At 72.0% G+C, this 56206-nt stretch carries 52 protein-coding genes and 2 tRNA genes (1 of these 54 cut by a window edge); 35 read left to right on the top strand and 19 right to left on the bottom strand.

Features of this window, described 5'->3' with window-relative positions:
- From AC2CJA_RS00600 to AC2CJA_RS00575, 6 genes are all read left to right on the top strand, one after another.
- A protein-coding gene (locus AC2CJA_RS00600; RefSeq protein ID WP_484600626.1) for a DUF4407 domain-containing protein crosses the window boundary here: on the top strand, positions 1–1157 show its 3' portion. 307 nt of this gene lie to the left of the window's left edge; the window shows 1157 of its 1464 coding nt (coding positions 308–1464); its start codon lies off the left edge, out of view; its stop codon occupies positions 1155–1157.
- A gap of 88 nt (positions 1158–1245) precedes the next feature.
- On the top strand, positions 1246–1785 hold the full coding sequence (locus tag AC2CJA_RS00595; protein WP_484600625.1) for a Pycsar system effector family protein: 540 nt from the start codon (positions 1246–1248) through the stop codon (positions 1783–1785).
- Between the two features lie 413 nt (positions 1786–2198).
- Entirely contained in the window at positions 2199–2987 is a 789-nt protein-coding gene (locus AC2CJA_RS00590; protein WP_484600624.1) for a hypothetical protein, read from the top strand.
- Positions 2984–4306, top strand: coding sequence for a 7-cyano-7-deazaguanine synthase (locus AC2CJA_RS00585; RefSeq protein ID WP_484600623.1), 1323 nt, complete (start codon positions 2984–2986; stop codon positions 4304–4306). Before AC2CJA_RS00590 ends, AC2CJA_RS00585 begins: the two co-directional genes overlap by 4 nt.
- A 185-nt stretch (positions 4307–4491) precedes the next feature.
- Positions 4492–4719, top strand: coding sequence for a type II toxin-antitoxin system VapB family antitoxin (locus AC2CJA_RS00580; protein WP_484600622.1), 228 nt, complete (start codon positions 4492–4494; stop codon positions 4717–4719).
- On the top strand, positions 4716–5123 hold the full coding sequence (locus tag AC2CJA_RS00575; protein WP_436740931.1) for a PIN domain nuclease: 408 nt from the start codon (positions 4716–4718) through the stop codon (positions 5121–5123). Before AC2CJA_RS00580 ends, AC2CJA_RS00575 begins: the two co-directional genes overlap by 4 nt.
- Before the next feature lie 63 nt (positions 5124–5186).
- Here AC2CJA_RS00575 and AC2CJA_RS00570 read toward each other — a convergent pair whose 3' ends face one another.
- From AC2CJA_RS00570 to AC2CJA_RS00555, 4 genes are all read right to left on the bottom strand, one after another.
- Complete coding sequence (locus tag AC2CJA_RS00570; RefSeq protein ID WP_484600621.1) at positions 5187–5450, bottom strand: hypothetical protein; 264 nt, start codon at positions 5448–5450, stop codon at positions 5187–5189.
- Positions 5451–5589: 139 nt separating this feature from the next.
- Positions 5590–6132, bottom strand: coding sequence for a plasmid pRiA4b ORF-3 family protein (locus AC2CJA_RS00565; protein ID WP_484600620.1), 543 nt, complete (start codon positions 6130–6132; stop codon positions 5590–5592).
- A gap of 263 nt (positions 6133–6395) precedes the next feature.
- Positions 6396–6469 (bottom strand) — tRNA-Pro (locus tag AC2CJA_RS00560).
- Positions 6470–6553: 84 nt separating this feature from the next.
- Positions 6554–7495 (bottom strand): metallophosphoesterase, encoded by a 942-nt coding sequence (locus AC2CJA_RS00555; RefSeq protein ID WP_484600619.1) that lies wholly within the window; start codon positions 7493–7495, stop codon positions 6554–6556.
- 188 nt (positions 7496–7683) lie between these two features.
- Between AC2CJA_RS00555 and AC2CJA_RS00550 the strand changes: the two genes are divergently transcribed.
- On the top strand, positions 7684–8163 hold the full coding sequence (locus AC2CJA_RS00550; RefSeq protein WP_484600618.1) for a GatB/YqeY domain-containing protein: 480 nt from the start codon (positions 7684–7686) through the stop codon (positions 8161–8163).
- Positions 8164–8267: 104 nt separating this feature from the next.
- Here AC2CJA_RS00550 and AC2CJA_RS00545 read toward each other — a convergent pair whose 3' ends face one another.
- Positions 8268–10676: a transglycosylase domain-containing protein gene (locus tag AC2CJA_RS00545; protein WP_484600617.1), complete on the bottom strand. Its 2409-nt coding sequence runs from the start codon at positions 10674–10676 to the stop codon at positions 8268–8270.
- Between the two features lie 396 nt (positions 10677–11072).
- Here AC2CJA_RS00545 and AC2CJA_RS00540 point away from each other — a divergent pair, with 396 nt between their 5' ends.
- Entirely contained in the window at positions 11073–11432 is a 360-nt protein-coding gene (locus AC2CJA_RS00540; RefSeq protein ID WP_484600616.1) for a WhiB family transcriptional regulator, read from the top strand.
- A 241-nt stretch (positions 11433–11673) separates the two neighbouring features.
- Here the strand turns inward: AC2CJA_RS00540 and bagB are convergent, their stop codons facing one another.
- Positions 11674–12963, bottom strand: a complete 1290-nt coding sequence (gene bagB, locus AC2CJA_RS00535) for an ATPase BagB (protein ID WP_484600638.1) — start codon at positions 12961–12963, stop codon at positions 11674–11676.
- A 77-nt stretch (positions 12964–13040) separates the two neighbouring features.
- A complete protein-coding gene (bagA, locus tag AC2CJA_RS00530; protein ID WP_484600615.1) occupies positions 13041–14030 on the bottom strand; it encodes an ATPase BagA in 990 nt (329 codons plus the stop codon).
- Between the two features lie 150 nt (positions 14031–14180).
- On the opposite strand from bagA, the gene sp36 reads away from it, so the two are divergent.
- The 4 genes from sp36 to AC2CJA_RS00510 all read left to right on the top strand — a co-directional run bounded on the left by sp36 (position 14181) and on the right by AC2CJA_RS00510 (position 16673).
- Positions 14181–14339: a Sp36 family protein gene (gene sp36 / locus AC2CJA_RS00525; protein ID WP_010470378.1), complete on the top strand. Its 159-nt coding sequence runs from the start codon at positions 14181–14183 to the stop codon at positions 14337–14339.
- Positions 14336–14812: a RidA family protein gene (locus tag AC2CJA_RS00520; protein ID WP_484600614.1), complete on the top strand. Its 477-nt coding sequence runs from the start codon at positions 14336–14338 to the stop codon at positions 14810–14812. Before sp36 ends, AC2CJA_RS00520 begins: the two co-directional genes overlap by 4 nt.
- An 89-nt stretch (positions 14813–14901) precedes the next feature.
- Complete coding sequence (locus AC2CJA_RS00515; RefSeq protein ID WP_484600613.1) at positions 14902–15846, top strand: NUDIX hydrolase; 945 nt, start codon at positions 14902–14904, stop codon at positions 15844–15846.
- The gene (locus tag AC2CJA_RS00510; protein WP_484600612.1) at positions 15843–16673 is read left to right on the top strand and encodes an MBL fold metallo-hydrolase; all 831 of its coding nucleotides are present in this window, start codon (positions 15843–15845) and stop codon (positions 16671–16673) included. The genes AC2CJA_RS00515 and AC2CJA_RS00510 overlap by 4 nt, the downstream gene beginning before the upstream one ends.
- 55 nt (positions 16674–16728) lie before the next feature.
- On the opposite strand, the gene AC2CJA_RS00505 is transcribed toward AC2CJA_RS00510, so the two are convergent.
- Positions 16729–17403, bottom strand: coding sequence for a Crp/Fnr family transcriptional regulator (locus AC2CJA_RS00505; RefSeq protein ID WP_093657459.1), 675 nt, complete (start codon positions 17401–17403; stop codon positions 16729–16731).
- Positions 17404–17769: 366 nt separating this feature from the next.
- Between AC2CJA_RS00505 and nth the strand changes: the two genes are divergently transcribed.
- From nth to AC2CJA_RS00490, 3 genes are read left to right on the top strand one after another with little or no spacing between them, the layout of a single operon-like run.
- Entirely contained in the window at positions 17770–18513 is a 744-nt protein-coding gene (gene nth / locus AC2CJA_RS00500) for an endonuclease III (RefSeq protein ID WP_484600637.1), read from the top strand.
- An 11-nt stretch (positions 18514–18524) separates the two neighbouring features.
- Positions 18525–19301: an NUDIX hydrolase gene (locus AC2CJA_RS00495; protein ID WP_484600611.1), complete on the top strand. Its 777-nt coding sequence runs from the start codon at positions 18525–18527 to the stop codon at positions 19299–19301.
- Between the two features lie 13 nt (positions 19302–19314).
- Positions 19315–20514: a MarP family serine protease gene (locus AC2CJA_RS00490; protein WP_484600636.1), complete on the top strand. Its 1200-nt coding sequence runs from the start codon at positions 19315–19317 to the stop codon at positions 20512–20514.
- A gap of 45 nt (positions 20515–20559) precedes the next feature.
- On the opposite strand, the gene AC2CJA_RS00485 is transcribed toward AC2CJA_RS00490, so the two are convergent.
- From AC2CJA_RS00485 to AC2CJA_RS00465, 5 genes are all read right to left on the bottom strand, one after another.
- The gene (locus tag AC2CJA_RS00485; RefSeq protein ID WP_484600610.1) at positions 20560–20754 is read right to left on the bottom strand and encodes a hypothetical protein; all 195 of its coding nucleotides are present in this window, start codon (positions 20752–20754) and stop codon (positions 20560–20562) included.
- An 82-nt stretch (positions 20755–20836) separates the two neighbouring features.
- On the bottom strand, positions 20837–21727 hold the full coding sequence (locus AC2CJA_RS00480; RefSeq protein ID WP_484600635.1) for an alpha/beta fold hydrolase: 891 nt from the start codon (positions 21725–21727) through the stop codon (positions 20837–20839).
- 155 nt (positions 21728–21882) lie between these two features.
- Positions 21883–22365 (bottom strand): phage holin family protein, encoded by a 483-nt coding sequence (locus AC2CJA_RS00475; protein ID WP_484600609.1) that lies wholly within the window; start codon positions 22363–22365, stop codon positions 21883–21885.
- A gap of 1 nt (position 22366) precedes the next feature.
- A complete protein-coding gene (gene acs, locus AC2CJA_RS00470; protein WP_484600608.1) occupies positions 22367–24442 on the bottom strand; it encodes an acetate--CoA ligase in 2076 nt (691 codons plus the stop codon).
- 214 nt (positions 24443–24656) lie between these two features.
- Entirely contained in the window at positions 24657–24983 is a 327-nt protein-coding gene (locus tag AC2CJA_RS00465) for a hypothetical protein (protein WP_484600607.1), read from the bottom strand.
- Positions 24984–25423: 440 nt separating this feature from the next.
- Here AC2CJA_RS00465 and AC2CJA_RS00460 point away from each other — a divergent pair, with 440 nt between their 5' ends.
- On the top strand, positions 25424–26674 hold the full coding sequence (locus AC2CJA_RS00460; protein WP_484600634.1) for a polysaccharide deacetylase family protein: 1251 nt from the start codon (positions 25424–25426) through the stop codon (positions 26672–26674).
- 90 nt (positions 26675–26764) lie between these two features.
- On the opposite strand, the gene AC2CJA_RS00455 is transcribed toward AC2CJA_RS00460, so the two are convergent.
- Positions 26765–27766 carry an ATP-binding protein gene (locus AC2CJA_RS00455; protein WP_484600606.1) on the bottom strand — a complete coding sequence of 334 codons (1002 nt, stop codon included), beginning with the start codon at positions 27764–27766 and terminating at the stop codon, positions 26765–26767.
- Between the two features lie 104 nt (positions 27767–27870).
- Here AC2CJA_RS00455 and AC2CJA_RS00450 point away from each other — a divergent pair, with 104 nt between their 5' ends.
- Positions 27871–28695, top strand: a complete 825-nt coding sequence (locus AC2CJA_RS00450) for a Fic family protein (RefSeq protein ID WP_484600605.1) — start codon at positions 27871–27873, stop codon at positions 28693–28695.
- Positions 28696–29118: 423 nt separating this feature from the next.
- Here AC2CJA_RS00450 and AC2CJA_RS00445 read toward each other — a convergent pair whose 3' ends face one another.
- The gene (locus AC2CJA_RS00445; protein ID WP_484600604.1) at positions 29119–29955 is read right to left on the bottom strand and encodes an HAD family hydrolase; all 837 of its coding nucleotides are present in this window, start codon (positions 29953–29955) and stop codon (positions 29119–29121) included.
- A 443-nt stretch (positions 29956–30398) separates the two neighbouring features.
- Between AC2CJA_RS00445 and ssd the strand changes: the two genes are divergently transcribed.
- The 7 genes from ssd to AC2CJA_RS00410 all read left to right on the top strand — a co-directional run bounded on the left by ssd (position 30399) and on the right by AC2CJA_RS00410 (position 35556).
- Positions 30399–31502, top strand: a complete 1104-nt coding sequence (gene ssd, locus AC2CJA_RS00440; RefSeq protein WP_484600603.1) for a septum site-determining protein Ssd — start codon at positions 30399–30401, stop codon at positions 31500–31502.
- Positions 31503–31588: 86 nt separating this feature from the next.
- Positions 31589–32734, top strand: coding sequence for a TadA family conjugal transfer-associated ATPase (locus AC2CJA_RS00435; RefSeq protein ID WP_484600633.1), 1146 nt, complete (start codon positions 31589–31591; stop codon positions 32732–32734).
- Positions 32735–32799: 65 nt separating this feature from the next.
- The gene (locus tag AC2CJA_RS00430) at positions 32800–33651 is read left to right on the top strand and encodes a type II secretion system F family protein (RefSeq protein WP_484600632.1); all 852 of its coding nucleotides are present in this window, start codon (positions 32800–32802) and stop codon (positions 33649–33651) included.
- Positions 33652–33671: 20 nt separating this feature from the next.
- Positions 33672–34538 (top strand): type II secretion system F family protein, encoded by an 867-nt coding sequence (locus AC2CJA_RS00425; RefSeq protein ID WP_484600631.1) that lies wholly within the window; start codon positions 33672–33674, stop codon positions 34536–34538.
- Between the two features lie 203 nt (positions 34539–34741).
- On the top strand, positions 34742–34858 hold the full coding sequence (locus tag AC2CJA_RS00420; protein ID WP_484600602.1) for a DUF4244 domain-containing protein: 117 nt from the start codon (positions 34742–34744) through the stop codon (positions 34856–34858).
- Between the two features lie 37 nt (positions 34859–34895).
- Positions 34896–35192: a TadE family type IV pilus minor pilin gene (locus AC2CJA_RS00415; protein WP_484600601.1), complete on the top strand. Its 297-nt coding sequence runs from the start codon at positions 34896–34898 to the stop codon at positions 35190–35192.
- A complete protein-coding gene (locus AC2CJA_RS00410; RefSeq protein WP_484600600.1) occupies positions 35176–35556 on the top strand; it encodes an Rv3654c family TadE-like protein in 381 nt (126 codons plus the stop codon). Before AC2CJA_RS00415 ends, AC2CJA_RS00410 begins: the two co-directional genes overlap by 17 nt.
- On the opposite strand, the gene AC2CJA_RS00405 is transcribed toward AC2CJA_RS00410, so the two are convergent.
- A complete protein-coding gene (locus tag AC2CJA_RS00405; RefSeq protein ID WP_484600599.1) occupies positions 35480–37891 on the bottom strand; it encodes a DEAD/DEAH box helicase in 2412 nt (803 codons plus the stop codon). The genes AC2CJA_RS00410 and AC2CJA_RS00405 overlap by 77 nt on opposite strands.
- Before the next feature lie 216 nt (positions 37892–38107).
- Here AC2CJA_RS00405 and bldG point away from each other — a divergent pair, with 216 nt between their 5' ends.
- From bldG to AC2CJA_RS00375, 6 genes are all read left to right on the top strand, one after another.
- Positions 38108–38449 carry an anti-sigma factor antagonist BldG gene (gene bldG, locus AC2CJA_RS00400; RefSeq protein WP_093657489.1) on the top strand — a complete coding sequence of 114 codons (342 nt, stop codon included), beginning with the start codon at positions 38108–38110 and terminating at the stop codon, positions 38447–38449.
- Positions 38450–38579: 130 nt separating this feature from the next.
- On the top strand, positions 38580–39011 hold the full coding sequence (locus AC2CJA_RS00395; protein WP_484600598.1) for an ATP-binding protein: 432 nt from the start codon (positions 38580–38582) through the stop codon (positions 39009–39011).
- Between the two features lie 406 nt (positions 39012–39417).
- Complete coding sequence (locus tag AC2CJA_RS00390; RefSeq protein WP_484600597.1) at positions 39418–41910, top strand: sodium-translocating pyrophosphatase; 2493 nt, start codon at positions 39418–39420, stop codon at positions 41908–41910.
- A gap of 123 nt (positions 41911–42033) precedes the next feature.
- On the top strand, positions 42034–42612 hold the full coding sequence (locus AC2CJA_RS00385; protein ID WP_484600596.1) for a small secreted protein: 579 nt from the start codon (positions 42034–42036) through the stop codon (positions 42610–42612).
- A 139-nt stretch (positions 42613–42751) separates the two neighbouring features.
- Positions 42752–44347 carry a DUF7059 domain-containing protein gene (locus AC2CJA_RS00380; RefSeq protein WP_484600595.1) on the top strand — a complete coding sequence of 532 codons (1596 nt, stop codon included), beginning with the start codon at positions 42752–42754 and terminating at the stop codon, positions 44345–44347.
- A gap of 120 nt (positions 44348–44467) precedes the next feature.
- Positions 44468–44665, top strand: coding sequence for a hypothetical protein (locus tag AC2CJA_RS00375; protein ID WP_484600594.1), 198 nt, complete (start codon positions 44468–44470; stop codon positions 44663–44665).
- 116 nt (positions 44666–44781) lie between these two features.
- Here AC2CJA_RS00375 and AC2CJA_RS00370 read toward each other — a convergent pair whose 3' ends face one another.
- From AC2CJA_RS00370 to AC2CJA_RS00360, 3 genes are all read right to left on the bottom strand, one after another.
- Positions 44782–45027: a TM2 domain-containing protein gene (locus tag AC2CJA_RS00370; protein WP_484600593.1), complete on the bottom strand. Its 246-nt coding sequence runs from the start codon at positions 45025–45027 to the stop codon at positions 44782–44784.
- A 267-nt stretch (positions 45028–45294) separates the two neighbouring features.
- Positions 45295–45801, bottom strand: a complete 507-nt coding sequence (locus AC2CJA_RS00365) for a DUF2752 domain-containing protein (protein ID WP_484600592.1) — start codon at positions 45799–45801, stop codon at positions 45295–45297.
- A gap of 5 nt (positions 45802–45806) precedes the next feature.
- The gene (locus tag AC2CJA_RS00360) at positions 45807–46271 is read right to left on the bottom strand and encodes a TM2 domain-containing protein (protein ID WP_484600591.1); all 465 of its coding nucleotides are present in this window, start codon (positions 46269–46271) and stop codon (positions 45807–45809) included.
- A gap of 394 nt (positions 46272–46665) precedes the next feature.
- On the opposite strand from AC2CJA_RS00360, the gene topA reads away from it, so the two are divergent.
- From topA to AC2CJA_RS00335, 5 genes are all read left to right on the top strand, one after another.
- Positions 46666–49518, top strand: a complete 2853-nt coding sequence (gene topA / locus AC2CJA_RS00355; RefSeq protein WP_484600590.1) for a type I DNA topoisomerase — start codon at positions 46666–46668, stop codon at positions 49516–49518.
- Between the two features lie 128 nt (positions 49519–49646).
- Positions 49647–52817 (top strand): dTMP kinase, encoded by a 3171-nt coding sequence (tmk, locus tag AC2CJA_RS00350; protein WP_484600589.1) that lies wholly within the window; start codon positions 49647–49649, stop codon positions 52815–52817.
- Between the two features lie 120 nt (positions 52818–52937).
- Complete coding sequence (locus AC2CJA_RS00345; protein ID WP_484600588.1) at positions 52938–54188, top strand: DNA polymerase III subunit delta'; 1251 nt, start codon at positions 52938–52940, stop codon at positions 54186–54188.
- 75 nt (positions 54189–54263) lie between these two features.
- The gene (locus AC2CJA_RS00340) at positions 54264–55868 is read left to right on the top strand and encodes an alpha/beta hydrolase (RefSeq protein WP_484600587.1); all 1605 of its coding nucleotides are present in this window, start codon (positions 54264–54266) and stop codon (positions 55866–55868) included.
- A 98-nt stretch (positions 55869–55966) separates the two neighbouring features.
- Positions 55967–56040 (top strand) — tRNA-Thr (locus AC2CJA_RS00335).
- Positions 56041–56206: the final 166 nt, after the last annotated feature.

Here is a 56206-nt window from a genome sequence, read left to right as displayed (position 1 = left end):
GCACCTCGGTCATCGCGGCATTCTCCATGTGGAACTTCGCGACCGAGGCGCTGGGCAGGGTCTCCTTGACAGCCATCGCCCCGACGGTCATCTGGATGCTGTTCGTGCTCAACCTCGACCGCTGGCTGGTCACTCCCCAGCCGAACGCGCGGCGACGAGTCGGGCCACTCCTCACACGCCTGCTGATCGCCCTGATGCTCGGCGCGGTGATCGCCGAACCCCTGGTGCTGCGCATCTTCCAGACGGCCATCGAGGAACACGTCGCCGACGAACGCACGGACGCCGTCGACCGGTTGCGCACGAACCTGATCCGCTGCAACCCCGTGCCGTCCACGACGCGGACTGTCATCCCGAAGGGGTGCGAGGGGACCTACGTCCTCTCCTTCGGCAAGACGCCCGGGGAGCGGGCCGAGGAACTGGCGGCTCTGCGCTCCGACGCCGAAGCCCTGCGGGAGCGGGTGGACCGGGACACCGGCAGGCTGGAGGACATCGACTCCGAAGTCCGGGACGAGTGCCGCCGGCTGGTCCGCATAGCCGCCACCGGCCTGTACCAGCGGACATCCGAGTGCCTGCGCCTGCGCGAGAAGGCACAGGACTACCGCACGACCCATCGCACCGACGAGAACGAGAAGCGACTGGCCCGCATGAACAGCCGCATCTCGGAGATGGAGGCCAGACAGACCAAGTCACGCGGCGACTTCCTCAAGGCCCGGGACGACGGCATCGAGCGGCGGCTGGAAGAGGAGCGCGCCAAACAGAAGGAGATCGGCGTCCTGGAGCGGATGCGGGCGCTCGACCGGCTCGCGGCCGGGAACCCGGTGCTGTTCGTGGGCATCTGGCTGGTCCGCCTCCTGTTCGTCCTCCTCGACGTACTCCCTGTGCTGGTGAAGTACCTGAGCGGCGAGTCCGCGTACGACCGGATGCTCACCAGCGCCAGCAACAGCGCGGTCAAGATCCACGACGAGGAGGTCCGGCTCGCCGAGCGCCGGGCCGTGGCGAACCTCGAGATGGCCCAGGACACCATCGAGCAGGAGGTCCGGCGCCACCGGGCCGAGTCGGAGGCCGCGTTCCGCGAACACACGGCAGCGATGAACATCCGGACCCGGCAGGCGGTGAGCGCGTTGGAGGAGGAGATCCGCCGCTCGTCGGCGGTCTGACGCGCCCGCCTCCAACGGGGGCACAGCACCACGGCCGCCCCGCACGCCGGGGCGGCCGTCCGACACCGACGGAACGGAGGGGCAGAGCATGACCACACCCGGAGGCAATGCCGACGCGGCCCCGGACACCGCAGCCGCTGCCGACCGCGGCGCGGAACTCGCCAGGGTCCTGCTGACCGAGGCCCGTGAGGAACTCGTGAAGGCCGACAACAAGGCCGGCCTCATGCTGGCGTCCCTCGGCGCGTCCCTGACCGCCCTGCTCGGCGCGATCGGTGGCGGCGTCATCGACCCACGGGTGTACGCCGTCGTCCCGCAACTCCTCCTCTGGGTGGGCTGCGCCGCCTGCGTACCGGCGATCGTCCTGCTCGGCCTGGCCGTGACCCCGCGGCTCGGAAAGTCCCACCACTTCCGCACCCACTACTTCGGTGACGTCAGGCTCGCGATGTCGGTCACACACCTGGAGCGCACGGTCCGCCGCACCGACCCGGTGTCCCGGGATCTGAGCCAACTGGCGGCCCTGTCCCAGATCGCCTGGACCAAATACCGCTGCATACGCCACGCGCTGGCCTGGAGCACGGCCTTCTACACGCTCACACTGCTGGGCATAGTGGCGGGAGCGTCGACATAGCAGCGTACCGGCCGGGCGAAGACAGGTCGCCCGACCGCAGAGCGCTCGGGCGGGATTCGCCCAGCTCCCAAGCGGCCCCCGGAAACAGGTCAGGGACCCGGTCCGCTGAGCGGATCGGTCCCCTGACCTGGTGTTTCGGCTGTCGGGGTGGCGGGATCTGAACCCACGACCTCTTCGTCCCGAACGAGGTCCGGTTGGCGAGGCTGCCAGCTTCGATGGCGTTTCCGCAGGTCGGATGGGTGGCATCGGTTGGTGCCACGTGGCTTAGAGGGGGCTCGGGGAGCAGGCCGGCTCCCAGACGGCTCCCAGCCCGGTCCGCGCCGCCCTGGCCGAGTCGCGCCCTACCTGGGAATCGTCCGGTCTGATGCCATGACTGGGGGAGCGGGGAGGGCCACTATCGGGCTGGGGGTGCTGTGGGGACGTCCACGCGGTGGGAGGGGCCGAACGGCGACCGGTGGAGTTCCGCTGCGAGACGGCTGGCGCGCTGGCGGGCGGACTCGCGCAATGCGGATCAGCGTCTGGAGGAGATCGCCGCGGACCATCTGCGTGCCCTGCACGAGACGCTCCGTGCCGATCGGTCGGCTTTCGGATTGTACGACGCGGCCTGCGCGGCCGGTGAGCGGCTCGCCGGGGCCCTGAGCTCGCTGGCCGCTGAGGGCGCCGAGTCGGCGGACGCGCTCGTCGCACGTCTCGTCTTAGAGGTCGGCGGAGAGGGTGGCACACTCGCCGACGCCGCGGTGCGCAGGGGTGTGGCCGCTGCGGTCCGCGATGTCCGCGACAGGCACCCCGAACTGGACGACGCCATGAGCGGGGACAGCGCGGGCGGCGGCTTCGCCTGGGACATCCTGTGCGATCTCTACCAGATCTTCTTCGCCGACATGGTGGGTGAATTCCTCCGGTCCGTTGTTGCCGAGCACGTCAAACTGGCAGTGCCGGTGCTCATCGCGACCGATCCGGAAGGCAGGATCGCCGGCTGGGTCGCGGAGAAGACGGTGGACCTGGTGCCGAATCCCTGCGAGGTGGCCGCTGAAGCGACGGATCTCGCAGAGACCGTGGACACCGCGCAGCCGGTAGTGGGCGGTGCGTTGGACCCGTCAGCCGTGCTGCCCAAGATCGCCGCGTCGCTGGTACCGCGGGCGGTCGGCAGGGTACTCGGCCTGATCACTGACGAGATCACCGGAGAAGAGGGAGCCGCGGCATGACCGGGTCCGACCATTTCCTCTGGTGGCGCGGCCACCGCGGGGACCGGCCTCGCGATGCCCGCTGGGCGGAGATCGGCGAGGAAGCCTTCCAGGAGAAGGAGCGCCGCGTCACCGGCCGGCACCACCTGCCCGGTCCGGTCCCCGACTGGGCCGAGGACCTGTTCCGCGTCGCCAGGGCCGCGTTCATCGCCGACAAACACGTACGCCGGACCGGCGTCCAGGACCGGTGGACCCGCCGCATCAGTCTCACCGTGCCCGTCGCAGAACACGGTCGGTGGCAGAGCGCAGCCGTCCGCACCCACTTCACCGCGCTCCTCCAGATCCTCACCGGGGACCATTGGAATGTGGACTTCCGGCCTCTCGCCGGCCATCGGGTCGAGGAGGCGATGATCTTCCCCGGCGACCCCCGTGCCTCGGAAGTCGCGCTGTTCTCCGGTGGGCTGGATTCCCTCAGCTGGGCCGCCACCCGCTCGCGCGCCGACGACCCCCGGCCGCTGCTGCTCGTCATGTTCCGTGAGATCGGCTTGCTGCGTCTCCAGCAGCGGGTGTACAAGGCCGTCGAGCGACTGGGCGGACCACGGCCGGTGATGCTGCTACCGATGAGCCAGACCCCGGCGGGCGACGGCACCGGGCTGCGGCTGGAGACCTCCTCCCGCACCCGCGGCCTGCTGTACGCGGCGGGAGCGATCCGTGCCGCCACCGCGCACGGAGTGGCCACCGTCCACATCCCCGAGAACGGCCAGGTCGCCCTCAATCCACCTCTGACGCCCGCGCGTTCGGCCGCCTGCTCCACCCGTTCCGTGCACCCGCGGACACTGGCCGGTCTGAACTCTGTGATTGCCGCCGTGAGCGACGCCGGGAGTGCGGTACGGGTGGTCAATCCCTTGGCGCAACTGACGAAAGGCGAGGTGTGCAGGGCAGGGCGCGACGCGGGCCTCACACCGGCAGACCTGGAGTCCACCCTGAGCTGTGGCAAGCCGCCCACCCGCCGCAGCGGTGGCCCTCCCATCGCCAACTGCGGCGTCTGCTTCCCGTGCCTGCTGCGCCGCTCCGGGCTGCTCCACGCGAACGGCACCGACGGTACCCGGTACGAGGCATCGCCCTGGGCGAACGACCTCCCCCTCAACCGGGGCACCGACTGGCGTGCCCTGCAGCGGTGGCTGCTCGGCCGGTACACCCTTACGGATGTGCTCACCGATACTCCGTTGCCGCCGGGTACGGATCCGGCATCGGCGCTCGATGTCATCAGGCGCGGGCGGGAGGAACTGGCCCGGCTGCTTCAGCCGGCGGCTGCGGCCGAGGCAGCCGGTGCGGCGTAGGCGGCACCGGCGAGACCTGCTCTTACCGGACCGGAATCGGTCCGCCTCGGCGGCGGGGGATCGTGCCTCCTGCTGTCAGTGGTGTGCTCACCGGTCCGCAGACGTCCGGGCCGGCCTGGCCCGCCCCGTGATACATTGAGTCATGTATATTGATACATCGATTGATGTATATGAGGGTGGTGCTCATGAGCAGAACCGTCATCGACCTCGACGACGACGCCCTGGAGGCAGCGGCAAAGGAGCTGGGCACTTCCACGAAGCGGGACACCATCAATACCGCCCTGCGGGAGATCGTGGCCCGCAACCGCCGCCTGCGAGCCCTGCACGAGTTGCAGGACCTCGCGGAGGAAGGCGCCCTCGACGCCGAACTCCTCCTTGACAAGCGCAACTACCGAGGTGGCTCCGCCCGGTGAGCGTGGCCGACTATCTCATCGACACGTCGGCCCTGGTCCGCATCCTGCTGCGCCAGGCAACCGAGGACTGGGAGCAGCGGATGGGCGCCGGACTGGTCGCACTGTGCGACCTCACCGAACTGGAAGTGCTCTACTCGGCACGTTCCGAGAAGGACCGTGAAGCCATCCAGGGACGACTGAACCAGTTCACCTGGTTTCCCATGCCCGACGGCGTCTACCGGCGCGCCCGCGTCGTCCAGCGCGAGCTCACCGCCAAGGGTGAGCACCGCAGTGCCGGAGCCGTCGATCTTCTCGTGGCCGCGGCCGCGGAAGAAGCCGGACTCACACTGCTGCACTACGACCGGGACTTCGAAACCATCGCCCGCACCACCGGGCAGCCGGTCCGAATGATCGACATCAGGTAGCCGGTTGGCTCTCGGATGGCTTCCGGAACCCCGGGCCCACATCTTGAGCATCTGCCCGTGCCTTCAGGCGTTCCCACTCCCGGCCGACAGGTCGTCCACCAGAAGGTCGAGGGTGGACTCCATCAGGGCGTTGTCGTACGCGTCGCCGACAGATCCGATGCTCGCCGCGATGCCGGCGGCGTCCAGGTGTTGCGACGACCACTTGAATCCGCCCTGGCTGCCCACGTCGCTGTGGTGTATCAACTCGCCCCGAGCATAAGGATATTTATCGCGGTCGCGCTGCCACAGCGCCATCTCCAGAGCGTCCAGGACGAGCTGGGTCTCCATTCGAGCCGGGGCGGTTCAATGCGTGTCCGTCCAGCCGAACCTTCGGCAGTATTCCGTAGGCGTCTGACAGAGGGGGTGGGCATCAGCCAGGGGCGCACCGGACCATCTCGCAGCTCTGCTCTTGGGGCCTCACGGACGGTCAACCGTCCGTGAGGATCTTGTTGGCCCTGTCGACGTCGAGATACTCGGGGTCGAAGGGGCCGTCGAGCCACTCGGTGATGAGCTGATGCTGTTCGTGCTCGGGATCCGCGACAGCGGCGAGGAGTTCTCCGTAGCCCCAGGGCCCGCCGCAGTCCTCGGGAGGGCAGGCACGGCGGCCGGTAACACAGCGGGGATAGGCGGTTCCCGGAACTCCGTTGAGGGCTTTCTCGATCTGGATGTGGTGGAGCCAGTTGTCGCCGAAGTCGTAGGTGTAGCTGATCCTGTCGCCGACGGCCGGGGCCACCGATAGGAGCGACACCTCACGTTCGTCATGGTGGCCGAGTTCGGTATCGGGGTACCCGAAGGCTCCCATGGGCGTCTCGAAGACGTGCAGGTGGTAGTCCTCCCAGCCCATCGCGGTCTGGATCACCCGGTGCAGACGGTCCAGAGGGGTGTCGGCGGGCACCTGCAGACGGCGCCAGATCGGCGGGCGGATGTCGGCCAGGGTGACCTTGATCTGGAGGATGGTCCCAGCAGGCATGGAGGGAATGTCCCTTCACGGAGTGGACGAATGCGCTCGTGATCTGTGAAAGATCGCTGCCGTGCAACCGGCGGGACTCGCGCGGCCTCGTGCCTGGAGCCGGCCGGTGGCAGGGCAGCCGAGCTCAGGGGAAGGTAGCAAGCCACTGCGACTCGCGGGTACTGGGAGCCGGGGAACGAGGTCGGCTCCCAAGCGGCCTTCAGGAACGGGTCAGGAGCCCGATCCGCTGAGCGGATCGGGACCCTGACCTGGTGTTTCGGCTGTCGGGGTGGCGGGATTTGAACCCACGACCTCTTCGTCCCGAACGAAGCGCGCTGCCAAGCTGCGCCACACCCCGTGTGCAACGAGGACTACTTTAGCCCACGCCCGCGCTCAGGAGAAATCCGGTTTCGCGGGATGCGGGTCGGCGCGGCGGAGTGGGTCAGGGGCGCTCGATCAGGGTGAGGAGGGTGGCTTCCGGGGGGCAGGCGAATCGGAAGGGGGTGTAGCGGTTGGCACCGCAGCCCGCCGAGACGTGGAGGTAGGAGCGGTGGCCGTCCACCTCGTGATGGGACAGGCCGCGGGCCCGGTCGGTGTCAAGGTCGCAGTTGGTGACCACGGCGCCGTAGAAGGGCACCCGGAGCTGGCCTCCGTGGGTGTGGCCGGCGAGGATCAGCGGGTAGCGGTCGGCGGCGAAGGCGTCCAGGGCGCGCAGATACGGGGCGTGGACCACGGCGAGGGGGAAGTCGGCGCCCTGCTCGGGGCCGCCGGCCACCTCTTCGTAGCGATCGCGCTTGATGTGCGGGTCGTCCAGGCCGGTGAGGGCGATCTCCTCGCCGCCGTCGAGCTTGATCCGGCCACGGGTGTTGGACAGGCCGACCCAGCCCGCCGAGTCGAATGCGTCGCGCATCCCCTCCCACGGGTTGTGGACGGCGCCTACGACCGGGGGGTTGCCGTTGAGGCCGTGGCGGCCGCTGGCCTTCTCCAGCAGGTAGCGGGCGGGGTTGCGCGGCCGGGGGCCGTAGTAGTCGTTGGAGCCGAAGACGTACGCGCCGGGGAACTCCATCAGCGGGCCGAGCGCGTCCAGGACCTCGGGGACGGCCTCCGGGTCGGAGAGGTTGTCGCCGGTGTTGACCACGAAGTCGGGGCGCAGTCCGGCCAGCGACTGGAGCCAGCGCCGCTTCTTGCGCTGGCCGCCGACCATGTGGATGTCGGAGACCTGGAGCACGCGCAGCGGCCGCATCCCGCGTGGCAGTACGGGCACCGTCACGCGCCTGAGGCGGAACGAGCGGGCTTCGATGCCCACCGAATAGACGAGGCAGGCCGCGCCTACCGCCGTGATACCGAGGGGGACCTTGAGGGAGAGCGGGTATTGCGCACGCATGATCCCATCGTCGCAGACACGGGGGCGGGGCGCGGACGCACGGGCGGCGGAAATGGCGCGGGCGGACGGGCGAAGGACGGCGGAAGGGTGTGGGGACAGGGCGTGGGAGGGGGTACGGAGGGGCGCGGAGGGGGAGGCGCGGCACAATGCGGTGGGCGTCGGGCTCCGCGTCCTGGCAGACTTCCGGCATGACCACGCTCAAGACCCGGCTCCAGGACGACCTCACCGCGGCGATCAGGGCGCGCGACGAGCTGCGCTCCTCCACTCTCCGCCTCACGCTGACCGCGATTCAGAAGGAGGAGGTGGCGGGTGAGAGCGCCCGTGAACTGTCCGACGCCGAGGTCGAGAAGATCATCACTCGTGAGGCCAAGAAGCGGCGCGAGGCGGCGGACGCGTTCGCCAGGGGCGGGCGCGCCGAGCAGGCCGGGCGGGAGCACGCGGAGGGCGAGGTGCTCGCCGAGTACCTGCCCAAGCAGCTCACCGACGAGGAACTGGACGCGCTGGTGGCCGAGGCCGTGGCCGAGGCCAAGGAGGCTGGGGCCGAGGAGGCCGGGGCCGAGGGGCCGAGGGCCATGGGCGCCGTCATGAAGATCGTGAACCCGAAGGTGGCGGGACGCGCGGAGGGCGGCCGGGTGGCCGCCGCTGTCAAGAAGCGCTTGGCGGGCTGACCGCGGGCCCGCGGGCCGCAGGGAAGCGGAGCAACGGCGCAGGGGCCCCGGAACGGGGCCCCTGCGTGTGTGTCTTCTGGCTGCCTTCGTGCGGACCGTGTCGGCTACCGCGGGCTCCAGCCGCCGTCCTGACCGGAGGTCTGCCAGCCCCCGCTGCCGCCGCCCACGTCCCAGCCCCCGGTGGTGGAGGTGGCGCCGACGCCGTCGTCTCCGTTGCCGCCTCCGGTGTCACCGCCGGTCACACCACCCACGGTGGTGCCGTCGGTGGTGCCGCCCATGGTGCTGGCGCCTCCGCCGCCGCCGGGGCCCCCGTCTCCGCCTCCGCCGATGACGCCGGGCGGGAGGGAGATGCCGGGGAACGGGTTGCCGGGACGGCGGTCGCCGGGCTTGTCGTCGTCCCCGCCGCGGTCCCGGTCGTTGTCCTCCTCCTTCTCGTCGGTGTCGGCCCGCGGCACCCGGACACCGTTGAAGGACTCGACGGGCTCGCCCTTCAGGGCCCCGAGCATCGCGGTCTTCCAGATGGGACCGGGCAGGCAGCCACCGCAGACCTTGGCGTAGTAACGGCCGCCGATGGTGAGGTTGTACATCTCCATCGGGGTGCCGACGTCGTCGCCGACCCAGACGGCGGTGGAGAGGTTGGGGGTGTAGCCGACGAACCAGGCGTCCTTGCGGAAGTCCGTCGTACCGGTCTTGCCCGCGTTGTCACGGTCGGTCAGGCCGGCCGCGGTGCCGGTGCCGTCCTCCACCACGCCCTTGAGCATCTCGTTGATGGAGTCCGCGATGTGCTCGGACATCGCCCGCTCGCACTTGGTCCTGGGGACCGGGATCTTCTTGCCGTCGGCGTCGGTGATCCTCTCGATCGCCACCGGCGAGCAGTAGGTGCCGCGGTTGGCGAACGTGGCGTACGCGGCGGCCATGGTCAGCGGGCTGCTGTTCTGGCCGCCCAGGATCATGGCGGGCAGCTGCTCGAGGGGCTTGCCGTCGCCGCGCTTGACCCCCATCTTCTCGGCCATCTCCACGATGTCGCACAGGCCGACCTTCTGGCCCAGGTCGACGAAGTAGGTGTTGATCGACTTGCCGAGGGCGCCCGTCATGTCCCAGGTGCCCTTCTCGGACTCCAGTTCGTTCTGGACAGGCCACTCGCCGTTGCCGTAGGGCTTGTTGCCGCAGACTTCGAAGCCGCTCTTCTCGAAGACGGTCTTCCAGTCGCTCTTGTAGGTGCTCGCGGGGCTGATGCCCTGGGTCAGCGCGGCCGCGGCGACGATCGGCTTGAACGTCGAGCCGACCTGGAAGCCGCTGGTGCTGCCGCCCATGTCGTTGTCGACCGAGAGGTTGAGCAGGGTCTGGTTCTTGTTCTGGTCCAGGCCGTACGGGCGGCTCTGGGCCATCGAGAGGATCTTCCCGGTGCCGGGCTCGACCTGGACCACGGCGGTGGCCACCGGGTCGTCCTCGTAGACCATTTTGGTGGCGGCGTCGGCGGAGGCCTTCTGCGCCTTGGGGGAGAGCGTGGTGCGGACGGTGAGGCCGCCGCGCTTCCAGAGATCCCTGCGCTCCTCCTCGGTCTTGCCGAAGACCGGGTCGGTCAGGATGACCTTGCGGACGTAGTCGCAGAAGAAGCCCGCCTTGTCGACGGAGGTGATGCAGCCGCTCCTGGGCTTGCTGACCTTGAGGCCCAGCTTCTTCTTCTTGGCCGCCGCGACGTCCGCCTTGGTGGCGGCCCCCGTCTCGGCCATGCGGTTGAGCACGATGTCGCGGCGTTCGACGGCCCGGTCGGGGTAGTTGACGGGGTCGTAGTAGGTGGGGGACTGGACGAGTCCGGCCAGCAGCGCCGCCTCGTGGAGCTCCAGGTCGGCGGCGTTCTTGGAGAAGTAGCGCCGGGCGGCGGCCTCGACGCCGTACGCCTGCTGGCCGAAGAACGTGATGTTGAGGTAGTTCTCGAGGATCTGCTCCTTGTCGAGCTCCTCCTCGATCTTGATCGCGTACTTCAGTTCCTGGATCTTGCGGCCGAGGGTCTGCTGGGTGGCCTCGGCGACCTTCTCCTGGTCGTCGCCGGCCTGCTCCACGAAGACGTTCTTGACGTACTGCTGGGTGAGGGTGGAGCCGCCCTCGGCGACTCCACCCTGCTGCGCGTTCTTGTTCAGGGCGCGCAGCACGCTCTTGAGGTCGATCGCACCGTGCTCGTAGAAGCGGGAGTCCTCGATCGCGACGATCGCCTTCCGCATGGTGGGGCTGATCTTCTTCAGCGACACCACCGTGCGGTCGCGGTAGTAGTCGGTCGCGATGACGTTGCCCTCGGAGTCGAGGATCTGGTTCTTCTGGCTCAGCGGGGGGCGCTTGAAGTCCATGGGGATCTCGTCGAAGCTCTCGACGGTGCCCTTGGCGGCCAGCCCGAGGCCGCCGGCCACGGGCAGCGCGATGCCCGCCAGCACCGCTCCCGAGAGCACGCTGATACCGAGGAACTTGGCGGCCTGTTGGGTCCCGGACAGTCCGCCACCCGAGCGCTTGTTTGCCATGAGGGCAGCCTACGTTCTCAATCGCCGGACAGGTGTGCGTGTGTTCGCCTACGCTGTACCACGTCTGACACGGTCGTTCGGTTCCTTGTCAACTCAAGGTTCACTCCATCGAGTGTGGAGCTGTGACCGAATTGCAATCCTATGTCAGGAAACATTCGACTCCATGCTCTTGAGGTATGGGGTCATTGTTCGCTTTTGGGTGAATGGTCGATATCGTTCTCAGGTCACTCCGTTGGGTGATCTGCCGCGCACCCATAGTCCGTTCGGACCATTCAAGATTGGGCCCGTCGGGGGTGTTGCGCTCCTGCCGCCTTCCGTAACGTCCTGCACTGGCAACGGTGAACATGCCGTCTGCCGCCGTGGGGGAGCCTCGATTCGGGAGAGGACGGCGCCGGCATGGGCTGGGTTACCGACTGGAGCGCGCAGGCGGCCTGCCGCACTGCGGATCCGGATGAACTGTTCGTACAAGGGGCGGCACAGAACCGCGCCAAGGCGGTCTGCACCGGATGCCCGGTGCGCACCGAGTGCCTGGCCGACGCTCTGGACAACCGTGTGGAGTTCGGTGTCTGGGGCGGGATGACCGAGAGGGAACGGAGGGCGCTGCTGCGCCGCCGCCCGACGGTCACCTCCTGGCGGCGGCTGCTCGAGACCGCGCGCTCCGAGTACGAGCGCAGCGCGGGTCCGCTGTCCGTGGAGGTCGAGATGCGCGATCACGAAGCGCGGCGGTACAGCGGCGACTACGCCGCCGCGGGCTGAAACCAGGACCTGAGGGACCCGAGGACTGAGAGGGCCCCGGCGGGAACCCGGGCATCGGCCATGGCCCGGTGGTACGGCCAGTGCCGCGTCGGCCAGGGTCTGCCCGGTGGCGAGGCGCCCCGGTGCGTGCGATCGCCAGGCGGCCGGAAACCGCACGTAGTTGTCCCACCTGGGCTTTCGGCCAACACGGCGAGCGTGCGTGCCAGGGCGGCGAGCGGGGTGAACCCTGACCGACGCGGCACTAGGCGGGCTCGACGCCGGGCTGCTCCGCCAGACGCCCGCCGATCGCCCGCAGCCCGTCCAGGTCGTGCACATCACCCGGCAGCGCGGCGACCTCGGCCACCGGCACCTCCGGGTGCAGCGCGGCGAAACGGTCGCGTGTGCGCCGCTCGCGCGCCAGTACGTGCATCCGCTCCGCGTGCAGCCTCAGCATGCCCGCGGCCAGCCGTTCGGCCGTCGCGGGGGAGGAGGGGGAGTCCTCGGGAGAGCCGTCGTGGCCCACGCCGGCCCCGGAGCCGTCACCGGAGGCGGACCGGGGCGCGGGCCGTTCATCCCCGCCCTTCCCGGTGGGCTGATCGGCGATGCCGTCCTCCTCGAGATTCTCCGCGGCCGCCAGCGCCCGCTCCGCACCGAGGTGGGCCGCCTCGCTGCCGTGCATGCGGTTCAGCACGAGCCCCGCCAGCGGCATCCGGTCCGCGGCCAGCCGCTCGACGAAGTACGCCGCCTCGCGCAGCGCGTCGCGTTCCGGGGCCGCCACCACCAGGAAGGCCGTGCCCGGCGCCTGGAGCAGCCGGTACGTGGCGTCGGCGCGGGTACGGAACCCGCCGAACATCGTGTCCATCGCCGCCACGAACGTCTGCATGTCGCGCAGCAGCCCCGTACCCAGCAGCTTGTTGAGCAGCCCGGTGAACACCGACAGCCCGGACACGCCCAGGTTCACGAACTTCAGGCCCGCCCGGCCGCCGGCCTTCGCCGGAGCCGTCAGCAGCCTGATGAACCGCCCGTCCAGGAACGACCCCAGGCGCTTGGGCGCGTCCAGGAAGTCCAGCGCGGACCGGCTCGGCGGGGTGTCCACGACGATCAGGTCCCACTCGTCGTCCGCGCGGAGCTGGCCGAGCTTCTCCATGGCCATGTACTCCTGCGTCCCCGCGAAACCGGCCGACAGCGACTGGTAGAAGGGGTTCTCCAGGATCGCCCGGGCCCGCTCGGGGTCGGTGTGGGCCTCGACGATCTCGTCGAAGGTCCGCTTCATGTCGAGCATCATCGCGTGCAGCTCGCCGCCCGGCACGCCGTCGACGCCCTCCACCCGGCGCGGGGTGTTGTCCAGTTCGGTCAGGCCCATCGACTGGGCCAGCCGGCGGGCCGGGTCGATGGTGAGGACGACGACCTTCCGGCCGCGCTCGGCCGCGCGTACGCCCAGGGCCGCGGCCGTCGTCGTCTTGCCCACGCCGCCGGCGCCGCAGCAGACCACGATCCGGGTGCCGGGATCGTCGATCAGCGCGTCGACGTCCAGCACCGGGAGCGTGCCCAGCCCGTGTGCCTGTCCCTGAGTCCGGCCCTTCGCCCGGCCCTGTGCCCGTGCGGTCCCCGCCTCGGCCGTCCGTGCCGTCACCTCGCCACCCCCCGTTCACGCAGCTGTTCGCGCAGCTCGCCGGCGAGCAGGTAGACGCCGGGCAGGTCGGCGCCCTCGGCCAGCAGCTCCAGTTCGTACCCGGGCAGTTCCAGCCCGGCTATCTCCGACCGCAGTTCGTCCTCCAGCGCCAGCCGTTCGGCGTGCTCGTGGGCCTGGCGCAGCAGCGGGTCGATCAACTGCTCGGCCCTGCCGCCGCGCCGCGCGCCGCCCAGACCCGCCCGGGACAGCGCCTTGGCGATCTCGGTGCGCGACTCCTCGGCGGCCCGCACCGACGCCCGGCCCAGCACCGCCGGCCGCGTCATGTTGACGAACACGCCGCCGACCGGCAGCCCGGTGGCACGCAGCTCGGCCACACCGTCCACGGTCTCCTGGACGGGCATCTCCTCCAGCAGGGTCACCAGGTGCACGGCGGTCTCGGACGACTTGAGCACCCGCATCACGGCCTGGGCCTGGTTGTGGATCGGGCCGACCCGGGCCAGCCCGGCCACCTGGTCGTTGACACCGAGGAAGCGGGTTATCCGCCCGGTGGGTGGCGCGTCCATGACCACCGCGTCGTAGACGAAGGCACCGCTTCTGGCGCGACGGCGCACCGCCTCGCAGACCTTGCCGGTGAGCAGGACGTCGCGTACGCCGGGTGCGATGGTGGTGGCGAAGTCGATCGCGCCGAGCCTCTTCAGGGCCCGCCCCGCGCCGCCGAGTTTGTAGAACATCTGCAGGTAGTCCAGCAGCGCCTTCTCCGCGTCGACGGCCAGCGCGTACACCTCGCCGCCGCCCGGTCCGACGGCGATCTTCCGTTCCTCGTACGGCAGCGCCTCGGTCTCGAAGAGCTGGGCGACGCCCTGCCGCCCCTCGACCTCCACCAGGAGTGTGCGTCTGCCCTCCTCGGCGAGGGCGAGCGCGAGTGCGGCGGCGACCGTCGTCTTTCCGGTCCCGCCCTTGCCGGTCACCACATGCAGCCTGCTCACCCTTCGGAGCCTAACCACCGGACGGGGGGAGTACGCGTGCGGATGGGCCATGGAGGTGCGCCCCGGACTCCCCGCGGGCGGACCGGAGCGGCGGGACACCGGGGGGAGGGCGCGCGGGCGGGGTGCGGGGGAGGGGCTAAGGTCGGCCCCATGACGAAGTGGGAATACGCGACCGTGCCGCTGCTCGTGCACGCGACCAAGCAGATCCTGGACACCTGGGGCGAGGACGGCTGGGAACTGGTCCAGGTGGTGCCCGGCCCGAACAACCCCGAGCAGCTCGTGGCGTACCTGAAGCGGGAGAAGCGGTGAGCGACGCGCGCGGCTCGGTGGAGTCCAGGCTCGCGGAGCTGGGGCTGACCCTGCCGGAGGTGGTGGCGCCGCTGGCGTCGTACGTTCCGGCGGTGCTCTCCGGTTCCCACGTGTACACCGCCGGACAGCTGCCGATGGTCGGCGGCGCGCTGCCGGTGACCGGCAAGGTCGGCGCCGAGGTGACGCCGGAGGAGGCCAGGGACCTGGCCCGGATCTGCGCACTGAACGCCCTGGCGGCGGTGAAGTCGGTCGCCGGAGACCTGGACCGGATCGCCCGGGTCGTCAAGGTGGTCGGCTTCGTCGCCTCCGCCCCGGACTTCACCGGCCAGCCCGGCGTGGTCAACGGCGCCAGTGAGCTGCTGGGCGAGGTGCTGGGCGACAGGGGCGTGCACGCGCGCAGCGCGGTGGGGGTCGCGGTGCTGCCGGTCGACGCGCCGGTCGAGGTCGAGATCCAGGTCGAGCTGGCGGACTGAGCCGCCGGCCGGCCCGGTACGTCCGGGGCGGGCAGCGGTGTCCGGGGCCCGCACTCGAACATCGCGGCCCGCGGCCGTACGATCCGGCCATGTCGTCAACGCCGCCGCCGTCCGCGTCTCCCGCCCGGCCGCCCGTGCCCCCGCGCGACGGGCAGTGGTATCCGCCCGAGTGGCCCGAGCGCATCCGTGCCCTGGCGGAGGGCCGGCTCACGCCCGTGCCCCCGCGCCGGGCGGCGACCGTGATGCTGCTGCGGGACGCCGGGGGCGGGCCGGCCGTCCACATGCTGCGCCGGCGCGCCTCCATGGCCTTCGCCGCCGGTGCGTACGCCTACCCCGGCGGTGGCGTGGACCTCCGTGACGAGGGCGCGGTCGCCTGGGCCGGCCCGGCGCGCGCGCAGTGGGCGCGGCGGCTCGGGGTGGAGGAGGCGGTCGCGCAGGCCGTCGTGTGCGCCGCCGTGCGCGAGACCTTCGAGGAGGCGGGCGTCCTGCTGGCCGGCCCGGACCCGGACACGGTCGTCGCCGACACCACCGGCGAGGACTGGGAGGCGGACCGGGCCGCCCTGGTGACCCGTGAGCTCTCCTTCGCCGACTTCCTCGCCCGCCGCGAACTGGTCCTGCGCAGCGATCTGCTGGGCGCCTGGGCGCGCTGGATCACCCCGGAGTTCGAGGCGCGGCGCTACGACACCTGGTTCTTCGTCGCCGCCCTGCCCGAGGGGCAGCGCACCCGCGACGTCTCGGGCGAGGCCGACCGCACGGTGTGGATCCGCCCCGCGGACGCGGCCGCCGCCTACGACCGGGGCGAGCTGACGATGATGCCCCCGACGATCGCCACCCTGCGGCAGCTCATGCCGTACGCCGGCGCCGCCGCGGCGCTGGATGCCTCCGGTGAGCGGGACCTGGCGCCCGTACTGGCCCGGGCGAGTCTGGAGGACGACGGGGCCGGCGGGCAGCGGGTGGTGCTGAGCTGGCCGGGGCACGAGGAGTTCACCAAGCACGTGCCCGCGGCCCGGCGGACGGCGGAGGGCGCGCCGTGACCGACGCCTCCGCCCTGCCCGGGCAGCCGCGCGGCGGCGCCATCGACGGCACGGGCACCGCCCGCGCGGTGTGCGTGCTGGCGCCGAACCCCTCGCCGATGACGCTGGACGGCACCAACACCTGGATCGTCGCCGAGCCGGACTCGGCGTCGGCGGTCGTCGTCGATCCCGGTCCGCTGGACGAGGGGCATCTGCGCCAGGTGATCGACACCGTCGAGCGGTCGGGCCGGCGGGTGGGGCTGACGCTGCTCACCCACGGCCACTGGGACCACGCCGAGGGCGCCGCCCGCTTCGCCGAACTGACGGGGACGGCCGTACGCGCGCTCGATCCGGCGCTGCGGCTGGGGGACGAGGGGCTGGCGGCCGGTGACGTGGTGACCACGGGTGGCCTGGAGCTGCGGGTGGTGCCCACGCCGGGACACACCTCCGACTCGCTCAGCTTCCACCTGCCCGCCGACAAAGCGGTGCTGACCGGCGACACCGTCCTGGGGCGCGGCACGACGATGGTGGCCCATCCCGACGGGCGGCTGGGCGAGTACCTGGACTCGCTGCGGCGGCTGCGCTCGCTGACCGTGGACGACGGCGTGCGCACGGTGCTGCCGGGGCACGGGCCGGTGCTGGACGACGCGCAGGGGGCCGTCGAGTACTACCTGGCGCACCGGGCGAGCCGCCTGGCGCAGGTGGAGACGGCCGTGGAAGCGGGCCACCGGACGCCCGGGGAGGTCGTGGCGCACGTCTACGCGGACGTGGACCGCTCGCTGTGGCCCGCCGCCGAACTGTCGGTGCGGGCGCAGCTGGAGTACCTGGAGGAGCACGGCCTGGTGTGACAGGCCGTGCTCCGGGCGGGAGAGGCTCCCCGGCCCGGGGGCGGGAGGGCGGGACTCAGCGCGAGCGCTTCGCCAGCCGCTCCACGTCCAGCAGGATGACCGCCCGGGCCTCCAGCCGGAGCCAGCCGCGGCTGGCGAAGTCGGCCAGCGCCTTGTTGACGGTCTCGCGGGACGCGCCGACGAGCTGGGCCAGCTCCTCCTGGGTGAGGTCGTGCACCACGTGGATGCCCTCCTCGGACTGCACGCCGAAGCGGCGCGACAGGTCCAGCAGGGCCTTGGCGACGCGGCCGGGCACGTCGGAGAAGACCAGGTCGGACATCGAGTCGTTGGTGCGGCGCAGACGCCGGGCGACGGCGCGCAGCAGCGCGGTGGCGACCTCGGGGCGGGCGTTCAGCCAGGGCTGGAGGTCGCCGTGGCCCAGACCGAAGAGCTTGACCTCGGTCAGCGCCGTGGCGGTGGCCGTACGGGGGCCCGGGTCGAACAGGGACAGCTCGCCGATCAGCTCGCCGGGGCCGAGAACGGCCAGCATGTTCTCCCTGCCGTCCGGGGAGGTGCGGTGGAGCTTGACCTTGCCCTCGATCACGACGTAGAGCCGGTCGCCCGGGTCCCCCTCGTGGAACAGGGCCTCGCCCCGTGCGAGCGTCGTCTCCGTCATGGAGGCACGCAGCTCGGCGGCCTGCTCGTCGTCAAGCGCCGCGAAGAGCGGGGCGCGCCGCAGAACGTCGTCCACGAGTTCTCTCCTTGTCCACGTGCCCACGGGTCTGTCGCCCCCATGATGCCGGACGGTGAAACAGTGCGATCAGTCACAAGTTTGACGCACCCGGCGTCCGGCGTGTGCGCCAGGGGTCCGATCGGGCCCCGAATCGGCGGTGAACGGGGCGGATGTCGGCGCTCCCCCGTACGCTGGCCGGGTGTCCAACACGCCGGTGAGACCGGATGGAAAGGGGGCGTACGGGTGACGGTGTCCCGCGACCCATCCCAGAATTCCGCCGCGGGCGAACGGAAGTCCGCCGAACGGGTGGCGGAGGAGAAGCCGCCGAGAGCGGCCGGGGGAGGAGGCGAGAAGGCGGGGAGCAGGCCGGAGACACGGCTGGCCATGGTCCGCCGCGCCCGGCGCATCAACCGCGAGCTGGCCGAGGTGTACTACTACGCCCACCCCGAGCTGGACTTCGACAACCCCTTCCAGCTGCTGGTGGCCACGGTCCTCTCCGCTCAGACCACCGATCTGCGGGTCAACCAGACCACCCCCGCCCTCTTCGCCGCCTACCCCACGCCGGATGAGATGGCCGCGGCCGACCCGGAGCGGCTGGAGGAGCTGATCCGGCCCACCGGGTTCTTCCGCAACAAGGCCAAGTCGCTGCTGGGGCTCTCCGCGGCGCTGCGCGACCGTTTCGGCGGCGAGGTGCCGGACAACCTGGAGGACATGGTCTCCCTGCCCGGCGTCGGACGTAAGACGGCGCATGTGGTGCTGGGGAACGCCTTCGGCAGACCGGGGCTGACGGTGGACACCCATTTCGGGCGGCTGGTGCGCCGCTGGAGGCTGACGGAGCGGACCGATCCGGAGAAGGTCGAGGCCGAGATCGCCGGGATCATCCCCAGGAGCGAGTGGACGATGTTCTCGCACCGGGTCGTCTTCCACGGCCGCCGCGTCTGCCACTCCCGCAAGCCCGCGTGCGGCGCCTGCCCGATCACGCGCCTGTGCCCCTCGTACGGCGAGGGCGAGACGGACCCGGAGAAGGCGAAGAAGCTGCTGAAGTACGAGATGGGGGGCATGCCCGGCCAGCGGCTCAGGCCCCCTGCGGACTACCCCGGGCAGCCCGCGCCGCCGCTGGGCGCCTGAGCGGGGTTCGGATGAGGGAAGCACAGGAGAAGCACAGGGGCTCCTTCGCCGGTCCGGCGGCCGGCCCGGTGGCCGTCACCGACCAGGGGCTGCCGCACTGGCTGCGCCCGGTGGCCGATGTGGCGTCGACGGTGCGGGCGGGGCAGCTCAGCCGCTTCCTGCCGCCCAGCGACGGGGGCGGACGGCAGTCCGCGGTCCTGGTGCTCTTCGGCGATGGCGGCGCCCGCGGAAGCGGCACCACCACCGGTGGCGGGAACGGGGGGACGACGGGCGCGGGGGCCGGGCCGGAGCTGCTGCTGATGGAGCGGTCCTCCAGCCTCCGCTCGCATGCCGGGCAGCCGTCCTTCCCCGGTGGCGCCCTCGACCCGGAGGACGGCGACCCCGAGGGCGACGGGCCGCTGCGCGCCGCGCTGCGGGAGGCGGAGGAGGAGACCGGACTCGACCCGTCGGGGGTGCAGGTCTTCGGGCGGCTGCCGCGCGTCTACATCCCGGTGAGCGGGTTCGTCGTCACGCCCGTACTGGGGTGGTGGAGGGAGCCGAGCCCGGTGGCCCCGGTGGATCCGGCCGAGACGGCCCGGGTCTTCACCGTCCCCGTGTCCGACCTCGCCGATCCGGCGAACCGCGCCACGGCCAGACACCCCAGCGGCTACCGCGGTCCGTGCTTCCTCGTCAGCGACGCGCTGGTGTGGGGCTTCACGGCCGGGATCATCGACCGGATCCTGCACTTCGCCGGATGGGAGCGGCCGTGGGACACCGGCCGCAGCGTCCCCCTGGACTGGCGCGCATGAGACGGTGGGCGACGTGAACGTGCTGGACGTACTGCTGCTGCTCTCCGCCGTGTGGTTCGCGGTCGTGGGCTACCGCCAGGGCTTCGTGGTCGGTGTGCTGTCGGTCGCCGGTTTCCTCGGGGGCGGGCTCGCCGCGGTCTATCTGCTGCCGCTCGTCTGGAACGAGTTCACCGACGGCGCCTCACCGGGGACGGCGGGTGCGATCGCGGTGGTGGCGGTGGTGATCGTGTGCGCTTCGGTCGGGCAGGCTTTCACCACCCACCTGGGCAACCGGCTGCGCCGGCACATCACCTGGTCGCCCGCCCGGGCCCTGGACGCCTCCGGCGGAGCCCTGGTGAACGTCGCGGCCATGCTGCTGGTCGCCTGGCTGGTCGGCTCGCTGCTGGCCTCCACGGCCGTGCCCGTCGTCGCCCGGGAGGTCCGCGGCTCCGCGGTGCTGCACGGTGTCTCCCGGGTACTGCCGGACAGCGCCGACACCTGGTTCACCGACTTCACCTCGGTGCTCGCGCGCAACGGCTTCCCGCAGGTCTTCTCGCCGTTCGCCAACGAGCCGATCACCTCGGTGGAGCCGCCGGACCCGGCCCTGGCCGGCAGCCCGGCCGTGGCCCGCGCCAAGCGGTCCATCGTCAAGGTACTGGGTACCGCCCAGAGCTGCGGCAAGGTGCTGGAGGGCACCGGTTTCGTCTTCGACCGCGGCCGGGTGATGACGAACGCGCACGTGGTCGGCGGCGTCGACGAGCCGACCGTGCAGGTCGGCGGCGAGGGCCGACTCCACGACGCCACGGTCGTCCTCTACGACTGGGAGCGCGACATCGCCGTACTCGACGTGCCGTCACTCCAGGCCCCGGCTCTGCGGTTCGTGGAGGACGACGCGGAGACCGGCGACGACGCGATCGTCGCGGGCTTCCCGGAGAACGGCGGGTTCGACGTCCGCTCCGCGCGGGTACGCGGCCGTATCCAGGCGACCGGCCCGGACATCTACCACCGGGGCACGGTGCGCCGCGATGTCTACTCCCTGCACGCCATGGTCCGGCAGGGCAACTCCGGCGGTCCGCTGCTGACGCCCGACGGCAGGGTCTACGGTGTCATCTTCGCCAAGTCCCTGGAGGACGAGAACACCGGTTACGCACTCACCAACGACGAGATCCGCCAGGACATCCTGCAGGGGCAGGCGTCCCGGGGGCCGGTGGACAGTCAGGGATGCGCGATGTGAGGACCGGATTCCACCGGTCCTCGACCGCGCTCGCCGGTCCTCGCCTCAGCCGCGCGTATGGCGCAGCCGCGCGCCGACCCAGCGGGCGCGGCGGCGCAGGATGTGAGGGATGCCGAGCCGGGGATCGCGGAGATCGCCGAGATCGCGGTGGTCCCGCGCGGAGCGCGGGGGCGAACCCGGCGCGCCGCTCTGTTCCCGGATGTTGCGTGACACGTCACGGTGGTCGTGCGTCCAACCCATACTCCGGACTCTGCCCGTGCCTCAAGGTCGGTAATCACCCAATGGTCCGTCAATTGACCTATGCGGGCGTCACGTGCTCTTATCATCGGTCTGGTTCGGGGTCCTTGAGCCAGTCGACGAGCTCACCGGTGAACGCCTTCGGGTCCTCCTCGTGGGGGAAGTGGCCAAGCCCGTCGAACAACCGCCAGCGGTACGGGGCCTCCACGTACTCGCCCGATCCCGCCGCGCTGCGGGTGCGCATCACCGGGTCGAGCGAGCCGTGCAGGTGGAGGGTGGGGACACGGACCGGCCGCTTCATACGGCGGTTGAACTGGAATCCGTCCAGGCGTGCCAGTGAGCGGACCATCCAGCGGTACGGCTCGATCGAGCAGTGCGCGGTGGAGGGGACGCACATCGCCCGCCGGTAGACCTCGACCGTGTCGTCCTCCGGCAGGCGGGGCCCGGACCATTCCCGCAGCAGACGGCCGACCAGCGCTCCGTCGTCCGCCACCAGGCGCCGCTCGGGAACCCAGGGGCTCTGGAAGCTCCAGACATGCGCTCCGGCCGCGGTCTGCCGCAGGTCGCCCAGCATGGCCGCGCGCCAACGGCGCGGGTGCGGCATCGAGGTCACGGCCAGACGCCGGACCAGCTTCGGGCGCATCACCGCCGCCGTCCATGCCAGGTAGCCGCCCAGGTCATGGCCGACGAGAGCGGCATCCGGCTCGCCCAGGGAACGGATCACGCCGGTGACGTCGAGGGCGAGGTTGGCCGGGTCGTAGCCGCGGGGGGTGCGGTCGCTGCCGCCCACACCCCTCAGGTCCATCGCGACCGCGCGGTAGCCCGCCTCGGCGAGGGCGGGCAGCTGGTGCCGCCAGGACCACCAGAACTGCGGGAAACCGTGCAGCAGCAGGACCAGCGGACCCTCGCCCATCTCGGCGATGTGGAAGCGCGCACCGTTGGCGGCGACATCCCGGTGCGTCCAGGGCCCGTCCATCCGGATGACGGAGGAGGGGGTGCCGGAGTGGTTCACGCCTGTCACACCTGCCGCTGCCGTGTCTGCCGTGTCTGCCGTGTCGGTCGTCTCCGCCGTGCCTGCCGTGCCCGTGTCGTCCGCGCCGTCAGGGCTGTCCGTGCTGTCCGTGCTGTCCGTCATGCGGAAGAGCGTGTCACGTGCTCGACGGCCATGGGTTCCGCCCCGACGGCCTTGGGCTCCGTCCGCGCGGCCGGAACGATCCGGGGGTGGGGTTTGACACCCGACAGCACGGCCGCCGACTGCTTGGCCGAGGCGATCGAGCGCTTGGGCGGCTTGACCTTGGTCAGCTTGGCCTTGGCCAGCAGCAGGAGCACGAGCGCGATCAGCAGGTACGCGCTCCCCACGATGGTGAACGACCAGGCGAGCCCGAGCCCCAGGTTGTGGATGCCGTGGGCCGCGGCGAAGCTGAAGACCGGCAGCGAGAAGAGCACCAGGACGCCGGCGGCGATGGCCGCACCGCTGCCGATCGCGCCGCGCTTGACGTCTTGCCGGAGTTCGGCCTTGGCCAGCGCGATCTCCTCGTGGACCAGTGCGGACAGTTCGGTCGTCGCCGAGGCGACCAACTGACCGATGCTGCGGCCGTCGTCGGCTGGGCTCATTTCATGCTTCCTCTCGTCGTGGCGGTCGATGGCTCTGCACCAGGGTCTGCATCATGCCGGACCGTGGTGCCCGCCGCCGCACACGGTGTCGGCGAGCCGTCCGCGCGTGCGGGCGGAGACAGCGGACAGGGGCGCCCGGCAGTTTGGACTGGATGAGGGTCATCACCGTGGAGTCGGTGAGTGTGGTGACGTCTCCCAGATCCCGGTTCTCGGCGACATCACGCAGAAGACGGCGCATGATCTTGCCCGAGCGGGTCTTGGGCAGCTCGTCGACCGGCAGGATGCGCCTGGGCTTGGCGATCGGGCCGAGGTGCTTGGCCACATGGCCGCGCAGTTCCTCCACCAGACCCTCGTCCTCGGCGGCGTTGCCGCGCAGGATGACGAAGGCGCAGATGGCCTGGGTGGTCTGCGGGTCGGTGGCTCCGACGACCGCCGCCTCGGCGACCTTCGGGTGCGAGACGAGGGCGGACTCGACCTCGGTGGTGGAGATGTTGTGACCCGAGACCAGCATCACGTCGTCCACCCGGCCCAGCAGCCAGATGTCGCCTTCCTCGTCCTTCTTGGCGCCGTCACCGGCGAAGTAGCGGTTCTGGAAGCGCGACCAGTAGGTGTCCAGGTACCGCTGGTCGTCGCCCCAGACCGTCCGGAGCATCGACGGCCACGGCTCGGTCAGGACGAGGTAGCCGCCGGAGCCGTCGGGCACCTCCTTGGCCTCGTCGTCCACGACCGTGGCGGAGATGCCGGGCAGCGGCACCTGAGCCGAACCGGGCTTGGCCTCGGTGACACCCGGCAGCGGGCTGATCATGATGGCACCGGTCTCGGTCTGCCACCAGGTGTCCACCACCGGGGTGCGGTCGCCGCCGATGTTGTGGCGGTACCAGACCCAGGCCTCGGGGTTGATCGGCTCACCGACCGAGCCCAGCACCCGCAGCGAGGACAGGTCGAACTTCGCCGGGATGTCGTCGCCCCACTTCATGCAGGTGCGGATGGCGGTCGGGGCGGTGTAGAGGATCGTGACCTTGTACTTCTCGACGATCTCCCACCAGCGGCCCCTGTGCGGGGTGTCGGGGGTGCCTTCGTAGATCACCTGGGTGGCGCCGTTGGCCAGCGGACCGTAGACGATGTACGAGTGGCCGGTGACCCAGCCGACATCGGCGGTGCACCAGTAGACGTCCGTCTCCGGCTTGAGGTCGAAGACGGCGTGGTGGGTGTAGGCCGTCTGGGTGAGGTAGCCGCCGGAGGTGTGGAGGATGCCCTTGGGCTTCCCCGTGGTGCCGGAGGTGTAGAGGATGAACAGCGGGTGCTCGGCCTCGAAGGCCTGGGAGGTGTGCTCCTCGGACTGGCGGTCCACCAGCTCGTGCCACCACAGGTCCCGGCCCTCGGTCCAGGCGGTCTCCTCGCCGGTGCGGCGGACGACCAGGACGTTGCGCACGTTCTCGGTGCCCGGCTGGGCCAGGGCCTCGTCGACGGCGGGCTTCAGCGCGCTGGGCCTGCCGCGCCGGTAACCGCCGTCGGCGGTGATGACGACGCGGGCGTCGGCATCCTGGATGCGGGTGGCCAGGGCGTCGGAGGAGAATCCGCCGAAGACCAGGGAGTGGGGGGCGCCGATGCGGGCGCAGGCCAGCATCGCCACGACGGTCTCGGGGATCATGGGCATGTAGATCGCGACCCGGTCGCCGGTCTCGACACCCAGCTCGATCAGGGCGTTGGCGGCCTTGGAGACCTCGCGCTGGAGGTCGGCGTAGGTGATCGCCCGGGTGTCGCCCGGCTCGCCCTCGAAGTGGATGGCGACCCGGTCGCCCAGGCCCGCCTCGACGTGGCGGTCGACGCAGTTGTGGGCCACGTTGAGCCGGCCGTCCTTGAACCACTTGGCGAAGGGCGGGTTGGACCAGTCCAGAGTCTCGGTCGGCTCGGTCTCCCAGCTCAGACGGCGGGCCTGCTCGGCCCAGAAGCCCAGCCGGTCCGCTTTCGCCCTTTCGTACGCCTCCGCGGTGACGTTGGCGTTCGCTGCCAGCTCGGCGGGCGGCGCGAACCTCCGTTCCTCCTTGAGCAGATTGGCCAGGCTTTCGTTGCTCACGACATCTCCCTTTCCCAGGGTGTCTGGTGTGTCCCGCGTCATAGCAGACCAGCCCTTGTCGCCCCCTGACAAGGGTTGTCCGGCAAGTGGTGTAGACCTCTTGCGCTCAGGGGTCGGCGCCGGCCGATGAGCGGCCGACGAGCGGTCGAACGGCTTGTCCTCCCGCTCCTCACCCTGCTGTCGGCCGCCGGTCTCCCGTTGTGCGCGGGACCGTTCAGACGGCCGCCGCGCCGGGGCGCACGGCAGTGAGGACCGGTGCCTCGCCTCCGTTCCCGTTGCCCGGATCGCCCAGTGCGTACGCCTGTGCCTCACCGACGTGGAGATGCATTCCGTGCGGGATCGTGGAGTTGCGGCTGACCGCGCCGGCCTGGAAGTTCGCCGAGGTGCGCACCGCGACGCCGGTAACCGGCGGTCCGCCCAGGGCTCCGGAGGTCATCGCCGACAGCGGCGACTCCACACGGGTGACCGGGGTGACGGCCGGCACGGCGGCCAGCAGCCCCGGCGCCGGCCCCCGGGCGGTGGGGGCGGGGCGTGGCTGCACCAGGACGGCAGGTACACGCGCTGCGCCCGGACCGCTTCCGCGGGGGCCTCCTGGACGCGAGGAGGGCGGACCGGCAGACGTGGTCGGCGGGGTCGGCGGGGTCGGCGGCTTTTGTGGCGTCGGCGCCGTCAGGACGTTCGGAGGGACTTCCAGGACGAGGGCTGGCGCAGGCGGACATACTCGTCTCCGTCGCGAGGTTGCGTCACTTAACGTGTGGGTATGACTACATAAAGTCGCGGTAAGTGAATCGTAATGTCGCTCGAGGTGCCAAGGGGGAGAGCCGGAGCAATCGGGCTCACCGTTCACGCCCGGGGGTGAATAAGTCGCAGGAACCGGCCTTTTCGCTTGCGCCTCCCACCGTGCGTGTGAGGTTGGTCGCAGGTCGAGCGCATCGGCCGGAAGAGCACAGAGGCGACGACGGAGGCGATGAGATGGAGAGCATGGGAGCCGCGTGGAGGCTGACCAGAGGCGTCGCGGGAGCGGCCGTGCTGGCCGTGCTGGCCGTCGGCTGCTCGGGTTCGTCCCCGAGCGTGTCGAAGGACGAGGGACATGCGAACAAGGACGGGCGGGAGGCGAGGCCCGCGGCCAAGGCCAGGCTCATAGGCGACGGCTCCACCGCCTACATAGGCGCCCAGCCGAACCAGCCCGGTTTCGGGCGCCTGAAGCCCGGCGACAAGCCTCCGCAGTTCGTCGTCTTCTCCTGGGACGGCGCGGGGGAGGACAGCAAGAAGCTCTTCTCGCACTTCCGCGAGGTGGGAAGGGAGTACGACGCGTACATGACGTACTTCCTCAGCGGGGTGTACATGCTGCCCGAAGGGGAGGCCCACCGCTACGAGCCGCCCGGCCGTGGCCGAGGCGCCTCGGACATCGGTTACCTCAAGGACGAGAACATACGGGCCACACTGGAGCAGCTCCGAGGCGCCTGGCTCGAGGGGAACGAGATAGGCACCCATTTCAACGGCCACTTCTGCGGTGCGAACGGTGTCGGCAACTGGACGCCCGAGCAGTGGAGGAGTGAGATCGAACAGGCCAAGTGGTTCGTGAAGAACTGGAAGACCACGACCGGCTGGAAGGACCTGGAGCCCCTCCCCTTCGACTACGACCGGGAACTGGTCGGCGGCCGCACTCCCTGCCTGGAGGGCCGCGCGAACCTTCTCCCCGCCGCGAAGGAGATGGGCTTCCGCTACGACTCCTCCGGCAACGGCACCCAGGTCTGGCCCGACAAGGAGGGCGGCCTGTGGGACCTGCCGCTCCAGCAGGTGCCGATGCCCGGGCGCTCCTTCGAGACGCTCGCGATGGACTACAACTTCCTGGCCAACCAGTCGGGGACGGTCAACGGCGATCCGGCGCAGCGCGAGGCATGGGGGCGCCAGATGCGCGACGGGCTGCTGGAGGGCTTCGACCGCGCGTACGACGGCAACCGTGCGCCGATGATCATCGGCAACCACTTCGAGGACTGGAACGACGGCGTCTACATGAAGGCCGTCGAGGACGTCATCAAGAAGGTGTGCCCCATGGCCGACGTGCACTGCGTCTCCTTCAGGCAGCTCGTCGACTGGCTCGACGCCCAGGACCCGCGGCTTCTGGAAAGGCTGCGCACGCTCGGTGTGGGGCAGGCACCCGAGGGCGGCTGGAAGAAGTTCACGACCGCCCCGTCGACGGCGGCCCCCTCCCGGTCGTCCGGCGCGTAGCACCCGCCCCCCGGCCCCGGTGTCCCCGCGCACGCGGCACGGTCGGCGCACCGGGCGCACCGACCGTGCGACGCGAGGACCGGGGCCGGGTCAGACGGGCCGGGAGGGGCGGGACTGTTCCTCACGGAGCACGAAGGAGGGATCGACCTGGGCCGCCAGATCGACGCCCGTCCTCGCGTTGCCCCAGCTCTCGGCGTTCTTCAGGTGGAAGTGCACCATCTGCCGGGTGTAGCGCTCCCAGTCCCGCAGCCCGTACGAAGCGTCCGCCGTCTCCTGCATCATGCGCAGCGCCTTGTGGTTCGCGTCCTCCAGCTCGGAGAAGGGCCGGAGGCGGCCCTTCTCCATCGCCCGAACCCAGTCGGAGTGCCCGACGGTCACCAGGAGGTCGTCCCCCGCCTCGGCATGCAGGAAGTCCAGGTCGTCCTGGCACTGCACCTTGTTGCCCACCACGCGCAGCTGGACGTCGTAGTCCCGGGCGTACTCCTTGTACTGCCGGTAGACCGCCATGCCCTTGCGGGTCGGTTCGGCCACCAGGAACGTCATGTCGAAGCGCGTGAACATCCCGGAGGCGAAGGAGTCGGAGCCCGCCGTCATGTCGACCACCACGAACTCCCCGCGCCCGTCGACCAGGTGGTTCAGACACAGCTCGACGGCGCCGACCTTGGAGTGGTAGCAGGCCACGCCCAGATCCGCCTCGGTGAAGGGGCCGGTGGCCAGCAGCCGTACATCGCCGCCGTCGGGAACGCCCCCGGGCCGGACGCGGCGGGCGCATGCGTCGTACACGGGGTTGTCCTCGGCGATCCGCAGCAGCCGGGATCCCTCACCGGGCGGAGTCGTCTTGATCATCGTCTCGGCCGAGACGATCCGGGGGTTGGCGCCGCGCAGATACTCCTTGATCAGCGGCAGACGGGCGCCCATCGCCGGCAGGGCGGCCGCCTCCTCCTCGTCCAGGCCCAGTGCGACGCCCAGGTGCTGGTTGATGTCGGCGTCCACGGCGACGACGGGGAGGCGCCGGGCGGCCAGGTGGCGGACGAACAGCGAGGACAGCGTCGTCTTGCCGCTGCCGCCCTTTCCTACGAAAGCGATTTTCACAGTCGGAAGCGTAGTGGGGTGCCCGTGGTGCGGCCGGGGGCCGCGTGAAGAAGACCACTCGATCGTGGGGCTTTCGCGCCGTCGGCGGTGCGTAGGGTCTAGGCATGTCTACGACTGCTGATCCCCTCGCCGCGCTGGGCGCGCTGCCCGGTGTCGCCGACTCCGTCGAATCGGTGCGCAAGGCCGTGGACCGGGTGTACGGGCATCGGGTGATGCGGCGGCGCAGCAGCGAGGTCACCGCCGAGGCGGTGCTGAGAGGCGCCCGCGCCTCGGCGGCGCTCGGCGGCGCCGACTGGCCGCTGGAAGAGGTGCGCCGCCGCAGCGACTTCGGCGCGGACGCCGAGGCGCGGGCGGTCGGCGCGGCCCTGCGGGTGACCGCGGAGGCCGGTCAACTGCTGGACGTGTGGCGGCAGTCGCCTCTGCGGGTGCTGGCCAGGCTCCACCTGGTGGCGGCGGGCGGTGAGGCGGACGGCGAGCGGGTGGGCCGGCCGCGGCTGGCGGGTGAGCCGGTGGAGGAGCCTTTGGTGTCCGGGCTGCCACTGCCGGAAGCCGCCGAGGTCTCGGCCCGGCTGGACGCCCTGGCGCAGCTGGTGGTCGCGGGTACCTCCGCACCCGCGCTGGTGGTGGCGGCGGTGGTGCACGGTGAGCTGATGGCCCTGCGGCCCTTCGGGGCGTACAACGGCCTGGTCGCCCGGGCGGCGGAGCGGATCGTGCTGATCGGCGGCGGCCTCGACCCGAAGTCCGTCTGTCCCCCGGAGGTCGGTCACGCCGAGCAGGGCGAGGGCGCCTATGTCAGGACTCTGGAGGGATACGTCTCCGGCAGCCCGGAAGGATTGGCGGCGTGGATCGGCCACTGTGGCCGGGCCGTGGGGCTGGGCGCACGGGAGAGCACGGCGGTCTGCGAGGCCCTCCAGCGCGGGGCGGCCTGACGTACGAGAGGTGCACAGGCCTGCTCCGCGGGGCGGGGAGAGCGACCGGGGACCCGTACACGGTGATGCGGCGGCACCGGCGCGAGGTCGGTGTCGCCGCTGGCACGTCCGTCGGGGTACCAGGCGTGCACGGTACTGCCGTCATCAGGGGGGACTTCGCCCGACCCTGGTGCGGCCGGCCCTATCGCGGGTCTGCTGCGCGTGGGTTCCCGGCTTCCATGCTCGGTCCGTGGGGCCTTCTTCTGCGCCGACCCTCCTTTCGGACGGTATCGACCAGGTCTCGCGGGCCGTTGACTCCTTTGTACCCGAAACAGGGACGAACCGGAACCTCTCTCCGCGGATCTTTGCTTTCCGCTTCAACCCTCCTGAAAGCTCCGGAACACCGCGGAGGTGGCATCGGGTCCGGCCGGAGTGCGGCGGTGCTCACGCCGCGCCGGGGCGGGCGCGCCGTCGGCTCGCGTACCAGACCAGGCCGGCGGTCGCCGCCGCCGCGCCCACCGCCACCGCGGCGGCCAGCGCGGGGCGCTGAGGCATGGCGAGCGAGGGGACCCGTTGCTTGAGGCGGACCGGACGCTGGAAGGCGAGGATCGGCCAGTCCCGGGTCACCGCCTCCCGGCGCAGCGCCCGGTCGGGGTTGACGGCGTGCGGGTGACCGACCGCCTCCAGCATGGGGATGTCGGTGGCCGAGTCGCTGTAGGCGTAGCAGCGCGAGAGGTCGTACCCCTCGGACTCCGCCAGTTCGCGCACGGCCTCCGCCTTGGTCGGACCGTACGCGTAGTACTCGATCTCGCCCGTGAAGCAGCCGCCCTCGACGACCATGCGCGTCGCCACGACGCGGTCCGCGCCTATCAGCTCGCCGATCGGCTCGACCACCTCCGCGCCTGAGGTGCTCACGATCACGACATCGCGTCCGGCGAGGTGGTGCTCCTCGATGAGGGAGGCGGCCTCGTCGTAGACGATCGGGTCGATGAGTTCGTGGATGGTCTCGGCGACGATCTCCCTGACCTGCTGGACGTTCCAGCCGCGGCACATCGCGGACAGGTAGGCGCGCATCCGTTCCATCTGGTCGTGGTCGGCGCCTCCGGCGAGGAACACGAACTGCGTGTACGCGGTGCGCAGTGCGGCACGCCGATTGATCAGCCCGCCCTGGTAGAAGGACTTGCCGAAGGTGAGCGTGCTCGACTTCGCAATGACCGTCTTGTCCAGGTCGAAGAAGGCAGCGGTGCGCGGCAGCGAGTGGTTTTCCACGAGGCTGAGCATATGCGCCCACCATTCGGCGTAAGGTGGGGCGCGTGGGTTTGCCTGAGAAGGCTCTCGGGTACACCATGGAAGTCACGGATCGTTCGCGACCGTGCTACCCCGGTCCGGCTCCTCCCCCCCCGAGTCGGCCGTGGAGACGACCCCCGCTCTCCCCCCCGGCGGGGGTCGTCGCATGTCCGGACGCGTTTTGCGTCGTCGGAGCCCCCTCCTCCGGTCCGCGGCGGCGCGAGCCCCCTCCCTCTGTGGTCGGTCACTCTCCGTATTCGTCAGCCCGCTCGTGTGGAGTCACTCGTTTGGGTGAGCGAGTTATTCACAACTGCCGAGTTGTCCACGTATTTAGACCAAGATCAACGAGTTTTTCCGTTCCCCGGCACGGTGTTTGAGCACGGAGTTCGCGGAGCCACCGCGAACTGGAGAGCGAGAATCCGGAAGGGGAACGGGACGTGACCGGAAGCATCCTGATCGTCACCGAGGACGAGAAACTGCTGGACGATCTGCTGCGCCTGTGCGCGGCGGCCGGGGCCGAGGCGGAGGTGGCGCACGGCGTGCCCCCGGCCCCGGGGCGATGGGGGAACGCCCCGCTGGTGCTGATCGGCGACGACCGGGCCGACGCGCTGTCCCGGTCGGCGCGTGCGCCCGCGCGCCGACCGGGTGTGCTGCTCATCGGCCGGGACCTGGACGACCCCGGCATCTGGCGGCGTGGTGTGGGGGTCGGAGCGGAGCACGTGGTGCTCCTGCCCGACGGCGAGTCGTGGCTCACCGGCCGGATCGCCGACGCGGCCGAGGGTGTCGGACGGCAGGCACTGACCGTCGGGGTGATGGGCGGACGCGGCGGGGCCGGGGCCTCCACTCTGGCCTGCGCGCTGGCCCTCACGGCCGCGCGTGCGGGACACCGCACGATGCTCGTCGACGGTGATCCGCTCGGCGGCGGGCTCGATGTGCTGCTCGGCGGGGAGCGGGCGGAGGGACTGCGCTGGCCTGCGTTCGCCGACTCGCGCGGCCGGGTCGGCGGCGCGGCTCTGGAGGAATCCCTGCCCACTCTGCACGGTCTGCGGCTGCTCAGCTGGGACAGAGGGGAGAGCGCGGCCGTCCCGCCGGAGGCGGTGCGCGCGGTCCTGGGAGCGGCCAGGCGGCGCGGCGGAGTGGTCGTGGTGGATCTGCCGAGGCAACTGGACGAGACCGTTGCCGAGGTGCTGGCGCAACTCGACCTCGGCCTGTTGGTCGTGCCCGCCGAGCTACGGGCCGTCGCGGCGGCGCAGCGGGTCGCCTCCCGGGTGAGCTTGGTGCTGCGGGATCTGCGGGCGGTGGTGCGTGGCCCCTTCGGACCGGGACTGGAGGGAGACGAGATCGCCCGTCTGCTGGGGCTGCGGCTGGTCGGCGAGATGCCCTCCGAAGGAGGGTTGACGGACGCGGTGGACGCAGGCCGTCCGCCCGGCACGGACGTGCGTGGCCCGCTGGCCCGGTTCTGCACGGAATTCTGGGCCCGCGCACTGCCGGAGAGCGGCAGGGCACGGCCCGCCGATGGCCGGGGGAGCGTGGCCGCGTGAGTGTGCGCACGGACGGTCGGAGGACCGCGCGCGGTGAATCGGATGCGCGCGCTCACGCGTACGGCGGGACACCCGCTCCGCGGACGCTGGTGGACGCGGTACGTCTGCGGCTGGCTGAAGCCGGCGCGGAACCCACGCCCGCCCGGGTCGCGGCGGCCCTGCGGGCCCAGGGGCGGCTACTCGGGGACAGTGCGGTGCTGGGCGTGGTGGAGGCGCTGCGCTCGGAGATGGTCGGCGCCGGGCCTCTGGAGCCGCTGCTGGCCGAGCCGGAGGTCACGGACGTCCTGGTGACCGCTCCGGACGAGGTCTGGGTGGACCGCGGTGGCGGAGTGGAGCGCACCGCCGTCCGTTTCCCCGATGCGGCGGCGGTGCGCAGACTCGCACAGCGGCTGGCCACCTCGGCGGGGCGGCGGCTGGACGACGCCCGTCCCTGGGTGGATGCCCGGCTTCCGGACGGGACCCGGCTGCACGCGGTGCTGCCCCCGGTGGCGGTGGGCTGTACATGCCTGTCCCTACGGGTGGTACGGCCGCGGGCTTTCGCCCTGCCGGAGCTGACGGCGGCCGGTACGGTGCCTCCGGGCGGGGAGACCTTGCTGAGGGCGATCCTGGACGCCAGGCTGTCGTTCCTGGTCAGCGGTGGGACGGGGTCGGGGAAGACGACCTTGCTGTCGAGTCTGCTGGGGCTGGTGGGGCCGAAGGAGCGGATCGTCCTGGCCGAGGACTCGGCCGAACTGCGCCCCGACCATCCGCATGTGGTGCGACTGGAGACGCGTCCGGCCAACCAGGAGGGCGCGGGCCGCGTCACCCTGCGGGACCTGGTGCGGCAGGCGCTGCGCATGCGGCCTGACCGGCTCGTGGTCGGTGAGGTGCGCGGCGCTGAGGTGACGGATCTGCTGGCCGCGCTGAATACGGGGCATGAGGGCGGCTGCGGGACGGTCCATGCCAACGCGGCGGCCGATGTGCCGGCCCGGCTGGAGGCACTGGGTACCACGGCGGGTCTCGACCGGACGGCGCTGCACAGCCAGCTCGCGGCGGCGTTGTCGGTGGTTGTCCACCTGGTGAGGGACCGCCGGGGCCGGAGGCGGATCGCCGAGATCCATGTGCTGGAACAGGACCGGTACGGCCTGGTGGCGACGGTGCCCGCCGCTGTCCGGGGACCGGAGGGCTTCGTGCGGGAACGGGGCTGGCCGAGTCTGGAGCGGTCGTGCGCGCGGGGCGGCGGTGAGCTGTGACGGCGGCCGGAGTACAGGCGGGGGCGCAGCCCGAAGTGGTGTACGCGGGTTCGGTCTGCGCGGTGATGGTGTGCGCCGGAGCGGTGAACCGGATGCTGGGCCGGTCCGGGGAGAGGGCGCGGAGGGCCCGGCTGCTGCGCGCCGACTGCGTCGAGCCGGTGTCACGGTGGGGCGGCTCGGCAGGTGGTGCCGTGGAGGCCTTCGTCCGGACGGCGCGCGGGGCCGGAGCCCGGGTGGGCCCTGCGTGGTGGTGCCTGGCGGCGGGTGTCCTGCTGGCGCTGCTGGGGGAGTCGGTACTGCCGCTGCCGGCCGGTGTGGTGGCGGTGCCGCTGCTCGATCGCCGGCTGCGGGCACGGGAGCGCCGCCGTACGGGGAGAGCGAGGGAGGCGACTGTCATCGCCCTGTGCTCGGCGGTCGCGGGCGAACTGCGGGCCGGACGCACACCGGAGCGGGCCCTGCTGGCGGCCGGCATGCCCGGCTTCGGGGGCGCGGGGGCGGCGGTGTTGGCGGCGGCCCGGTTCGGAGGGGACGTGCCGGAGGCGCTGCGGCAGGCGGCTCGGCGGGAGGGGGCGGAAGGGCTCGGCGGAATGGCCGCCTGCTGGCGGGTGGCGGTGGACAGGGGCGCGGGCCTCGCGGACGGGCTGGACCGGGTGGCCGGTTCACTGCGGGCGGAGCGCGACCGGCGGGAGGAACTGCGGGCGCAGTTGGCCGGGCCGCGGTCCACGGCTCTGGTCCTGGCGCTGCTGCCGTTCTTCGGGCTGCTGCTGGGCGGTGCGATGGGAGCGAGGCCACTGCACGTACTGCTCCACAGCCCGGCCGGTTGGGCCTGTCTGGTCGGCGCCGGGTTGCTGGAGTGGGCCGGACTGGCATGGGTTTCCCGGATCGTCCGAAGGGCGGAGGAGGGCGGGCGGAGATGAGCGGCGGATTTGTCCACAGTATGTGGACAGTGTGTGCGGGGTCTTCCGCGTCGCTCCCGCCGCCGCGGTTGCCCGCGCTGTCCCTCTCGGTCGCCGCGCTGTGTCTGCTCGGCGGGGTGTCGGCGGCCGGCCGGGTGCGGCGGCTTCGCCGGCGCCGGTCGGTGGATCTGCCGGCAGCCGGAGCCCGGTCCCGGGGCGATACCGGGGCCGGAGTGCGGAAGGTGCTGCGCGTAACCGGAGTGTGGCGATCTTCGGCCCGGGAGGCGGCCGCTATGACCGGGGCCGTCGCCCTGGGGGTCGCCCTGGTCGGAGGCCCGGTCGGCTGTCTGCTCGGGACGGCCGCGGCGTACGGCGCGCGGCGCCTGCTGCGGGAGAAGAGGGCGCGAGGAAATGCCTCAAAGCAACGCCATGATGGCACATGGGGTGCGAGATCGCATTCGGATGTCGAGTCGTCGGTGACAGGACAACTACCGATCACCGCGGAACTCCTGGCCGCCTGCCTGGCGGCCGGGTCGGGGCCGGAAGAGGCGGCCGGTGCGGTGGGCGGCTCGGTGGGTGGCCCCCTTGGCGAGAGGTTGGTGCGGGCTTCGGCCGAACTGCGGCTCGGCGGCGATCCGGTGGCCGTCTGGGCGCGGCTGGGCGAACTGCCGGGGGCGGCGGGGCTGGCCCGGTGCCTGGAACGGGCGGGGACGACCGGTGTGCCTGCGGTCGAACCGGTGGGTCGTCTGGCCGCCGAGTGCCGGGCCCGGCAAGCCCGGGCGGCCACGGAGCGGGCACGGCGGGCCGCGGTCCTGGTCACCGGACCGCTGGGGCTGTGCTTCCTGCCCGCCTTTCTGCTGGCGGGTGTGGTTCCGGTGGTCATCGGTCTGGCGCGATCGCTGCTGTGAACCGCACGGCACGGGCCGCGGCGGACGCGGAGTCGGTACGGACAAACGAGATGGAGGAGCGGGTCATGCGGGAACGATCGACAGGAGGACGAGCGATGCGGGCACGGGCTGTGCGGAGCCGGACGGCGGTGTGGACCGGCCGGAGGACGTGTGGAGCCCGCGACCGGGACGCACAGGCGGGAATGAGCACGGCGGAGTACGCGGTGGGCACGATCGCCGCCGCGGGTTTCGCGGCGGTGCTCTACAAAATCGTCACCAGTGGCCCGGTCTCCACGGCGATGCGACAGCTGATCGAGCGTGCGCTCGATGCGGGTTTCTGAAAGGCGTGACGGGGGCTATGTCACTGCGGAGACCGCCGTGGTGGTCCCCACCCTGGTCGCTCTGCTCGGTCTGCTGCTGTGGGGTGGGGCCGCGGTGGTCGCACAGGTGCGCTGCGTGGACGCGGCGGGTGCGGGAGCGCGGGCGGTGGCGAGGGGCGAGCCGCCTGAGAAGGTCCGCCGAGCCGTGCGGGAGGTCGCGCCGCGGGGAGCGGAACTGGAGACGTCCAGGGAGGGTGAGCTGGTGCGGGTACGGGTCACGGCGAGGACGGCAGGTCCCGGCCCGGTCGGCCTGGAACTGGAGGCTGAGGCGGTGGCGTATGCGGAACCGGGGTGATCGCCGGCCGGCTCCCGGCGGCGCCCGTTCCCGGGAACGGGGCTCGGCCACGGTGTGGGCCGCGCTGTGCGGGCTGGTGCTGTGCACGGTGGCGGCGGGCGTACTGGGGCTGGGACAGGCCGTCGTCACGCGCCACCGCGCGGGCGCGGCGGCGGACGCGGCAGCGCTCGCGGCGGCCGATCACGCTCTTCGGGGCGTTGAGGAGGCGTGTGCCGCCGCGCGGCGGGTGGCAGCCGCGCAGCGGGCGAGGGTGGTGCGCTGCCGGGTACGGGAGGAGGTCGCGGACCTCACGGTGCGGGTGCGGTCGGGTCCGTACTCCGCCGGGGTGAGGGCTCGGGCGGGACCTGCCGCAGCAACTCCGTGAGAAGCCGTATCGCGCCGCGCTTGTGCAGGGGATCGTTGCCGTTGCCGCACTTGGGCGACTGGATGCACGAAGGGCAGCCGCTGTCGCACTCGCACGCGGCGATGGCCCGGCGGGTCGCGGTCAGCCAGTCGCGGGCGGTGTGGAAGGCGCGTTCCGCGAAGCCGGCGCCGCCGGGGTGTCCGTCGTAGACGAAGACCGTCGGCAGCAGGGTGTCGGGATGCAGCGGCACCGAGACGCCGCCGATGTCCCAGCGGTCGCAGGTGGCGAAGAGCGGCAGCATGCCGATGGAGGCGTGCTCTGCGGCGTGCAGGGCGCCGGGCAGTGTCTCGGGGCCGATCCGGGCGGCGTCGAGCTGGTCCTCGGTGACCGTCCACCACACCGCGCGGGTGCGCAGGGTGCGCGGCGGCAGGTCCAGTCCGGACTCGCCGAGCACCTCGCCGGTGACGAGCCTGCGGCGCAGGTAGGAGACGACCCGGTTGGTGACCTCGACCGAGCCGAAGCACAGCCGTGCCCCGCCCCAGGGGATCTCGGTGTCGGTCTCCAGCACGGAGACCGAGGTGGTGTCCCTGGCCATCGTCGTCCAGGGTGGGCTCGCCTCCTCGACCAGGGCGACCGAGTCCTCCAGGTCGAGGCGGCGGACCACATAGGTACGGCCCTGGTGGAGGTGGACCGCGCCGTCGTGGACGGTGGTGTGGGCCGCCGCGGCGTCGACCGTGCCCAGCAGCCGCCCGGTGCCGTCCTCCACCACCTGGACGGGCCGGCCGCCCTGGCCGCGGATGTCGGTGAGATCGGTGGCCCGCTCGCGGCGGGTCCAGTACCAGCCGGTCTTCCGTCGGCGTAGCAGTCCGCGCCGTTCCAGCAACGGCATCAGATCGGGTACGGCCGGCCCGAACAGCTCGAAATCCGCTTCGGTGAGGGGTGCCTCCGCCGCCGCGGCGCACAGATGGGGGGTGAGGACGTAGGGGTTGTCCGGATCCAGGACGGTGGACTCCACGGGGCGGCGGAAGACCGCGTCGGGGTGGTGTACGAGGTAGGTGTCCAGTGGGTCGTCCCGGGCGACGAGGACGGCCAGGGCGCCCTGGCCCGCCCGTCCGGCGCGCCCGGCCTGCTGCCACAGGGAGGCGCGGGTGCCGGGATAGCCGGCCAGGATCACGGCGTCGAGGCCGGACACGTCGATACCGAGTTCGAGGGCGGTGGTGGCGGCCAGTCCGAGGAGTTCACCGGAGTGCAGTGATCGCTCCAGTGCGCGGCGCTCCTCGGGCAGGTAGCCGCCCCGGTAGGCGGCGATCCGTCCGGCCAGGGAGCGGTCCACCTCGGACAGCCGCTCCTGGGTGATCAGCGAGATCAGCTCGGCGCCGCGTCGGGAGCGTACGAAGGCGACGGTCCGCACGCCCTGGACGGCGAGGTCGGTGAGGAGGTCGGCGGCCTCGGCGGTGGCGGTCCGCCGTACCGGGGCGCCGCGCTCACCGTGCATCTCCGTCAGCGGGGGCTCCCAGAGGGCGAAGACCACCTCGCCGCGCGGGGAGGCGTCCTCGGTGATCTCGGTCACGGGCAGGCCCGTGAGGCGGGTGGCGGCCTCACCCGGTTCGGCGGCCGTGGCGGAGGCCAGCAGGAAGACCGGTTCGGAGCCGTAGCGGGCACACACGCGCCGCAGCCGGCGCAGCACCTGGGCGACGTGGGAGCCGAACACACCGCGGTAGGTGTGGCACTCGTCGACGACCACATAGCGCAGGGCGCGCAGGAAGGAGGACCAGCGGGGGTGGGCGGGGAGTATCCCGCGGTGCAGCATGTCGGGGTTGGTGAGTACGTGGTTGGCGTACTGCCGCACCCATTCGCGCTCCTCGAAAGGGGTGTCACCGTCGTAGACCGCCGGGCGTACGGCGCTGCCCAGCGGGGCGGCCAGTTCGCCCACGGTCCGCCGCTGGTCGGCGGCCAGCGCCTTGGTCGGGGCGAGGTAGAGAGTGGTGGTGCCGCGTCCGTTCGGAGCCTGCGCGCCCTCCAGCAGCACGCTGAGCACCGGAGCCAGATAGGCCAGCGACTTGCCGGACGCAGTGCCGGTGGCGATCACCACCGATTCCCCTCGCAGCGCGTACCCGGCGGCGCGGGCCTGATGCTCCCACGGACGGTCGATGCCGGCGGCGCGAATCGCGTCGATCACTTCCGGCCGAATCTGACCAGGCCAGTCCGCATGACGACCGTTCCGCGGGGGCAAGTGCTCCACATGGGTGATGCGCACGGCCCGGTCCGCCCCTGCGGCAAGGCTTTCGAGGACCGTTCGGGGAGACGGGGACGGGGGACGTGCGCCTGCAGACGTCGCGCGGTGGTTGGTGGCCATCGGAATCGAGTGTGTCACCGGCGCGACGGACAATGGTCGCAAGGCGTCGTGCAGGCCCCCGGGTAAGTGATTGAATGCTTCTGCGGCTGCCGATCCGTCCTCTACCTTCGGCGGGGAGACGATCTCCCCACGTCCGGTGGGGATGGCCCGTCCTCACCTTCCGGTGAGGAGGAGCCAAGGGGGCGGACCGCTCGATAGCAAGGTGCTGGAGGATCTGTGGACCTGTCCCTGTCGACCCGTACCGTCGGCGATCGCACGATCGTCTCGGTGGGTGGCGAGATCGATGTATACACCGCGCCCAAGTTGCGTGAGCAGCTGGTCGAGCTGGTGAACGACGGCAGCTACCACCTGGTCGTGGACATGGAGGGCGTTGACTTCCTCGACTCCACCGGCCTCGGTGTGCTCGTCGGCGGACTCAAGCGCGTGCGTGCCCACGAGGGGTCGCTGCGCCTGGTCTGCAACCAGGAGCGCATTCTCAAGATCTTCCGTATCACCGGCCTGACCAAGGTGTTCCCCATCCACACCTCGGTCGACGAGGCCGTGGCGGCCACCGACTGAGAGACGAGCCGAGCAAGCCCGTACAAGGCGTCCGGGGGCGCCGGACCGGCCCGCTGCCGGACCGGTGCCCCCGTACGGCCGTCAGGTACCAGGCCACCGGGTGACCGCAGGCATTACCGAGGGGGATGACATGGCCACCGTCGAACTGCGCTTCAGCGCGCTGCCCGAGCATGTGAGGACGGCACGTCTGGTGGCGGCCGCCGTGGCGCGCCGGGCCGGTGTCGACGACGCCGTACTGGACGAGGTACGGCTCGCGGTGGGCGAGGCATGCAGCAGAGCGGTCGGCCTTCACGTCGGTCACGGACTCGAAACACCCGTCCGGGTGGCGCTGACCGAGGACGAGAAGGCCTTCCGCATCGAGGTGGGCGACGACGCCCCCCAGGGGACGCAGGGCGCCGCCCGTCGCTCTCCCGGCGGCGGTGACGGCGCCGAGGGCGACGACGAGGTCGACATGGGGCTCGCGGTGATCAGCGGGCTGGTGGACGACTTCGAGGTGACCGCCGACGAGCGCGGCGGTCTGATCCGGATGAGCTGGCCGACCAGCCCCGAGTCGCTCGTCTGACCACCCTGCGGCCCGTCCGTCCGCGAGGCCGCTCGGCCTGCGGCTCTTTCGAGCCGGCCAAGGCGTCCCTTCCCGGGGCGCCTTACTCGTGTCCGGCCCCGTCGGACCCGCCGCGGCCCGCCTCCGTTCCGCCGCGGCCGACCTGCGCACACCCGCGTCCGCGCCCCGGCGGGGGCCCTTCCGGTATTCCGAGATCTTTTATTCCACGACGCCGGAGAGGAATGAATCGGCTGTTCAGGGGAATTCTTTTCGGTGCCCGCTATTCGATCTTTGCGGGTGCGGACCGGCAGGAAATACCGCACTCTGTTGTGAGCCGAAGCAGCTCCCTACAATCCGTCCACATCTTTGCAGCAGGACGCCTGAGCGTGCTTGCGCGCGCCCATGTGCCAAACGTCAAGGAGGACGAATGGCGGGGCACCACACCCCTCTCCAGAACCGGCTACAACTGGCCGATGCCGTGCTCACCAGCGGCAATCGCGGCCTGGTGCTGGTGATCGCGCTCGTCGCCGCGGCAGCCCTGGCGGTCGCCGTGGTGCTGGTACGTCAAGTGCTCGCCGCGGGCGAGGGCACCGACAGTATGAAGAAGATCGCATCCGCCGTACAGGAGGGCGCGAACGCCTACCTCGCGCGGCAGTTGCGGACTCTCGGCATATTCGCCGTCGCGGTCTTCTTCCTGTTGATGTTGCTCCCGGCCGACGGTATGGGACAGCGAATCGGACGCTCGATGTTCTTCCTGGTCGGCGCCGCTTTCTCGGCGGCCACCGGCTATATCGGTATGTGGCTGGCCGTACGCAGCAACGTACGGGTCGCGGCAGCCGCCAGGGAGGCGGCCCCCGGTGAGGGAGAACCCGCGAAGGACCTGACCGAGGTCTCCCACCGGGCGATGAAGATCGCTTTCCGTACGGGCGGGGTCGTCGGTATGTTCACCGTCGGCCTCGGTCTGCTCGGCGCCGCCGTCGTGGTGCTCGTCTACGCCGCCGACGCGCCCAAGGTGCTGGAGGGCTTCGGCCTGGGAGCCGCCCTGATCGCGATGTTCATGCGAGTGGGCGGCGGCATCTTCACCAAGGCCGCCGACGTGGGCGCGGATCTCGTCGGCAAGGTCGAGAAGGGCATCCCCGAGGACGACCCGCGCAACGCCGCCACCATCGCGGACAACGTCGGCGACAATGTCGGCGACTGCGCGGGCATGGCCGCCGACCTCTTCGAGTCCTACGCCGTCACCCTGGTGGCCGCACTCATCCTGGGCACGGTCGCCTTCGGCGATTCGGGGCTGGTCTTCCCCCTGCTCGTCCCGGCGATCGGCGTCCTCACCGCCATGATCGGCGTCTTCGCGGTCGCCCCGCGCCGCGCCGACCGCAGCGGCATGACCGCCATCAACCGCGGCTTCTTCGTCTCGGCGGTGATCTCCCTGGTCCTGGTGGCCGTCGCGGCCTTCGCCTACCTGCCGGGCAGCTTCGGCGAACTGGAGGGCGTCACCGACACCGCCATCGCCGGCCACGGTGGCGACCCACGCGTCTTCGCGCTGGTCTCGGTCGCCATCGGCATCGTGCTCGCCGCGCTCATCCAGCAGCTCACCGGCTACTTCACGGAGCCGAGCCGCAGGCCCGTGCGCGACATCGGCAAGACCTCGCTGACCGGTCCTGCCACCGTGGTTCTCTCCGGCGTCTCCATCGGGCTGGAGTCCGCGGTCTACACGGCGCTGCTGATCGCCCTCAGCGTCTACGGCGCCTTCCTGCTGGGCGGCGCCTCCATCATGCTGGCGCTGTTCGCCGTAGCCCTGGCGGGCACCGGTCTGCTCACCACCGTCGGCGTCATCGTCGCGATGGACACCTTCGGCCCGGTGTCCGACAACGCGCAGGGCATCGCCGAGATGTCCGGCGACGTCGAGGGCGCGGGCGCCCAGGTGCTCACCGACCTCGACGCGGTGGGCAACACCACCAAGGCCATCACCAAGGGCATCGCCATCGCCACCGCGGTGCTGGCAGCCGCGGCCCTCTTCGGCTCCTACCGCGACGCGATCGCCGGCGCCGTGTCGGACGCGGGCGCCAGGGCCGGGGAACTGGGCCTGAGCCTGGACATCTCGCAGCCGAACAACCTGGTCGGCCTGATCCTCGGGGCCTCCGTGGTCTTCCTCTTCTCCGGGCTGGCGATCAACGCCGTCTCCCGGTCGGCGGGATCGGTGGTATTCGAGGTGCGGCGCCAGTTCCGCGAGCGGCCCGGGATCATGGATTACAGCGAGGAGCCCGAGTACGGCCGGGTGGTGGACATCTGCACCAAGGACGCACTGCGCGAGCTGGCCACCCCCGGCCTGCTGGCCGTCATGGCGCCCATAGCGGTCGGCTTCACGCTCGGGGTCGGCGCACTCGGCTCCTTCCTCGCCGGCGCCATCGGCGCGGGCACGCTGATGGCGGTCTTCCTCGCCAACTCCGGTGGGGCCTGGGACAACGCCAAGAAGCTGGTCGAGGACGGCCACCACGGCGGCAAGGGCAGTGAGGCGCACGCCGCGACGGTCATCGGCGACACGGTCGGCGACCCGTTCAAGGACACCGCGGGCCCCGCGATCAACCCGCTGCTGAAGGTGATGAACCTGGTGGCGCTGCTGATCGCGCCCGCCGTGGTGCAGCTCGGCTACGGTGACGACGCCAGTGCCGGCATGCGGGCCGCCATCGCGGTCCTCGCACTCGGCGTCATCGTCGGTGCGGTCTACGTCTCCAGGCGGCGCGGTATCGCGGTCGGCGGCGAGGACGGCGAGGACGGCGAGGACGGTGGTAAGGACGGGGAGAACGGTGGGAAGGACGCCGGTGGTGCGGCCGGACGTACCTCCGGTGCGCCGGGCTCCTCCGGCTCCCCGGACACGCCGGGCCCCTCGGATCCCGGCGCTCCGGTGGCGGCGCCGTAGGGAGTCCGGCGCAAATGGGCGCCCAAGCCCTTAAGTATGATCTATTCACCCCACTGGTCCACGGTCGGCGAACCTTCTGCGTGTATGTTCCGGGCCGAACACCCACGAAGGGATCGATCCGGAGTGAACAAGAAGCTTGCTGCCGCGCTGTCCGGCACCGTGGTGCTCGTGCTCGCCCTGAGCGGGTGCGGCGACGAGATCGACGAGAAGGCCGAGCGCTGGGCCCAGGAGTACTGCGACTCGCTGCAGAAGCAGAACAAGACCATCGACGGAGCCAACCAGGCGCTCGCGCGGATCACGGAGGGGGACAAGGCCCCGGAAGAGGTCAAGAAGACCGATGTGGAGGCCTTCGGCGACCTCTCCACCGCCTACAAGGCCCTGTCCACCGCCGTGCGCGAGGCGGGCGTCCCGCCGCTGGAGGACGGCTCCCGGATCCAGAAGAACGCGATCAGCCGGCTCGAGGCGCTGTCGGCCACGTACGGGGACCTCCGTGAGCGGGCCGAGGCGCTGAACGAGGAGGACCAGTCGGAGTTCGCCGACGGACTGCAGGAGATCGCCGGGGAGATGGACAAGCTTCCCAAGGAGTTCGGCCAGGTGGAGAAGGCGCTGGGCGAGTTCCGGCAGGGCGACCTCCAGGAGGCGATAGCGGGTCAGAAGGGCTGCCGGAGGCCGTCGCCGGCACCGTCCGCCTCGGCGGCGTAGCGGAAGGCCGGGAGGACCGGGAAAGTCGGGAAACAGTCGGCAGACCGGGCCGCCCGGCGGGGCAGGCCGGGAGCGGCCCGGAAACAGGGGCGCGTGGGGGGTACGCATACGCCGGGGCGCTCCGCGTGACAATGGAGAGGTGAGTGACCGCCTCCCCACCCCCGGACCCGCCCTCCCCCGGCTGCGCGACGCCTTTCTCGACGCCGGCTTCACCCCCGACGGGCTGCTGGAACTCCTCGGCGCCCCCGCCTACGCGGCCCTCGCCCGCAACGAGACCGTCCCCGCGCTGCGCGCCACGCGCGGCGGCGGGCGGCTGGAGACGCTGGTGCGGCTGTTCCTGCTCCAGCGGCCGGTGCCCCGCGAACGCGCCCGCGCGGCGCTCCCCGCCGACGACGCCCTCGCCGACGGCTGGCTGCGCCGCCACACCGCCTCCGACGCCGAAGCGGGGGACACGGGCGGAAGCGGCGACGCCGTCTCCGCCACCGTGGACGTCCGCCCGTACGCCGGACCGGAGGGGCTGAACTGGTGGATCGTCTCCGACCTCGGCTGCGCGGTCGGCGGCGCGGGCGGTATCCGCACGGCCGAGGGCGCCGGTACGGGCACGGCCGCGGTTACGGCCGGCCGATCGCGGCTCGTCCTCGGCGTCGGCGGCGCCTCGACGACGCTGGCGGGCATCACCGTGCGCACCCCCGCGGCCCGCGTCCTGGACCTGGGCACCGGCTCCGGTGTCCAGGCCCTGCACGCCTCCCCGCACGCCGAATCCGTCACCGCCACCGATCTCAACCCCCGCGCCCTGCGTCTGACCCGGCTCACCCTCGCCCTCTCCGGCGCGCCCGAGGCCGATCTGCGCGAGGGCTCCCTCTTCGAGCCGGTCGAGGGCGAGGCGCCCTACGACCTGATCGTCTCCAACCCGCCCTTCGTCATCTCCCCCCGTGCCGCGGACGGCGCCCGCCTGACCTACCGCGACAGCGGCATGGGCGGCGACGACCTGTGCCGCACCCTCGTCGAGCGCTCCGCCACCCACCTCGCCGACGGCGGCTACTGCCAGCTGCTGGCCAACTGGCGGCACATCGAGGGCCGAGACTGGCGCGAGCGGCTGGCCTCCTGGGTGCCGGAGGGCTGCGACGCCTGGATCGTGCAGCGCGAGGTGCAGGACGCCGCCCAGTACGCCGAGCTGTGGCTGCGTGACGCCGGCGAGCACCTGGGCGACCCGGCCGCGTACGCCGCGCACTACGACGCCTGGCTGGAGGAGTTCGAGGCCGGCGGCACCACCGGTGTCGGCTTCGGCTGGATCACCCTGCGCAAGTCGGGTACGCGGCACCCGTCGGTCACCGCCGAGGAGTGGCCGCATCCGGTGGAGCAGCCGCTGGGCGGGGAGGTGCGCGCCCACTTCGAGCGCCGGGACTTCCTGCGCGCCGCGGACGACGCGGCTCTGCTCGCCACCCGCTTCGTGCTGGCCGACGAGGTCGCCCAGGAGCAGATTGGCAGGCCCGGCGCGGACGACCCGGAGTACGTGGTGCTCCGCCAGAACCGCGGTATGCGGCGTGCGACGAGGGTGGACACCGTCGGCGCGGGCTTCGCCGGCGTGTGCGACGGATCGCTTCCGGCCGGCCGCATCGTCGACGCCATCGCCCAGCTCCTCGGCGAGGACCCGGTGGGGTTGCGCGACCGTACCCCGGAATCCATCCGGCTCCTGGTCGAGCAGGGTTTCCTGCTGCCCGTGGGGGAGGAGTAGGCGGGACGGAAGCCGCGGGGACGGGCGGGCCGGACGTTTGGCCGGAGCTCGCCCGGCTGTCCGGACGGCGTTCACCCGGCGTTCGCCGCCGCGATCCCCGCGGGTGCCACCGTGCTCCGCATGGAAAGCGGACCCGCCGTCTTCGCCGGAGCGGCCTTCACCCTGTTCGGCGCCGGACTGCTGCTGTGGACCTCGGTGCGGGTACGGCTGCGCGAGCCGGTGGCCGAGGGGGCCGAGCAGGTCACCGCGGCCGTGCTCGGCTCGGTGTTCGGCGCGGCCTTCCTGGCCGCCGGGCTCTGGACGTTCACACATCTGTGAGCCCTCCGGCCCGGCGGCGGCCTCCGAGAGCACGCGCGGCCCGTGCCTCCTGAGGACAGGAGATACGGGCCGCCGGGGTGCGTGCGCCCTTGGGGCTTCCGGTCACCGGCCGCTCCTCAGCCGCGAAGGACGCGGCCCTGCTTGTCGGTGCGGTCGTTGCCGGTGAGGAAGAGGATCCCGTCGATCAGCGACCAGAAGCCCAGACCGCCGCAGGTCAGCAGCTGTGCGATCGCCATGCCGGTGTGGCCGGTGTAGAAACGGCCGATGCCCAGGCCACCCAGGAAGATCTGCAGCAGACCAGCGGTGATCTTGGACTTGTCGGAGTACGGCCGGCCGTTGGGCGCGGTGCCGGGGAGCGCCATGGGTGGCTCCTTCGTGCTTCGGACGGGGACAGCCGCGGCCGCTGATGTCATGTACCAGGCGTGCCGTGGCGGAATCCCAGACCTCCGGAGCCCGGCAAGGGTTGCGGCGCATCCGCGGTCGTGATCGAACAGTGATCCGACAGACCGTCACTTACCTGCGTAAACGTTCGGTGACCGGCTCTCGCCACACGACTTCGGCGGGAGAACCGACGGGAGAACCGGCGGGGGACGGGCGAGAGGGGCCAGGACGGAGGCGGCCGCCCGGACTCAGCCGACCAGGTTGCGCACCACCGCCCACACCACGGCCGTCCCCAGCACCACCGCCGTGCCGGTCCTCCCCAGCTTCGGCCGGTAGCGGCGCCCGCGCAGCCCCTCGACCAGCCAGCGCCCGCCGAGGTACGCGGCGGCCGGGACGCCGAGGGTCAGCAGCAGGGCGTTGTCCTGGAAAGCGGTGGCGACATCGCCGTGCATCAGGTCGTAGGTCATGCGGGTGCCGCCGCACGCCGGGCACAGCAGCCCGGTCACCGCGTTGAACGGGCAGCGCGGCAGCCACTGACCGGCCTGGTGCGGATCGGTCCCCCACAGGTAGGCCGCTCCGGCCAGACCGGCCGCGAGCGCGCCCAGCGGCGGCGCGGCGGGGTGGGCGCGGAGAGTGCCCACGGCCCGGGAGAGCACCCCGGAACCCCGGCTCCTTCCCGCCCCTTCGGTCTTCTCCGTCCCCGCTTCCGTCTCCGCTTCCGTCTCCGCTTCCGTCCCGCCTGTCGCAGTGGCCATCGTGCTCAGCTCCGCAGTACGCGGCCCTGCGCGTCCGTGGGGCTGTCCTGGGTGAGCAGCATGATCCCGTCGATCAGCGACCAGATGCCGCAGCCGCCGCAGGTGAACAGCTGGCCGAGGGCCAGACCGGTGTGGCCGGTGTAGAAGCGCCCGATGCCGAAGCCGCCGAGGAAGAGCGAGAGGACGCCGGCCACGACCTTGGACTTGTCGGAGTAGGGGCGGCCGTAGGGGTCGTAGCCGTACGGGGCGCTCGGATCGCCGGTGTAGCCGCCCGCGGCGGGCGGCGGGGGCTGCTGCGGGTAGCCGTACTCCGGCTGGCCGGGCTGCTGCGGGTAGCCGTACCCGGGCTGGCCGGGCTGGCCCGGCTGCTGCGGGTAGCCGTACGCGGGCTGGCCCGGCTGCTGGGCGTAGGGGTTGTTCTGCGGCTGCTGGGGCTGGCCGTACGGGTTCTGCTTGTTGGGGTCGGACATGGATTCCCCCGGTGTGTGGCTGGGACGTACAGACGGCCACATCTTGCCAGCCGGTGCGGGGCGCAGGAATGGCGGCCGCCGGGTTACCGTTCGAGTAACCGAGCGGTGAAGGCTCCGCCGGACGGCCCGGGGAGCCGGGTACCGGCCCGGCGCCGCGCTCCGGCGACCGCGGCGGCGGAGACCCGGACGGCGGATCCGGTGAACACCGGGAGATGGTTCTCTCATCGGGTTACCGTTCGAGTGGCGTTGTGGACTTTTCCCGTTTGACATGGGGGCGGGAGGTACCGTCACACTCCGCAGCGAGAGCAGCGCAGCCGCACGAAAGCGTGAAACACGCCGAGAGCAGACCGACCCGACGAAGCGGGACCACCGACCGGAGAAGAGCGAGAAGAAGTTGTCCCCGACCAGCAAGACCGCAGACGGCGGGCGCCGACTCGTGATCGTCGAGTCGCCGGCCAAGGCCAAGACGATCAAGGGCTATCTCGGTCCTGGCTACGTGGTCGAGGCCAGCGTCGGGCACATCCGCGACCTGCCGAACGGAGCGGCCGAGGTCCCCGCCAAGTACAAGGGCGAGTCCTGGGCCCGGCTCGGCGTCAACGTCGACCACGACTTCGAGCCGCTGTACGTCGTCAACAGCGACAAGAAGGACCAGGTCAAGAAGCTCAAGCAGCTCCTGGCGGAGTCCGACGAGCTTTTCCTGGCCACCGATGAGGACCGCGAGGGCGAGGCCATCGCCTGGCACCTCCAGGAGGTGCTCAGGCCCAAGGTCCCGGTGCGCCGGATGGTCTTCAACGAGATCACCAAGGACGCCATCCGGGCCGCCGTCTCCAACACCCGCGAGCTGAACCAGCGCCTGGTCGACGCCCAGGAGACCCGCCGCATCCTCGACCGGCTCTACGGCTACGAGGTCTCCCCGGTGCTGTGGAAGAAGGTCATGCCGCGCCTGTCGGCGGGCCGTGTGCAGTCCGTCGCCACCCGTCTGGTCGTCGAGCGCGAGCGCGAGCGCATCGCCTTCCGCTCCGCCGAGTACTGGGACCTGACCGGCACCTTCGCCACCGGCGGCGCCAACGTGGCCGGTGACGCGGCCGACCCGGCCTCCCTCACCGCCCGGCTGAGCACCGTGGACGGCCGCCGCGTCGCCCAGGGCCGCGACTTCGGCCCCGACGGCCGGCTCAAGGGCGGCTCCGGCGACCGGGCGAACGTCCTGCACCTGGACGAGACCGCCGCCCGCGCGCTGGCCGCCGCCCTGGAGGGAGCCGACTTCACCGTCCGCTCGGTGGAGTCCAAGCCGTACCGCCGCTCGCCGTACGCCCCCTTCCGCACGACCACCCTCCAGCAGGAGGCCAGCCGCAAGCTCGGCTTCGGCGCGAAGGTGACCATGCAGGTGGCGCAGAAGCTGTACGAGAACGGCTTCATCACCTACATGCGGACGGACTCCACCACCCTGTCCGGCACCGCCGTCGCGGCCGCCCGCGCCCAGGTCGCCCAGCTCTACGGCGCCGACTACCTGCCCGACCGCCCCCGCACCTACGCGAGCAAGGTCAAGAACGCGCAGGAGGCCCACGAGGCGATCCGCCCCTCCGGCGACCGCTTCCGCACCCCCGCCGAGACGGGTCTGACCGGCGACCAGTTCAGGCTGTACGAGCTGATCTGGAAGCGGACGGTCGCCTCCCAGATGAAGGACGCCACCGGTCAGTCCGTCACCGTCAAGGTCGGCGGCCGCGCTACGGACGGCCGGGACGCCGAGTTCAGTGCCTCCGGCAAGATCATCACCTTCCACGGCTTCCTCAAAGCCTATGTCGAGAGCGCCGACGACCCCGGCGCCGACCTCGACGACCGCGAGCGCCGCCTGCCGCGCGTCGACGAGGGCGACCGGCTGGCCGCCACCGCGATGTCGGTGGACGGCCACGCCACCAAGCCCCCGGCCCGCTACACCGAGGCCACCCTGGTCAAGGAGCTGGAGGAGCGCGAGATCGGGCGCCCCTCGACCTACGCGTCGATCATCAGCACCATCCTCGACCGCGGCTACGTCTTCAAGAAGGGCACCGCGCTCGTCCCCTCCTTCCTCTCCTTCGCCGTCGTCGGCCTGCTGGAGAAGCACTTCGGCCGCCTGGTCGACTACGACTTCACCGCGAAGATGGAGGACGACCTCGACCGCATCGCCGCCGGCGAGGCCGAGGCCGTGCCGTGGCTGCGCCGCTTCTACTTCGGCACCGACGAGCCGGGTGCCGAGGGCGCCGCCGCCGCGGCGGCCGGGAACGGCGACGGCGACCACCTCGGCGGACTGAAGGAGCTGGTCTCCGACCTCGGCGCGATCGACGCCCGGGGCGTCTCCTCCTTCCCCGTCGGGGAGGGGATCGTGCTGCGGGTGGGCCGCTACGGCCCCTATGTCGAGGAGTCCCCGGCCGCCGAGGGCGAGACCGGCCGCCGCGCCGACGTACCCGCCGACCTGCCGCCGGACGAGCTGACGGCGGAGTACGCCCGGGAGCTGCTGGCCAAACCCAGCGGCGAGTTCGAGCTGGGCACCGACCCGGATACGGGCCGCCCCGTCGTGGCCAGGGACGGCCGCTACGGGCCGTACGTCACCGAGGTGCTGCCCGAGGGCACGCCCAGGACGGGCAAGAACGCCGTCAAGCCGCGCACGGCCTCGCTGCTGAAGTCGATGTCCCTGGACACCGTCACCCTCGACGACGCGCTGAAACTGCTCTCCCTGCCGCGCGTGGTCGGCGCCGACCCCGAGAGCGGCCAGGAGATCACCGCGCAGAACGGCCGCTACGGCCCGTACCTGAAGAAGGGCACCGACTCCCGCTCGCTCCAGAGCGAGGAGCAGATCTTCACCGTCACCCTGGACGAGGCGCTGGCGATCTACGCCCAGCCCAAGCAGCGCGGCCGGGCCGCGGCCAAGCCGCCGCTGAAGGAGCTGGGCACCGACCCGGCCAGCGAGCGCCCCGTGGTGGTCAAGGACGGCCGCTTCGGCCCGTACGTCACCGACGGCGAGACCAACGCCACACTGCGCCGTGACGACGACGTGGAGACGATCACGCCGGAGCGCGCGTACGAGCTGCTGGCGGAGAAGCGGGCCAAGGGGCCGGCGAAGAAGACCGCCAAGAAGACCGCGACCAGGAAGACCGCGGCGAAGAAGACCGCCAAGAAGACCGCGACCAGGAAGACCGCGGCGAAGAAGACCGCCAGGAAGACCGCGGCGAAGGGGACCGCCGGAGGCGGGACGGCGGCCGACGCGGAGTAGGCGCACAAGGGCAGGCATACGGACGGCACGTGCGGGAACCTTCCGCACGTGTCCGTCCGCAACAGCTTCCCCGGCCGCTCCTCCGGCCGCATCGCCGCCCCCGCATCCCCGACCGATAGGCTGGCCGGATGACGCGTGCAGAGCAGCCACCGGTCGTGTCCCCCACCTCCGACGCCCTGGCCGCGGACTCCCGCGAGCGCGCCGTACGGGCCCTGCTGAGGCATGCCCCCCTGCGCCGGCTGTGGGGCGCACAGCTCGCCGGCGGGATCGGTGACGCCCTCGCCCTGCTGGTCCTGGTGCTGCTGGCCCTCCAGGCGGCCATCACCGTACCGGCGATGGGCGGCGCTCCGGTCCTGGGCGGCGGCTACCGCGGCGTGGCGCTCGCCGTCACCGCCGTCCTCGCCGTCCGGCTGCTGGCCTCCCTGCTCTTCGGCGCCGTGCTGCTGGGCCCGCTCTCCTCCCTCACCGCCGACTCCGGCGGTGTGCTCGACCGCCGCTGGACCATGATCGGGGCGGACGGCGTACGGCTGGCGCTGATGATCGTCGCGCCGCTGTGGATCGACTGGACCCCCGACCAGGCGTTCGCGTTCGTGCTGGTCACCGTCTTCCTCACCGGGGTCGCCGAACGCGTCCGGAACGTGGCCAAGGACAGCGCCGCCCCCACGCTGCTGCCCGCGCCGCCCCCCGAGGGTGCGGCGGTGCGCCCCCTGCCGGACCACCACGACGCGCTGCGCCGCCTGTGGCTGCGCACGGACTTCCTGTCCATCCCGGCCGCCGCCGCGGGGCTGGTCGCGATCACCCTGGTCGGCAACCTGCTGGGCGCGGGCATCGAGTGGTTCACCACCCACCAGGCGGCACTGGCGTCGTACGCCGCCGCCGGCCTGTTCGCCGCGTCGATCGCCCTGCTGTACTTCCTCCACCTGCCCGGCGGCGACACCCCGCGCCCCCGCTCCCCGCTGGAGGGCCTGCGCCGCCCCCGCACCGGCAGGCCGGAACAGGGCGCGGACGGCAAACCCGTCCGCGGGTCCGTGGACAGGGGCCGCACCGGCGCCGCGCCGCTGCTCGTCCTGACCGGCGCCTGTGTGGCCGCCGCCGTCGCCGCGGCCGCCGCCCTCGCGGCGCTGCACGCCATGGACCTGGGCGGCGGCCCGGTCCTGTTCGGGCTGTTCGTCCTGGCGCTGACCGGCGGCACCGCCGCGGGCGCCCGCCGGGCCCCGCGCGTACTGCCCGCGCTGTCCCGCAGGCGGCTGCTCGCCCTCTCCGTCGCACTGGCCGGCCTGGCCCTGCTCGCGGCCGGGCTGACCCCCGACACCACAGCCGTGCTGCTGCTGCTCCTGCTCGCCGGTCTGTCCGCCGGAGTCGCCGCGAACACCGGGCACACCCTCCTGGACGGGGAGACCGAGGAGTCCCGCCACGCCCGGATGACCGACCACCTGCACGCGTCCGTGCACGTCGGCGTCGTGCTCGCGGCCGTCACCGCACCCGTGTCGGCGGGCCTCATCGGACCGCACCGGGTCGACAGCGGCGACTTCGTCTTCGCCCACGGCGGCGCGGCCTTCACGCTGATGCTGGTCGGCGCGCTGCTGCTGCCGGTGGCGGCCCTCCTCCTGGTCCGCCTCGACGACCGGCAGGGCGTGCCGCTGCGGCGCGATCTGCGCGAGGCGTTCGGCGGCGGCGCCGAGCCGGCCCAGGCCCCCTCGTCCACCGGCTTCTTCATCGCCCTGGAGGGCGGCGACGGCGCGGGCAAGTCCACGCAGGTGGAGGCGCTGGCCGAGTGGATCCGCTCCAAGGGCCACGAGGTCGTCGTCACCCGCGAGCCGGGCGCGACCCCGATCGGCAAGCGGCTGCGCTCGATCCTGCTGGACGTCTCCTCCGCCGGTCTGTCGCACCGCGCCGAGGCCCTGCTCTACGCCGCCGACCGGGCCGAGCACGTGGACTCGGTGGTCCGTCCCGCCCTGGAGCGCGGCGCGGTCGTCATCACCGACCGCTACATCGACTCCTCCGTCGCCTACCAGGGCGCCGGGCGCGATCTGTCGCCGACGGAGGTGGCCCGGATCTCCCGGTGGGCCACCGACGGGCTCGTACCCCATCTGACCGTGCTGCTGGACATCTCCCCGGAGACCGCCCGCGAGCGGTTCACCGAGGCGCCCGACCGGCTGGAGTCGGAGTCCGCCGAGTTCCACCGGCGGGTCCGTTCCGGCTTCCTCGCCCTGGCCGCCGCCGACCCCACCCGCTACCTGGTGGTGGACGCGGGCCTGGAGCCCGAGGCCGTCACCACGGTGGTGCGGCACCGGCTCGACCAGGTGCTGCCGCTGTCCGAGGCCGAGATCGCCGCCCGTGAGCAGGCGCGTCGCAGGGCCGAGGAGGAGGCCCGCAGGCGTGCGGAGGAGGAGGCCGCGCGCAAGGCCGAGGAGGAGCGCCTGGAGCGCGAGCGCCAGGAGCGTCTGGAGCGGCTGCGCGCCGAGGAGGAGGAGCGCAGGAAGCGCGAGGAGGAGGAAGCCCGGCGCCGCGAGGAGCTGCGCAGGGCCGAGGAGGCCCGGCAGCGTGCCGAGGAGGCCCGCCGCCAGGCGGAGGAGGAGCGCGCCCGCCGCGAGGCCGAGGAGCGTGCCCGCCGCCGGGAGGGGGAACGCAGGCGCCGTCTGGCCGAGGAGGAGGCCCGGTTGCGGGCCGAGGCCGAGGAGCGCCGGCTGGAGAGGCAGCGCAAGGCCGAGGAGGCCCTCCTCCGCGCCGAGCAGGCACGCGGGGCCGCGGAGGCGGAGGAAGCGGCCCGCCGGGAGCGGGAGTCCCGGGAGTCCCCGGAGGCGGTGCGCAGGCACTCACCGCGCAAGGACGAGGCGCCGGACACCGGTGCCGGCACCGGAGACGGCGGGAGCGAGGCCGACGAGACCGCCGTCCTGCCGCGGGTCCCGCCGGACGCGGAGGAGACGGTCGTCCTGCCGCAGCAGGCACCCCCGGCTCCTCCGGTCCCCCGGACGCCCCCGGCGGACACGCCCGCGGCCCCCGCGGACGAGACCGCTCCGCTGCCGCGGGTGAGGCCCGGGGAGCGGGCGCCGTCGTGGTCGCTGCGCAAGGACGAGCCCGGGACCGAGCCCCCGGCCGCCCCGCCCGCGGCCGGGGAGGAGCGCACCCGGGAGCTGCCGCAGGTCGACGAGGCGGGCCGCCCCCGCCGCCGCCGCCCCGAATGGGCGGAGGAGACGCCGATGGACGACCTGCCCACCCTCGCCGACGAACTCCTCGGCCCCCACCAGGAGCTCACCGAGGACGAGGAGGACGGCCGGCGGCGCGGACGCCGGGACTGACGGCCGCGGGCCGCCGCGGACCGGCCGTCCGCGGCTGTCACAGCCGTGCGGAACAATGGCCGGGATGCCGTCCGGTGCCGGACGGACCGGAGCAGCGCGCGGAGGGAGGGCGACGGACACATGGCCGTATGGGACGACCTGGTCGGGCAGGACCGGATCGTGGAGCAGCTCACCGCGGCGGCGCGCGACGCCGACGCGTACGTCACGGCGGCCGCCGGCGGAGAGGGAGGCCGGACAGCGCCGTCGAAGGCTCCGACACCACCGGAGACGTCCGGGCTCTCCGGCTCGGCGATGACCCACGCCTGGCTGTTCACCGGCCCCCCGGGCTGCGGTCTGGCGACCGCCGCCCGCGCCTTCGCCGCCGCCCTGCAGTGCGTCGGTCCCGACCGGGCCCTGGGCGGCGCACCCGGCTGCGGCTTCTGCGACGGCTGCCACACGGCGCTGATCGGCACGCACGCCGACGTCGAGGTGGTCCGCGCGTCCGGGCTCAGCACCGGCGTCGGCGACACCCGCGACCTGGTGCGCCGCGCCCAGCTCTCCCCGTCCGGGGGCCGCTGGCAGGTGGTCGTCCACGAGACCGCCGACCGGCTCACCGAGCAGGCCGCCAACGCGCTCCTCAAGGCCGTGGAGGAGCCCGCCCCCCGCACGGTGTGGCTGCTGTGCGCGCCCTCGGCCGACGACGTCCTGCCCACCATCCGCTCCCGCTGCCGCCATCTGGTGCTGCGCACGCCTCCGGTCGACGCCGTCGCCGACATGCTGATCCGGCGCGACGGCATCGAACCGGAGACGGCGGTGGCCGCCGCCCGCGCCACCCAGGGGCACGTCGAGAGGGCCCGGCGCCTGGCCACCGACGCGCGGGCCCGTACGCGCCGCGCCGCCGTCCTCGCCCTGCCCACCCGGATGGACGACATCGGCGACGCGCTCCGGGCCGCCCAGCAACTGGTCGACGCGGCCGGCGAGGACGCCAAGGAGGCCGTCGAGGAGGTGGACGCCAGGGAGACCGAGGAGATGCGAGCGGCTCTCGGCGCCTCCGAGGGCGGCCGGCTGCCGCGCGGCACGGCGGGAGTGATGAAGGACCTGGAGAAGCGGCAGAAGAGCCGCGCCACCCGCGCCCAGCGCGACTCCCTCGACCTCGCCCTGCTCGACCTCACCGCCTTCTACCGCGACGTGCTGGTCCGCCAGCTCGGTTCACAGGCGGCGATCGCGGGCGAGGACGTCCGGGACGCGGTGGAACGGATCGCCGCCTCCACCCGTCCGGAGCAGACGCTGCGACGCATGGAGGCGGTACTGGAGTGCCGCCGCGCCATCGAGCGCAATGTGGCCCCCCTGCTGGCCGTTGAGGCGATGGCGGTGGCGCTCCGCGCGGGCTGACCCCCGCCTTCGCGGCCGTGGACTCCGGCGGCGGCTCACCGTCTGACGGCCCCGGCCCGTATACGCTCCGACGTCATGGACACCAGGCGTCTGCTCCGTACCGGTGGCGTCGCGTTCGCGACGGCCGCGCTGTTGCTGTCGGGCTGCTCCGGTCCGGACGATCCGGAGCCCGAGCGAGGCGCCGAGCCCTCCCGTTCGTCGTCACGTCCCTCGGACGACCGCGCGGTGAACACGGCCGAGCCGCTCCAGCCGCTGCCCGAGCCGATCCCGGCGAACCTGGAGCCGTACTACGAGCAGAAGCTGAGCTGGAAGAAGTGCGGAGTCTCCGGCTTCCAGTGCGCCGAACTCAAGGTGCCCCTGGACTATGCCGCGCCCGACGCGGAGAAGGACCTGAAGCTCGCCGTCACCCGCAAGAAGGCCTCCGGCCCGGGCGGGCGGCTGGGCGCCCTGCACGTCAACCCGGGCGGCCCGGGCGGCTCCGCCGTCGACTACGTCCAGCTCGCGGCGGGCGTCGGCTACCCGGCCCCGGTGCGCGCCCGGTACGACATCGTCGGCATGGACCCGCGCGGTGTGGCCCGCAGCGAACCCGTCGAGTGCCTGACCGACGAGGAGATGGACGACTACGTCCGCACCGACGTCACCCCCGACGACGAAGGCGAGATCGACAAGCTGGCGGCGGCCTTCGAGAAGTTCGCCGAGGGCTGCGAGAAGCGGGAGGGCGACCTGCTCGGCCACGTCTCGACCGTCGAGGCGGCCCGTGACATGGACGTCCTGCGCCAGGTGCTCGGCGACGACAGGCTGACCTACGTCGGTGCCTCCTACGGCACCTACCTCGGCGCCACCTACGCCGGGCTCTTCCCGTACCGCGTCGGCCGGCTCGTCCTGGACGGCGCCATGGATCCCTCCCTCACCTCCGAGCAGCTCAACCTCGACCAGACCGCGGGCTTCGACACGGCCTTCACCGCCTTCGCCGAGGACTGCGTCAAGCTCGACGACTGCCCCCTCGGCAACGGGAGCGCCAGGGAGGCGGGCGAGCGCCTGAGCGCCTTCTTCGAGAAGACGGACGACAGGCCGGTCGCCACGGGCGAGTCGCGGAAACTGACCGAGTCGCTGGCCACGATCGGCGTGCTGAGCGCCATGTACACCGAGTACTACTGGCCGAAGCTGCGCTCGGCGCTCACCGCCGCGCAGAAGGGCGACGGCGCGGAGCTGCTGTCGATGGCCGACGACTACTACGAGCGCGGCGCCGACGGCGGCTACGGCAACATCATGTACGCCAACGCCGCCGTGAACTGCCTGGACCTGCCCGCACCCTTCACCGGCCCGGCCGCGGCGGAGAAGGCCGTCCCCGACTTCCGCGAGGCGTCTCCCGTCTTCGGCCGGAACTTCGCCTGGACGGCCCTGAACTGCGCGTACTGGCAGCACCCGCCCACCGGCGAGCCCCGCCGCATCGAGGCCGAGGGTGCCGCCCCGATCCTGGTCGTCGGCACCGCCCGCGACCCGGCGACCCCGTACAAGTGGTCCCGGGGCCTGGCCGGGCAGCTCTCCTCGGCGACCCTGCTGACCTACGAGGGCGACGGCCACACGGCGTACGTGCGCGGCAGCGACTGCGTCGACTCGGCGGTCAACGCCTACCTGCTGCAGGGGAAGGTCCCCGCCGACGGCAAGAAGTGCTCCTGACCCCCTGACTCCCCGATCCGCGCCCCGCACCGGATCCGGTGCGGGGCACCCCCGGGCACTGTGTAGACTTGGGCGCGCTGTGGTTCGCCGCACGCATCGCCGCCTTAGCTCAGTCGGCCAGAGCGACGCACTCGTAATGCGTAGGTCAAGGGTTCGATTCCCTTAGGCGGCTCCGAGGAACCCCAGGTCAGATAGTCTCTGACCTGGGGTTTTCTGTTGCTCGGGGGCAGGGCTTCGGCGTAGTCGAGTGACGTCCGGTTTGTGATCAACCGAGGCCGAGGAGCGCGAGGGGTCGCCGAGGGTCGCGGGCGTTGTGGCGGAGACCGGCGGCGATGTTC

It is taken from the genome of Streptomyces sp. ATLC9 (assembly GCF_057196705.1).
Note: the sequence above shows the minus strand (reverse complement) of the source record. Positions and strands in the feature narration are given on the sequence as shown.

Excerpts from the sequence above, each read along its gene's own strand:
- AC2CJA_RS00365 (WP_484600592.1), bottom strand. The coding sequence starts at position 45,801 with ATGGCCACTGCGACAGGCGGGACGGAAGCGGAGACGGAAGCGGAGACG.
- AC2CJA_RS00445 (WP_484600604.1), bottom strand. The coding sequence starts at position 29,955 with ATGCTCAGCCTCGTGGAAAACCACTCGCTGCCGCGCACCGCTGCCTTC.
- AC2CJA_RS00480 (WP_484600635.1), bottom strand. The coding sequence starts at position 21,727 with ATGGACGGGCCCTGGACGCACCGGGATGTCGCCGCCAACGGTGCGCGC.
- AC2CJA_RS00595 (WP_484600625.1), top strand. The coding sequence starts at position 1,246 with ATGACCACACCCGGAGGCAATGCCGACGCGGCCCCGGACACCGCAGCC.
- AC2CJA_RS00460 (WP_484600634.1), top strand. The coding sequence starts at position 25,424 with ATGGGAGCCGCGTGGAGGCTGACCAGAGGCGTCGCGGGAGCGGCCGTG.
- tmk (WP_484600589.1), top strand. The coding sequence starts at position 49,647 with ATGACGCGTGCAGAGCAGCCACCGGTCGTGTCCCCCACCTCCGACGCC.
- AC2CJA_RS00430 (WP_484600632.1), top strand. The coding sequence starts at position 32,800 with ATGGTGTGCGCCGGAGCGGTGAACCGGATGCTGGGCCGGTCCGGGGAG.
- nth (WP_484600637.1), top strand. The coding sequence starts at position 17,770 with ATGGTCCGCCGCGCCCGGCGCATCAACCGCGAGCTGGCCGAGGTGTAC.
- AC2CJA_RS00570 (WP_484600621.1), bottom strand. The coding sequence starts at position 5,450 with ATGGAGACCCAGCTCGTCCTGGACGCTCTGGAGATGGCGCTGTGGCAG.
- AC2CJA_RS00450 (WP_484600605.1), top strand. The coding sequence starts at position 27,871 with ATGTCTACGACTGCTGATCCCCTCGCCGCGCTGGGCGCGCTGCCCGGT.
- AC2CJA_RS00555 (WP_484600619.1), bottom strand. The coding sequence starts at position 7,495 with ATGCGTGCGCAATACCCGCTCTCCCTCAAGGTCCCCCTCGGTATCACG.
- AC2CJA_RS00345 (WP_484600588.1), top strand. The coding sequence starts at position 52,938 with ATGGCCGTATGGGACGACCTGGTCGGGCAGGACCGGATCGTGGAGCAG.
- AC2CJA_RS00340 (WP_484600587.1), top strand. The coding sequence starts at position 54,264 with ATGGACACCAGGCGTCTGCTCCGTACCGGTGGCGTCGCGTTCGCGACG.
- AC2CJA_RS00585 (WP_484600623.1), top strand. The coding sequence starts at position 2,984 with ATGACCGGGTCCGACCATTTCCTCTGGTGGCGCGGCCACCGCGGGGAC.
- AC2CJA_RS00565 (WP_484600620.1), bottom strand. The coding sequence starts at position 6,132 with ATGCCTGCTGGGACCATCCTCCAGATCAAGGTCACCCTGGCCGACATC.
- AC2CJA_RS00540 (WP_484600616.1), top strand. The coding sequence starts at position 11,073 with ATGGGCTGGGTTACCGACTGGAGCGCGCAGGCGGCCTGCCGCACTGCG.
- AC2CJA_RS00425 (WP_484600631.1), top strand. The coding sequence starts at position 33,672 with ATGTGGACAGTGTGTGCGGGGTCTTCCGCGTCGCTCCCGCCGCCGCGG.
- AC2CJA_RS00495 (WP_484600611.1), top strand. The coding sequence starts at position 18,525 with ATGAGGGAAGCACAGGAGAAGCACAGGGGCTCCTTCGCCGGTCCGGCG.
- AC2CJA_RS00410 (WP_484600600.1), top strand. The coding sequence starts at position 35,176 with ATGCGGAACCGGGGTGATCGCCGGCCGGCTCCCGGCGGCGCCCGTTCC.
- AC2CJA_RS00580 (WP_484600622.1), top strand. The coding sequence starts at position 4,492 with ATGAGCAGAACCGTCATCGACCTCGACGACGACGCCCTGGAGGCAGCG.
- AC2CJA_RS00395 (WP_484600598.1), top strand. The coding sequence starts at position 38,580 with ATGGCCACCGTCGAACTGCGCTTCAGCGCGCTGCCCGAGCATGTGAGG.
- AC2CJA_RS00375 (WP_484600594.1), top strand. The coding sequence starts at position 44,468 with ATGGAAAGCGGACCCGCCGTCTTCGCCGGAGCGGCCTTCACCCTGTTC.
- AC2CJA_RS00485 (WP_484600610.1), bottom strand. The coding sequence starts at position 20,754 with ATGGGTTGGACGCACGACCACCGTGACGTGTCACGCAACATCCGGGAA.
- AC2CJA_RS00515 (WP_484600613.1), top strand. The coding sequence starts at position 14,902 with ATGTCGTCAACGCCGCCGCCGTCCGCGTCTCCCGCCCGGCCGCCCGTG.
- sp36 (WP_010470378.1), top strand. The coding sequence starts at position 14,181 with ATGACGAAGTGGGAATACGCGACCGTGCCGCTGCTCGTGCACGCGACC.
- AC2CJA_RS00550 (WP_484600618.1), top strand. The coding sequence starts at position 7,684 with ATGACCACGCTCAAGACCCGGCTCCAGGACGACCTCACCGCGGCGATC.
- AC2CJA_RS00370 (WP_484600593.1), bottom strand. The coding sequence starts at position 45,027 with ATGGCGCTCCCCGGCACCGCGCCCAACGGCCGGCCGTACTCCGACAAG.
- AC2CJA_RS00360 (WP_484600591.1), bottom strand. The coding sequence starts at position 46,271 with ATGTCCGACCCCAACAAGCAGAACCCGTACGGCCAGCCCCAGCAGCCG.
- AC2CJA_RS00390 (WP_484600597.1), top strand. The coding sequence starts at position 39,418 with ATGGCGGGGCACCACACCCCTCTCCAGAACCGGCTACAACTGGCCGAT.
- AC2CJA_RS00545 (WP_484600617.1), bottom strand. The coding sequence starts at position 10,676 with ATGGCAAACAAGCGCTCGGGTGGCGGACTGTCCGGGACCCAACAGGCC.
- AC2CJA_RS00475 (WP_484600609.1), bottom strand. The coding sequence starts at position 22,365 with ATGAGCCCAGCCGACGACGGCCGCAGCATCGGTCAGTTGGTCGCCTCG.
- AC2CJA_RS00405 (WP_484600599.1), bottom strand. The coding sequence starts at position 37,891 with ATGGCCACCAACCACCGCGCGACGTCTGCAGGCGCACGTCCCCCGTCC.